The sequence below is a fragment of the Parapusillimonas granuli genome, from assembly GCF_013416525.1.
Classification (GTDB): Bacteria; Pseudomonadota; Gammaproteobacteria; order Burkholderiales; family Burkholderiaceae_B; genus Parapusillimonas; species Parapusillimonas granuli.
The window spans coordinates 167,150-224,090 of the sequence record NZ_JACCEM010000004.1 but is presented as its reverse complement, the minus strand read 5'-3'; the positions used below and the strand labels follow the sequence as shown (position 1 = coordinate 224,090).

Annotated in this window: 51 protein-coding genes and 2 tRNA genes (2 of these 53 cut by a window edge); 16 read left to right on the top strand and 37 right to left on the bottom strand. The window is 64.7% G+C overall.

Features of this window, described 5'->3' with window-relative positions:
* On the top strand, positions 1-290 hold the 3' portion of the coding sequence (locus H0A72_RS08690; RefSeq protein WP_180154680.1) for a competence/damage-inducible protein A. Its footprint begins 514 nt before the window's first position; 290 of the gene's 804 nt are visible here — the last part of the coding sequence; its start codon lies beyond the left edge, outside the window; it ends in the stop codon at positions 288-290.
* 63 nt (positions 291-353) lie between these two features.
* Complete coding sequence (locus tag H0A72_RS08685) at positions 354-1,181, top strand: IclR family transcriptional regulator (protein ID WP_180154679.1); 828 nt, start codon at positions 354-356, stop codon at positions 1,179-1,181.
* Positions 1,182-1,241: 60 nt separating this feature from the next.
* On the opposite strand, the gene H0A72_RS08680 is transcribed toward H0A72_RS08685, so the two are convergent.
* The gene (locus H0A72_RS08680; RefSeq protein WP_180154678.1) at positions 1,242-2,219 is read right to left on the bottom strand and encodes a tripartite tricarboxylate transporter substrate binding protein BugD; all 978 of its coding nucleotides are present in this window, start codon (positions 2,217-2,219) and stop codon (positions 1,242-1,244) included.
* A 344-nt stretch (positions 2,220-2,563) separates the two neighbouring features.
* Here H0A72_RS08680 and phaP point away from each other — a divergent pair, with 344 nt between their 5' ends.
* Positions 2,564-3,145: a TIGR01841 family phasin gene (gene phaP, locus H0A72_RS08675; protein WP_180154677.1), complete on the top strand. Its 582-nt coding sequence runs from the start codon at positions 2,564-2,566 to the stop codon at positions 3,143-3,145.
* 132 nt (positions 3,146-3,277) lie between these two features.
* Here phaP and H0A72_RS08670 read toward each other — a convergent pair whose 3' ends face one another.
* The 8 genes from H0A72_RS08670 to H0A72_RS08635 form a co-directional block, all read right to left on the bottom strand.
* The gene (locus H0A72_RS08670) at positions 3,278-4,315 is read right to left on the bottom strand and encodes a quinone-dependent dihydroorotate dehydrogenase (protein WP_180154676.1); all 1,038 of its coding nucleotides are present in this window, start codon (positions 4,313-4,315) and stop codon (positions 3,278-3,280) included.
* Positions 4,316-4,345: 30 nt separating this feature from the next.
* Positions 4,346-5,098, bottom strand: a complete 753-nt coding sequence (locus H0A72_RS08665; RefSeq protein WP_180154675.1) for an arginyltransferase — start codon at positions 5,096-5,098, stop codon at positions 4,346-4,348.
* Between the two features lie 39 nt (positions 5,099-5,137).
* The gene (aat, locus tag H0A72_RS08660; RefSeq protein ID WP_218953252.1) at positions 5,138-5,833 is read right to left on the bottom strand and encodes a leucyl/phenylalanyl-tRNA--protein transferase; all 696 of its coding nucleotides are present in this window, start codon (positions 5,831-5,833) and stop codon (positions 5,138-5,140) included.
* Positions 5,834-5,899: 66 nt separating this feature from the next.
* Positions 5,900-6,490 carry an NUDIX hydrolase gene (locus tag H0A72_RS08655; RefSeq protein WP_180154673.1) on the bottom strand — a complete coding sequence of 197 codons (591 nt, stop codon included), beginning with the start codon at positions 6,488-6,490 and terminating at the stop codon, positions 5,900-5,902.
* Positions 6,491-6,545: 55 nt separating this feature from the next.
* Positions 6,546-7,172 (bottom strand): DUF2946 family protein, encoded by a 627-nt coding sequence (locus H0A72_RS08650; RefSeq protein ID WP_180154672.1) that lies wholly within the window; start codon positions 7,170-7,172, stop codon positions 6,546-6,548.
* Between the two features lie 26 nt (positions 7,173-7,198).
* Positions 7,199-7,876 carry an ABC transporter permease subunit gene (locus H0A72_RS08645; protein ID WP_180154671.1) on the bottom strand — a complete coding sequence of 226 codons (678 nt, stop codon included), beginning with the start codon at positions 7,874-7,876 and terminating at the stop codon, positions 7,199-7,201.
* Between the two features lie 221 nt (positions 7,877-8,097).
* On the bottom strand, positions 8,098-8,760 hold the full coding sequence (locus tag H0A72_RS08640; protein WP_180154670.1) for an O-methyltransferase: 663 nt from the start codon (positions 8,758-8,760) through the stop codon (positions 8,098-8,100).
* A 216-nt stretch (positions 8,761-8,976) separates the two neighbouring features.
* Positions 8,977-9,050, bottom strand: a tRNA-Cys gene (locus tag H0A72_RS08635).
* A 259-nt stretch (positions 9,051-9,309) separates the two neighbouring features.
* Between H0A72_RS08635 and H0A72_RS08630 the strand changes: the two genes are divergently transcribed.
* From H0A72_RS08630 to H0A72_RS08615, 4 genes are all read left to right on the top strand, one after another.
* A complete protein-coding gene (locus H0A72_RS08630) occupies positions 9,310-9,930 on the top strand; it encodes an acyloxyacyl hydrolase (protein WP_180154669.1) in 621 nt (206 codons plus the stop codon).
* A gap of 266 nt (positions 9,931-10,196) precedes the next feature.
* Positions 10,197-12,407 carry a sensor domain-containing diguanylate cyclase gene (locus tag H0A72_RS08625; protein ID WP_180154668.1) on the top strand — a complete coding sequence of 737 codons (2,211 nt, stop codon included), beginning with the start codon at positions 10,197-10,199 and terminating at the stop codon, positions 12,405-12,407.
* Positions 12,408-12,508: 101 nt separating this feature from the next.
* Complete coding sequence (locus H0A72_RS08620; protein WP_180154667.1) at positions 12,509-13,975, top strand: 3-deoxy-D-arabino-heptulosonate 7-phosphate synthase; 1,467 nt, start codon at positions 12,509-12,511, stop codon at positions 13,973-13,975.
* A gap of 43 nt (positions 13,976-14,018) precedes the next feature.
* The gene (locus H0A72_RS08615) at positions 14,019-14,876 is read left to right on the top strand and encodes a class I SAM-dependent methyltransferase (protein ID WP_246436902.1); all 858 of its coding nucleotides are present in this window, start codon (positions 14,019-14,021) and stop codon (positions 14,874-14,876) included.
* Between the two features lie 87 nt (positions 14,877-14,963).
* Here H0A72_RS08615 and H0A72_RS08610 read toward each other — a convergent pair whose 3' ends face one another.
* The 6 genes from H0A72_RS08610 to H0A72_RS08585 all read right to left on the bottom strand — a co-directional run bounded on the left by H0A72_RS08610 (position 14,964) and on the right by H0A72_RS08585 (position 21,135).
* On the bottom strand, positions 14,964-15,944 hold the full coding sequence (locus H0A72_RS08610; protein ID WP_180154666.1) for a Bug family tripartite tricarboxylate transporter substrate binding protein: 981 nt from the start codon (positions 15,942-15,944) through the stop codon (positions 14,964-14,966).
* A 37-nt stretch (positions 15,945-15,981) separates the two neighbouring features.
* Entirely contained in the window at positions 15,982-16,842 is an 861-nt protein-coding gene (locus tag H0A72_RS08605) for a rhodanese-like domain-containing protein (RefSeq protein ID WP_180154665.1), read from the bottom strand.
* Between the two features lie 6 nt (positions 16,843-16,848).
* Positions 16,849-17,193, bottom strand: a complete 345-nt coding sequence (locus H0A72_RS08600; protein ID WP_180154664.1) for a carboxymuconolactone decarboxylase family protein — start codon at positions 17,191-17,193, stop codon at positions 16,849-16,851.
* Positions 17,194-17,257: 64 nt separating this feature from the next.
* Complete coding sequence (locus H0A72_RS08595) at positions 17,258-17,992, bottom strand: enoyl-CoA hydratase-related protein (RefSeq protein WP_180154663.1); 735 nt, start codon at positions 17,990-17,992, stop codon at positions 17,258-17,260.
* A 39-nt stretch (positions 17,993-18,031) separates the two neighbouring features.
* Positions 18,032-20,131, bottom strand: coding sequence for an acetate--CoA ligase family protein (locus H0A72_RS08590; protein ID WP_180154662.1), 2,100 nt, complete (start codon positions 20,129-20,131; stop codon positions 18,032-18,034).
* Positions 20,132-20,148: 17 nt separating this feature from the next.
* Entirely contained in the window at positions 20,149-21,135 is a 987-nt protein-coding gene (locus H0A72_RS08585; RefSeq protein ID WP_180154661.1) for a tripartite tricarboxylate transporter substrate binding protein, read from the bottom strand.
* 98 nt (positions 21,136-21,233) lie between these two features.
* Here H0A72_RS08585 and H0A72_RS08580 point away from each other — a divergent pair, with 98 nt between their 5' ends.
* From H0A72_RS08580 to bamC, 8 genes are all read left to right on the top strand, one after another.
* Entirely contained in the window at positions 21,234-22,151 is a 918-nt protein-coding gene (locus tag H0A72_RS08580) for a LysR family transcriptional regulator (RefSeq protein ID WP_180154660.1), read from the top strand.
* 178 nt (positions 22,152-22,329) lie between these two features.
* Positions 22,330-23,100, top strand: coding sequence for a class I SAM-dependent methyltransferase (locus H0A72_RS08575; RefSeq protein WP_180154659.1), 771 nt, complete (start codon positions 22,330-22,332; stop codon positions 23,098-23,100).
* 213 nt (positions 23,101-23,313) lie between these two features.
* Positions 23,314-23,389 (top strand) — tRNA-His (locus H0A72_RS08570).
* 266 nt (positions 23,390-23,655) lie between these two features.
* Positions 23,656-24,003, top strand: coding sequence for a hypothetical protein (locus tag H0A72_RS08565; RefSeq protein WP_180154658.1), 348 nt, complete (start codon positions 23,656-23,658; stop codon positions 24,001-24,003).
* A 177-nt stretch (positions 24,004-24,180) separates the two neighbouring features.
* Positions 24,181-24,807 (top strand): L-threonylcarbamoyladenylate synthase, encoded by a 627-nt coding sequence (locus H0A72_RS08560; protein ID WP_180154657.1) that lies wholly within the window; start codon positions 24,181-24,183, stop codon positions 24,805-24,807.
* A gap of 23 nt (positions 24,808-24,830) precedes the next feature.
* Positions 24,831-25,481 carry a site-2 protease family protein gene (locus H0A72_RS08555; protein WP_180154656.1) on the top strand — a complete coding sequence of 217 codons (651 nt, stop codon included), beginning with the start codon at positions 24,831-24,833 and terminating at the stop codon, positions 25,479-25,481.
* 94 nt (positions 25,482-25,575) lie between these two features.
* Positions 25,576-26,481, top strand: coding sequence for a 4-hydroxy-tetrahydrodipicolinate synthase (dapA, locus tag H0A72_RS08550; RefSeq protein ID WP_180154655.1), 906 nt, complete (start codon positions 25,576-25,578; stop codon positions 26,479-26,481).
* A gap of 15 nt (positions 26,482-26,496) precedes the next feature.
* Complete coding sequence (gene bamC / locus H0A72_RS08545) at positions 26,497-27,621, top strand: NlpB/DapX family lipoprotein (protein WP_180154654.1); 1,125 nt, start codon at positions 26,497-26,499, stop codon at positions 27,619-27,621.
* Between the two features lie 33 nt (positions 27,622-27,654).
* On the opposite strand, the gene cysG is transcribed toward bamC, so the two are convergent.
* From cysG to H0A72_RS08435, 22 genes are all read right to left on the bottom strand, one after another.
* A complete protein-coding gene (cysG, locus tag H0A72_RS08540) occupies positions 27,655-29,067 on the bottom strand; it encodes a siroheme synthase CysG (RefSeq protein ID WP_180154653.1) in 1,413 nt (470 codons plus the stop codon).
* Positions 29,068-29,128: 61 nt separating this feature from the next.
* Positions 29,129-30,829 (bottom strand): assimilatory sulfite reductase (NADPH) hemoprotein subunit, encoded by a 1,701-nt coding sequence (cysI, locus tag H0A72_RS08535; protein ID WP_180154652.1) that lies wholly within the window; start codon positions 30,827-30,829, stop codon positions 29,129-29,131.
* An 11-nt stretch (positions 30,830-30,840) separates the two neighbouring features.
* Complete coding sequence (locus H0A72_RS08530) at positions 30,841-32,634, bottom strand: assimilatory sulfite reductase (NADPH) flavoprotein subunit (protein WP_180154651.1); 1,794 nt, start codon at positions 32,632-32,634, stop codon at positions 30,841-30,843.
* 118 nt (positions 32,635-32,752) lie between these two features.
* A complete protein-coding gene (locus tag H0A72_RS08525) occupies positions 32,753-33,937 on the bottom strand; it encodes a cupin domain-containing protein (protein WP_180154650.1) in 1,185 nt (394 codons plus the stop codon).
* Positions 33,934-36,564: a DNA mismatch repair protein MutS gene (gene mutS, locus H0A72_RS08520; protein ID WP_246436901.1), complete on the bottom strand. Its 2,631-nt coding sequence runs from the start codon at positions 36,562-36,564 to the stop codon at positions 33,934-33,936. Before mutS ends, H0A72_RS08525 begins: the two co-directional genes overlap by 4 nt.
* Positions 36,565-36,812: 248 nt before the next feature.
* Complete coding sequence (locus tag H0A72_RS08515; RefSeq protein ID WP_180154649.1) at positions 36,813-37,052, bottom strand: helix-turn-helix domain-containing protein; 240 nt, start codon at positions 37,050-37,052, stop codon at positions 36,813-36,815.
* Positions 37,053-37,425: 373 nt separating this feature from the next.
* Positions 37,426-40,584, bottom strand: a complete 3,159-nt coding sequence (locus H0A72_RS08510) for a tetrathionate reductase subunit A (protein WP_180154648.1) — start codon at positions 40,582-40,584, stop codon at positions 37,426-37,428.
* The gene (nrfD, locus tag H0A72_RS08505; RefSeq protein ID WP_180154647.1) at positions 40,581-41,603 is read right to left on the bottom strand and encodes an NrfD/PsrC family molybdoenzyme membrane anchor subunit; all 1,023 of its coding nucleotides are present in this window, start codon (positions 41,601-41,603) and stop codon (positions 40,581-40,583) included. Before nrfD ends, H0A72_RS08510 begins: the two co-directional genes overlap by 4 nt.
* 14 nt (positions 41,604-41,617) lie before the next feature.
* On the bottom strand, positions 41,618-42,406 hold the full coding sequence (gene dsrO, locus H0A72_RS08500) for a sulfate reduction electron transfer complex DsrMKJOP subunit DsrO (protein WP_180154646.1): 789 nt from the start codon (positions 42,404-42,406) through the stop codon (positions 41,618-41,620).
* 184 nt (positions 42,407-42,590) lie between these two features.
* On the bottom strand, positions 42,591-43,229 hold the full coding sequence (locus H0A72_RS08495; protein WP_180154645.1) for a response regulator transcription factor: 639 nt from the start codon (positions 43,227-43,229) through the stop codon (positions 42,591-42,593).
* On the bottom strand, positions 43,189-45,102 hold the full coding sequence (locus H0A72_RS08490) for a sensor histidine kinase (RefSeq protein WP_218953233.1): 1,914 nt from the start codon (positions 45,100-45,102) through the stop codon (positions 43,189-43,191). The genes H0A72_RS08495 and H0A72_RS08490 overlap by 41 nt, the downstream gene beginning before the upstream one ends.
* Before the next feature lie 271 nt (positions 45,103-45,373).
* On the bottom strand, positions 45,374-47,311 hold the full coding sequence (locus H0A72_RS08485; RefSeq protein ID WP_180154644.1) for a 2Fe-2S iron-sulfur cluster-binding protein: 1,938 nt from the start codon (positions 47,309-47,311) through the stop codon (positions 45,374-45,376).
* Positions 47,308-48,762 (bottom strand): cbb3-type cytochrome c oxidase subunit I, encoded by a 1,455-nt coding sequence (locus tag H0A72_RS08480; RefSeq protein ID WP_180154643.1) that lies wholly within the window; start codon positions 48,760-48,762, stop codon positions 47,308-47,310. Before H0A72_RS08480 ends, H0A72_RS08485 begins: the two co-directional genes overlap by 4 nt.
* A complete protein-coding gene (locus H0A72_RS08475; RefSeq protein WP_180154642.1) occupies positions 48,759-49,310 on the bottom strand; it encodes a hypothetical protein in 552 nt (183 codons plus the stop codon). Before H0A72_RS08475 ends, H0A72_RS08480 begins: the two co-directional genes overlap by 4 nt.
* The gene (locus tag H0A72_RS08470) at positions 49,294-50,784 is read right to left on the bottom strand and encodes a hydrogenase iron-sulfur subunit (RefSeq protein ID WP_180154641.1); all 1,491 of its coding nucleotides are present in this window, start codon (positions 50,782-50,784) and stop codon (positions 49,294-49,296) included. Before H0A72_RS08470 ends, H0A72_RS08475 begins: the two co-directional genes overlap by 17 nt.
* 32 nt (positions 50,785-50,816) lie before the next feature.
* On the bottom strand, positions 50,817-51,722 hold the full coding sequence (locus H0A72_RS08465) for an SCO family protein (protein WP_180154640.1): 906 nt from the start codon (positions 51,720-51,722) through the stop codon (positions 50,817-50,819).
* Between the two features lie 22 nt (positions 51,723-51,744).
* Positions 51,745-52,674, bottom strand: coding sequence for a heme o synthase (gene cyoE / locus H0A72_RS08460; RefSeq protein WP_180154639.1), 930 nt, complete (start codon positions 52,672-52,674; stop codon positions 51,745-51,747).
* 54 nt (positions 52,675-52,728) lie between these two features.
* On the bottom strand, positions 52,729-54,420 hold the full coding sequence (locus H0A72_RS08455; RefSeq protein ID WP_180154638.1) for a cbb3-type cytochrome c oxidase subunit I: 1,692 nt from the start codon (positions 54,418-54,420) through the stop codon (positions 52,729-52,731).
* Positions 54,421-54,448: 28 nt separating this feature from the next.
* Positions 54,449-54,988, bottom strand: a complete 540-nt coding sequence (locus H0A72_RS08450) for a cupredoxin domain-containing protein (protein ID WP_180154637.1) — start codon at positions 54,986-54,988, stop codon at positions 54,449-54,451.
* Positions 54,989-55,013: 25 nt separating this feature from the next.
* Positions 55,014-55,184, bottom strand: coding sequence for a hypothetical protein (locus H0A72_RS08445; protein ID WP_180154636.1), 171 nt, complete (start codon positions 55,182-55,184; stop codon positions 55,014-55,016).
* Between the two features lie 620 nt (positions 55,185-55,804).
* Entirely contained in the window at positions 55,805-56,071 is a 267-nt protein-coding gene (locus tag H0A72_RS08440) for a type II toxin-antitoxin system HicB family antitoxin (protein ID WP_180154635.1), read from the bottom strand.
* Between the two features lie 70 nt (positions 56,072-56,141).
* Positions 56,142-56,729, bottom strand: coding sequence for a peroxidase-related enzyme (locus H0A72_RS08435; protein WP_180154634.1), 588 nt, complete (start codon positions 56,727-56,729; stop codon positions 56,142-56,144).
* Between the two features lie 98 nt (positions 56,730-56,827).
* On the opposite strand from H0A72_RS08435, the gene H0A72_RS08430 reads away from it, so the two are divergent.
* A protein-coding gene (locus H0A72_RS08430) for an ABC transporter ATP-binding protein (protein WP_180154633.1) crosses the window boundary here: on the top strand, positions 56,828-56,941 show its 5' end (the start). It continues 501 nt past the right edge of the window; only the first 114 of its 615 coding nucleotides appear in the window; the start codon lies at positions 56,828-56,830; the stop codon falls past the right edge of the window.

Below are 56,941 nucleotides of genomic sequence, written 5' to 3'. Positions count from 1 at the left end.
AATGGACGCTGGATGCGCGCTACAGCCAACTGCACCACAAACAGCGGCGCGTCGAGCATTCCTTCCTGGTGTTCAAGCTGCCCGAATCGCGCATCACCCCCGCGCTGGAAGAGCTCGAACGGCGCTGGCCCGGCATCAAGGCCTTCAGCCTGCCCAGCATGGGCGAAACCGGCCATCCGCACATCGATCTGGGCGTGAAGGGCGAACCGGAAGCGGCGGCGCTGGCGCTCGAGTTCCTGCGCGGCGAAGCCATCAGGATGGGAGGGGAGCTGAACCCGCCGCAAAAATAATGCTTGCCAGGCCGGCACATTTTTTCATATTATGGAATTGTTGCGTTGCGTCAAAATAAGACTATGTCACGTTCCACTACGCTGCCACCTGCTTCGCTGGGTGGGTCTTCTGCCATCAACGACTCGCCCGTTTCCATACAGGTCCTCGAGCGGGCCATGTCCTTGCTCGACGTCCTGGCCAAACAGCCGGATCCCGTGCCGCTGAAAGAACTGGCGGCGGCGACCGGCCTGCATACCTCCACCACTCACCGTATCCTGAACGACCTGGTCGTCGGGCGCTATGTCGAGCGTGTCGACAGCGGCCTGTATCAGTTGGGCATGCGGTTGCTAGAGCTCGGGTCTTTGGTCAAGAGAAGGCTGAATGTGCGGGAGGTGGCGCTGGATCCGATGCGCGAGCTGCACAAGATCACGGGCCAGACCATCAATCTTTCGCTGCAGCAGGGCGATGAAATCGTCTACATCGAGCGGGCCTGGAGCGAGAGGTCCGGCATGCAGGTGGTGCGCGCCATCGGCGGCCGGGCGCCGCTGCATCTTACGTCCACGGGCAAGCTGTTCCTGTCGGTGAGCGATCCGCGCCAGGTCCGGGCCTATGCCATGCGGACGGGGCTGGCCGGCACGACGCGCAACAGCATCACGCAGCTGGATCAGCTCGAACGCGATCTGGCGCTGGTGCGCCGCCATGGGTATTCGCGCGACAACGAAGAGCTCGAGCTGGGGGTGCGCTGCATTGCCGCGGGCGTGTACGATGACACCGGCAAGCTGCAGGCGGGCTTGTCGATTTCCGCGCCTTCCGAGCGCATGCGCGATGAATGGATTCCGGTGCTGCTGAATACGGCCCGGCAGATTTCCGAGGCGCTGGGGTATGAGAGGGCGGCAGGGGCGGATGCTTGATGCCTAGGGGCGTGTGGACGGCCCCATGCCGCATGGGGCCGCCGATACCTGCTTGCCGGGTTACTGGGGCTGGATACCCGATTTCTTGAACAGCTCGCCCCACTGCGGCACTTGCTGTTCGACCTTCTTCTGCAGCGCTTCAGGCGTGGCGTCGGCCGTCAGGACCGTGGCGCCCAGGCCCGCCATGCGCTTCTGGAACTCGGGGTCGTTCAGGCCGGCCCGCAGGGCGGCGTTCAGCTTTTCGGTGACGGGCTTGGGCGTGCCCTTGGGCGCCCACATGCCGTGCCAGATACCGACCTCGAAGTCCTTGAAGCCCGCTTCCTGCATCGTGGGAAGGTCGGGCAGCGTGGGAACGCGCGCCTTGCTGGTCACCGCGTAGGCCTTGACCGTGCCCGCCTTGATGTGCTGGGTCGTATTGGTGGTTTGGTCGCACATGACATCGACCTGCTTGCCCAGCAGATCGTTCATGGCGGGGCCGGTGCCCTTGTAGGGAACGGTGAGCAGATCCACCCCGATCGCATTCGAGAACATGGTGCCGCAGAGATGGCTGGCGGCGCCGATGCCGGCATTGGCCAGGGACACCTTGTCCTTGTTCTTCTTCAGGTATTCGACCAGTTCCTGGATGTTGTTGGGCGGGAAGTCGCTGCGCGCGATGATGGTCATGGGCACGTCGACCACCAGGCCGATGGGCTCGAAGCTGGTGAAGGCGTTGTAGCCGGGATCCTTGTACAGCGAGGCCGCCGTCGAAAAACCGATATGCATCAGCAGGATGCTGTAGCCGTCGGGCTTGGCCCGGGCAACCTGAGACGTACCGATGGTGCCGCCCGCACCGCCCTTGTTTTCGACGACCACCGTCTGGCCCAGCGTGGGGCGCATGGCTTCGGCGAGGGACCGCGCGACGTTGTCGGTTGGGCCGCCGGCCGAGAAAGGCACCACCATGTTGATGGCGTGGTCGGGGTATGCGGCGGCCAGCGCGGCGCCGGTGTAGGAAAGTGCGCCAAGGGTGATGGCAGCGGCGAGTTTCGAGGTGTATTTCATTCGGTCTCCCTTTGCTTATGGCAAAGTAAATAATGGTCTAAGCTGGATACAAATCCTTTTGCATCCTAGGGCAAAGCCGGCGCGCTGTCGCCTAGGTTTAGCCCTTATATAAAGCCTCATGCCGGAAAGGGGCTTTTTCCCGATGTTCCGGCAAGCTGTTTGTTGCATTGCAACAAAAAATGCTTGACTTGTTCGCACGGCCTAGTAAAATACGTTTTGTGCAATGCAGCAAGGAAGGTTTTCACATGTTAGGTGATTTGCTTAGCCTTCTTTATTAACCAAGGCCCGGCTTTGTCGGGCACTCAGGGGCCGCCACCATGGCCTCGTCTTATAAAGGAAACACTATGAGCGCAATCCCTCAACACATTCTCAACGCCCAAAAGGCGGCTCTGGATAACTTTCTGGCTGTCCAAGGTGCAGTGTTCGGCGGCTTCGAACGACTGGCCGACCTGAACCTCAAAGTCATCAAGGCAACGCTGGACGAAGTGGCCGAAAAATCGCAGCAAGCGGTCGAAATGAAAGACGCCCAGGAAGCCATGGCCTTCACGTCCGGCCTGGTGCAGCCCAATGCCGAAAAGGCGCTGGCCTACGGCAAGCACGTCTATGACATCGTTTCGGCGGTGCAGGCCGATCTGTCCAAGCTGGCCGAACAGCAAATCGTCCTGGGCCAACAGCAGGTCAACGACGCGATCGACCAGCTGGCCAAGAACGCGCCCACCGGTTCGGAAGGCGCCGTGGCCCTGATGAAGTCGTCCCTGGCCACCGCCAACAATGCCTACGAAGGCGCCGTCAAGGCTGCGCGCCAGGTTGCCGATGCGGCCGAGTCCAACATCAATGCAGCGACCACCGCGGGTTTCAAGGCCGCGTCGGACGCCGCCGAAGCCGCCAGCAAGGCCGCTCCGCGCGCTCGCCGCGCCAATGCCTGAAGTGAACCGGGCTCGGTGGGGCTAGCTCCCCGCCGGCGGTAAAAACCAAGGCCCCGGCAAGCCATGCGCTTCCGGGGCCTTGTGCCGTCCGGCGCTCGGCGTCCGGCGCCGCCGGTGCCGGTGCCGCTGAGCTCAGCTCAGGGCGCGCACGCATTCCTCGATCAGGGCCGGGCCGCGGTAGATCAGCCCGGTATAGATTTGTACGGCATTCGCCCCGGCGGCGATTTTCTCGCGGGCCTGCTTGCCCGAGGCCACCCCGCCGACGCCGATGATGGGGTAGTCCCCGCCCAACCGATGCCTGAGCCGCGAAATGACGGCCAACGACAATTCATGCACGGGCGGGCCCGAAAGGCCGCCGGCTTCATCGGCGTGGGGCAGGCCTTGAACGGCGTCCCGTGACAGCGTGGTGTTGGTGGCGATGACCCCGTCTATGCCGTGGCGCGGCAGCTGTTCGGCGATGATGTCGATTTGCTGGGTGTCGAGGTCCGGCGCGATCTTCACCACGATGGGCACCAGCCTGCCGTCCCGGTCGGCCAGGGCCTTGCGCTTTTCAGCCAGCGGCGCAAGCAGGGCGGCGAGCTCGTTTTCGCCCTGCAGCGTGCGCAGGTTCTGCGTGTTGGGCGAGGAAATGTTCACGGTGATGTAATCGGCATGCGGATACACGCCTTCCAGCCCGATCAGGTAATCGTCCACCGCCTGTTCTATGGGCGTCGCCGCGTTCTTGCCTATGTTCAGCCCCAGGATGCCGCCCTGGCTGCGCCACTGGCTTTTGCGGACGTTGGCGATGAAGGCGTCCAGGCCCTGGTTGTTGAAGCCCAGGCGGTTGATCAGCGCTTGCGCGCGCGGCAGCCGGAACATGCGCGGCTTGGGATTGCCCGGCTGGGGCTTGGGCGTGACGGTGCCCACTTCCACGAAGCCGAATCCAAGATTGCCCAGGGCGTCGATGTGCGCGCCGTTCTTGTCCAGCCCCGCGGCCAGGCCGACCGGATTGCGGCAGGGCAGTCCGAGCAGCGTGCAGGGTTTGCGGGGCTCGGAGGCGATGAGCCCCCGCGTGAGGCGGCAGTCGTAGGCCTTTTGCAGGGACGCCAGCGTCAATTCGTGGGCCGCTTCGGCATCCATGGAAAAAAGCGCCGCGCGGGCCAGGGGATAGGTATTGAATAGCAGAGACATGTCTTGGCGGAGAATCGGGTTCCGTCAATGTTAAAAGGCGGGCGGCGCGGGAACGTCGCCGGGGGCGGGTTCGGCCCAGACGCCGTTGCGCAGGATCTGGAATGGCGTGTATTGGGATTTGTACGCCATTTTACGGCTTTCCTGGATCCAGTAGCCCAGGTAGAGCCACGGCAGCCCCAGCGCGCGGCACCGTTCCACTTGCCAGAGAATGCCGTACACCCCGAGGCTGCCTTGCGCCTCCGGGTCGAAGAAGGTGTACACCGACGACAGCCCAGTGTCCAGGGTGTCTATGATCGACACCATCTGCAGCGTGCCGTCGGGCAGCCTGAACTCCACCAGGCAGGACCTGACCCGGCTGGTCAAGAGGAACTGCGTGTACTGGCTTTGGCTGTCTTCGTCCATGCCGGCGCCCGGGTGGCGGCCCGCCTGGTAGCGCCGGTACAGTTCGAAGTGCTCGGGCACCCAGTGCAGGGGCATTTGCCGGGCGATGAGCCCGCCATGCCGCTTCCAGGCACGGCGCTGCGTGCGGGTGGGCTGGAAGCGGCCCACGTCGACGCGTATGGGCAGGCAGGCCGCGCATTCGTCGCAATAGGGGCGGTAGGTGAACAAGCCGCTGCGCCGGAAGCCTTTTTCGACCAACTGCGAATAGACAGTGCTGTCGATCAGGTGGGTGGGCGCCGCGACTTGCGAGCGCGCTTCGCGCTGGGGAAGATAGCTGCAGGGGTAAACCGACGTGGCGTAGAACTGCAAGGTCTTGAAGCCAGGTTCAGACAAATGGCTCATGGCGGGCTCGATCAGGCTTGGGCGTTGTCACGCCGTCCATTATGGTGCGTTTTCTTCCAGGGGCGCAAGCGTGCCGTCCGCCAGCAGCTGGCCGGGCCGCCAGTCGGGCGGTGGCAGGTCGAGCCGTTCTTCGAGCAGGGCCATGAAGGCGCCGCGGCTGATCGGCCGGGCGCCCATGCTGGCCAGGTGCCTGGTCTGTTGCTGGCAATCGATATGGCTGACGCCTTGCGCCTGGAGATACCGCACCAGATAGACGAGGGCGAGCTTGCTGGCGTCGGGCACCTTGCTGAACATGGATTCGCCGAAGAAGAAGCGGCCCAGGCACACGCCGTACAGCCCGCCCGCCAGCCGCCCGTCCACCCATGTTTCTATGCTGTGGGCGCAGCCCGCCAGGTGCCAGTCCAGGTAGACGCGCTGGATGGACGGGGAAATCCATGTGCCGTGCTGGTCCGCGCGCGGTTCGGCGCAGGCCTGGATGACCGAGGAAAAAGCCGTGTCGGTGGTGATGCGCAGGCGCGCCGCGCCCGTGGTTTCCAGGCGGGCCGCCTGGCGCAGCTTTTTTGCGAGGGAATGCGAAACCTTGAGGTCCGCGCAGGCGAGCACCATGCGGGGGTCGGGGCTCCACCAGAGCACCGGGTCGCCGGGATTGAACCAGGGGAAGATGCCCTGCCGGTACGCTTGTGTGAGGCGCTCTACGCTGAGCGTGGCGCCGGCGGCCAGCAGGCCCTCCGGCATGGCGTTGTCGGGATGCGGAAACGGCGTGGTGTCGTCCAGCCAGGTCAGGCTACCCACGATGCGTCCTTATTGTTTGGGATAGGGAACGGGGATGTCGTAATGATGGACCGGAAACACGCCGCGCTTGCGGTCTTCGACATAATGCTCCAGGGTGGTGATGACGGTGCGAAACGCCAGTTCCCCCCAAGGGATTTCGTCTATGGCGAAAAACCCGGCCTCCAGGCTTTCGGGCCCCGGGAAGAGCTCCTCGCTGATCACCTTCGCCAGGTAGAACAGGTGGACTTGCTCGGCGTGCGGGACGTCGATGACGGTATAGAGCGGACCCAGTTCGATCTGGGCGCCGGCTTCTTCCTGGGTTTCGCGCATCGCGCCCTGGGCGGACGTTTCGCCCAGTTCCATGAAGCCCGCCGGCAAGGTCCATTTGTTGTAGCGCGGCTCGATGGCGCGCCGGCACAGCAGGATCTTGTCGCCCCAGACCGGCAATACGCCCACTACATTGCGCGGATTCTGGTAGTGCACGGCCCCGCAGTTGTCGCAGACGTCGCGGACGCGGTTGTCGTCGGGCGGAATGCGCTGCGTGATGGGCGTGCCGCACTGGCTGCAGAATTTCTGCGTGCGCGGGGCGGGGAAGTAGAAGGCGGGAGCTTGCGATATCATGAACAGATTCTACCGAAAAGGGCGGGGAACGGGCGCGGCCCGTGCAGCGATTCTATCAGTCCGCCCGAGGGAAGCGCACGAACCCGAGCCGGGACGGTATGTCGGCCTCGCTGCACAGGTGCAAGGGGCAGGCGTCCGAAGCGGGGCCTTCCAGCATGACGGGGGCCGCCTCGGGGCTCAGGCCGTCCAGGATGTCCAGCAGGCTCCTGCCGTCGGAGCTGCGCAGCGCATCGAATACGGCGTCCAGGTCGCGGCCTGCCACCAGCCCCGGGCCGAGGTCGGTCTGCGCGTACAGGCGCCCGGTGTCCGTCGCCCACCATGACGCGACCCTCCCCACTTGCAGGCCGGTGTGGGTATGCAGGCTCGGTCCGCCATGGCAAGGGTTGCCGGTGCTCAGGACGTAGGGCGCGGCGTCCAGGCGCACGTACACTTTCTGCGGCCCATTCTGGAAGTACCATCGGCCCGCGTCGTCGCAAGCGTAATTGCGGTTCATGAACCGCAGGATCTGGGGGCTGGTGATGGAGGTGCCCTGCCTGGCGCAAGGGTCCGCCGTGGCCTCGTCGGCCAGTGCGTCGCCCGCCGGATGCAACCGCCATTGGCCGCGTTCGTTCAGCGACAGCCAGCCGAAAACGGCGGGAACACCGGGCCAACGCGCCATGGCGGCGATGACTTTCTCGTCCATGGTTTGTGCGTCGAGTCTAGATACGGCTAGTATAGGTCTGGACCTCGGCGTCTGTCGAAGCGGCGGGAAAGAAAAAATGCGGCCGTCAGCGCCGACTCGGCCAGCGCCAGCAATATGGCGGCGATCGCCAGCATGGCTTCAGGAAGGAACTCGTGATAGCCGTAGCGCATGCCCAGGCCGCCCAGCCCGCTGCCTCCGATGGCGCCGGCCAGCGCCGAATAGCCCACCAGGGCCGCAAGGGCCGGGCCCATCGCCGAAATGAGCTCGGGGCGGCTTTCGGGCAGCAGGACGCCAAGGGCGATCTGCCAGTCGTCGGCGCCCATGCCGCGGGCGGCCTCGACCAGGTCCTGGTCGACTTCGTCCAGGGCGGCGTCGGTCTTCCGAGCCATGAACAGGGCGGAGAGCAACACCAGCGGGAGCGCCGTCGCGGCCAGGCCGCCGGGATCGATGGGCAGATGATGGACGAGCGTCATGGCCACGACCAGCACCACGATGGACGGCGTCGACCGGATGCCGTGAACGGCGAGCCGCGCCAACCAGCCGCCGATCGCGCCGCGCCCCGCACGCGCGGGGCGCCATCGCGCCATGTGCAGCGCCATCCCAAGCGGTATGCCCGTCATGATGCCGCCCGCGCCCGCCACGAGCACCGTGGCAAGGGTGGCGCCGAAGGACGGCATGAGCGCATCGATGAAATTCCCAGGCATGGAGGCTCCTCTTGTGAACGAAAATTGTAGAGACGCCATGCGCGGCAGCGAACTACTTAATCGCTTGACCGACATAGCCCTACGTCATAAGAGGCCATGGAGGGGCCATGGCTCGCCCGTGGCGGAGCTTGGGTATTGGAATCAGCCGGACGGAAGGGCGGCGCCACGGTCCGGGCGCCGGCGCTGCCTGGCCCCCCGCGACCGGTGCCGCGGCGCGAGTTCTACGCGGCGTTCACGATGGCGATGGAAAAGCCGTCCCAGCCTTTGGAGCCCACCGTCTGAACCGCGGTGGCGGTCAGGCGCGGTTCGTTGGATATCAGGTCGTAGAACCGCCGCACGCCCTGGATGCTGGGATCCGCGCTCGCCGAATCGACGACTGCCCCGCCGCGCACGACGTTGTCGCCGATGATCACCGTTCCCGGCCGCGAAAGCTTCAGCGCCCATTCCAGGTAGAACGGATTGTTCGGCTTGTCGGCGTCGATGAAGATCAGGTCGAAAGGCTGGTCGGCGGGCAGCTGGGGCAGGGTCTCGAGCGCGGGGCCGACACGCAGGTCGACCGCATCGAGCAACCCGGCCGTTTTCAGGTTCGACCGCGCCACCTCGGCATGCCGGGGTTCGGATTCCAGCGTGACGACGACACCGCCGGCGGGCAGGGCGCGCGCAAGCCATATCGTGCTGTAGCCGCCCAGTGTCCCGATTTCGAGCACGCGGCGCGCGTTCACCATGCGGGCGAAGATGTGCAGCAGTTTGCCCTGGTTGGGCGCCACGTCGATGGCGGGCAGCCCGGCCGCGGCGTTGGCGCGCAGAACGCCGTCCAGCACCGGATCGGGCGGCAGGAGCCGGTCGGTAATGTATTGGTCAACGGCAATCCATTCGTTTTTCATGGGGCGCTCCGGCATGCTGGCTGTGCGGGTGGCGGCCCATATTATCATGGCCATTGCTGTGGCGGAGCCGGCGCGTTTCTTGCGGAGAGTGCGTCCGCCGCCCGGGCGCATCAATGCCTAGGCATCACAAGACCAAAAAGCCCGCATGGTGACGGGCTGAATTTTTGTTTGCGAAGCATCGATTATTTAAGAATATCTCGAAACCCGCAAGAATGCTGGAGGCGCGACTCGGAATCGAACCGGGGTACACGGATTTGCAATCCGCTGCATAACCACTCTGCCATCGCGCCGCTAAAGAGACATGAGGTGAACCCTACATGAAAAAGGGAAAGCGCTTGCTTCCCCTTGTTTGAAACGTTAAGCGGAAAACGCAACAAATACGCCATGCGCGGCGCTGCGTTTCAAACGCTTTCTTTTCTATCAGGATTCACCAAAGACGCTCATTTTAGCTTTATTTGAAATCGTCGTCAATCGTCCGGGCGGGCACAGCGCTTGCCTGCCGACAAGGTAGAATCCTCTGAAACCAGACAATGAAGGTCGCGTATCATCATGATCAATAAGAATTTGAACATCGAAACCAATACCCTCAGGTCGTCCGGCGCCACGCTTTTGTGTTCCATTGCCGCAGCCATCGCCGCGCTCGCGTCCTTCGGCGTTGCGGCGCAGCCGGTGGCGGGCCCGCAGGACCGCAACTCCGCAAAGACTGAAATCCAATCGTCGGGATCGGGGCTGGGTATTCAACTGGGGTTCAATTCGGGCTATAGAAAAGCCATGCTGGCCTACGAAACGCCGGCGCTATGGAGCCACCGGTTCTCGGGCGACTGGGGCCGCGTCGACCTGGGCGTGGAGTTGGGCGTGGCGTACTGGGATGCCAGGCGCGACGATCCGAACTCCATGTGGCAGCTCAGCGCCATACCCATTTTGCGCTGGTGGCCGGCCGACGCGTTCTATGTAGAGGCCGGCGTCGGGCCGACCGTCACCAGCCGCACGGTATTCGCCGGGCGCGAGCTGGGCACGCGCTTCCAGTTCGGGTCCTACCTGGGCGCCGGCTTCACGGTGCAGGACAGGCATCGCATAGGGCTGCGTTACGCCCACTATTCCAACGCCAACATAAAGAAGCCGAACATGGGACTGGACATCTTGCAGCTGACTTATACCTATAGATTCTGAAATAGGGCAACGAAATAGAGAAAAACACTTGCATCAATAGTTGTTTTTTGCTAAATTTTAAAGTTATTTGTTAAATGATGCCATTGCAGTAAACAACAAGAAATTAGCGGTGGGCACGCATCCATTCAATCCCCTGGGTTCTGGTCCTTATGGCAGCCGCTGCCAAGGGGGGCCCCCTACAAAAAGGCCGGCTCATCCCCAACATGAATAAGAAGGGGATTTGGCCGGCGAGGTCCCGTGTACTGGCCTTTTCGGTCCTTGTGGCCATGGCGGTCGGGGCGCTGGCGACCAACCAGCTGCTCGTATCGCGGTCCGCCATCTGGAACCGCGCCCTTTCGGAAAACGCCAACCTGCTTTTCGTCGTCGCCAGCGTCCTGGAAGGCAAGCTGCGCGGCATGGACATCGCCTTGCGGCACACCGTCGACCGGCTGCACGACGGCACGCTGACGGAGCGCCCGCCGCGGGAACGCCCGCCGCGGGAACGTGAGGGGGCGGGTGGCCCGGCGCTCACGGGCTTGGTCGATGACGGCCAGGGGCTGCAATTGGTGCTGGACCACACCGGAACCATTATGTGGTCGTCCCGGCCAATTGCACAGGGCGACATGGCGTTCTCGGACAACGACTATTTTCTTGCTCATGAGAAGGACCCGGATAGCGGTTTGCTCGTCAGTGCATTGTTCAATGCGGGCAGCGGCGACCAAGCCAGCATTGCACTGAGCCGCCGCTGGACCAAGCCCGACGGCGGCTTCGGCGGAGTCGTGGTGCAGACGCTCAGGCTCAGCCACCTGCACGAGCTGTTTTCGGCCATCGAGCTTGGGCCCAATAGCGGTATCAACCTCTTCCTGCTGGACGGCACGATCGTCACCCGGTTTCCCTACACCGGCGAGTTCACCGGCACTTCGCTGGCCGGCACGCCGAATTTCGACCGCTCCGTGCGCGAGCGGCAGGGCTCCTTCACCGGCGTGGCCGCCATCGACAAGGTCGAGCGCCTATACACTTTCCGGACTTTGGACAGCTTCCCTTTGCTCGTCAATACGGCGCAGTCGACCGCGGATATTCTGGCGGGCTGGCGCAGCGACGCCATCTGGCTGGGCACGACCACGGCCGTCCTGATACTGGCCTGTTTCGGCCTGGCCATGCTGAACGAACGCGAACTCAGGGCGCACAGAAGGACCATCAGGCGCCTGCATCGGGCCGAGCACGAAATGCGCACGGTGCTGGACAGCCTGCCCGCCATGGTGGCGTACTGGGACAACCGGCTGATCAACCGTTTTTGCAATCGGGCGCATCAGCAATGGTTCGGGCTGAGCCCCGAGGAGGCGTTCGGCAAGCACATCTCCAGCGTGATCGGGCAGTCGTTGTTCCTGCAGGTCAAGCCTCACATCGATAGAACGCTGAGCGGCTGCACCCAGGTGTTCCAGAAGCCCATCATCGACATGGGGGGCGCCGTCAGGCATACCGTCTCGACCTATGTGCCCGACATCAATGACGGCAAGGTGGACGGCTTTTTCGTTCTGGTGCATGACGTCACGGCGCGCAAGCTGGCCGAAGACGCGCTCTACGAGGAAAAAGAGCGTTTCCGCGTCACCCTGGAATCGATCGCCGACGGCGTCATCACGACCGACGAGCAAGGCCGCATCACCTATGAGAACCGGGCGGCCGACATGATGACCGGGTGGCCGCTGGACAAGGCGCTGGGGTTGCCCATCGAAGACGTCGTGGTGACCGAGGATCCGTCCCGCGGTCCGGCGCAGGGCGGCGGCCTCGTGCGCGCGACGCTGGCCCAGCGCGCGGTCGTCGAATCGGACGCCGCCTTCATGCTGGTCAGCCGCAGCGGCCAGCGCACCCCCATCGAAGGTTCCGCCGCGCCCATTTTCGACGAGCATGGGCGGCTGGCCGGGGCCGTCATGGTCTTCCACGACGTCAGCCATGCGCGCTCCCTTGCGAACGAGATGGCGCGCCTGGCGCAATACGACGCGCTCACGGGGGTGCCCAGCCGCAATTTCATACGGCAGCTTGCCGAGCAGGCCATGAACCGGGCGCTTCGCGGCGAACACAAGCTGGCGGTCATGTATCTGGATCTGGACGGCTTCAAGGCGGTGAACGACAGCCTGGGGCACGCCGTCGGCGATCAGCTGTTGGTTGCCGTCACGCGGCGCCTGGCCGACGTCCTGCGCAAGAGCGACACCCTGGGCCGCAAGGGCGGGGACGAGTTCGTGGTGCTCATGGACGGCATCCGGGGCGAGGCGGAGGCCAACATCCTGGCTTCGCGCCTGGTCGAGGCCTGTCGTCAGCCCGTGGAGCTGGAAGGCCAGGAGCTCAGTGTTACAGTGAGCATAGGCATCAGCATTTTTCCGGACCACGCCGTGAAGTACGACGAGCTCGTCAATCAGGCCGACGTCGCCATGTACTTCGCCAAGCAGACGGGGCGAAACCGCGTCTGCGTGTTCCAGCCCGATATGCTGAAATCGTCGTAAGCCACACTGCGGCCGGCTGCGGCCGCAGCCGGCGATCGCGGCGCCGGCCCTGCCGCCGGCCGAAGATTCGAGGTCTCCCTGTTCATGCACACGCCATCGCCATGCCGCCGCCGGCGCCCTTCCTGATCGACGAGTCGCTGCGCATCGTCGAACGCCGTTATCGCCTGCCGCCGCTGGCCGATCCGTCCGCGTGCTCGCCCCAGGCCGACCCGCCGACGGCGATCGCGGTCGCCATCGAGCAAGCCCGCCGGCAAATGGAGCGCGGCGAGGCGCCGGACGCGGCGCTGGAGCGTCTTTTCATCGAAGCCCTCGCCCGGACGATACGCCAGGCGTTGCGGGAGGAATGCGGGGATCCCGCTTTCCAGGCCATGGTTCTTCGGCACCGGGCGGTGCAGGTGCGCGAATATGCGTCGCTGTCGGCGCATGCCGATCGGGATCGCCGCCAAGTGCTGGCGGCCGTCGATAGAATCGCGCACCCTGCCAAACAACGGCGCATGGCGTCGGACACCTTGCGCAAGGCCTTGGGGCGGCTGCACGCATTGGCGTCCTGCGCCGCGTGGCCGGAACTCCACGACGCGGCGCAAGATCTGTTCGGCCGGTCCGAAGCCGTAATCGGGCCAGAAGCCGAGAGCGGGCCGGCGCTTCGGCGCGGTGTGGCGGAGCTGGCCGGGCATCCCGCGTTGGCGCGCCTGCTGCGCCTGGACGCCCTGGCGGCGGATGATCTCGTGCGGCGATATCGGGGGCTGTGGCGGCGAAATGGGCCTGCTTCGGGAAGCGCCACGGCCATTGCGCAAGGCACGGCCTCGCAGCGGCGCGGCGCCGCCGTCGAGGCTGCTGCCGCCCAGGCGTTCGAGGCGCTGGCGCGGCGGCTGAACGGGGCGGGAGCCGGCCGGGCGCCGTATCGCGTCGTGACGTCGATGCGCGTGCCGGGCTCGATGCCGGGCCGCGCCGAGCGCGCCAAGAGCGAATGGGATGTGGTGCTGCTGCGGCGGGCGGACGCCGGCACCGATGCCGCTGCGGATCCCGATGCCGGTATGGACGCCCATGCGGATGCCGCCGAGGCGCAATGGGACGTCTGCCTGCTTGCCGAGGCCAAGGCCTCCGTGGACGCCGCCGCCACCGACCTGCCGCGGCTGCTGCGCGGCCTGCGCCTGCTCGCCTGCGCCGACGAAGACACCGTCTATCCGTTTCAGACGCGGCAGGGAACGGTGCGCCTGCTCGGCGCGTCGTTGGCCGCGCTGAAAACCGACGCGGACAGCCTGGCGCGTTCAGTGCTTTACTGTTGCGATGCGCCCGCCGAGGCGGAGCCGCGGCTGCTCGGCGCGGCCGGCCGCATGCAGCTGCTGTCCGCGCGGGCCAGCCTGGAATTCGCCGGCGCGCTGGCGGACGGCGGGCAAGCCGACCCACGGGACTTGTCGCCGCTATGGGGCCGGCTGCTGACGGCGGCGGAATGGAAGGGCGTGCTGCATCAATATCCCATGCTGCGCCAGGCGCGTGAACTGATGGTTCATATCGACGACTGGTCGGCCGCGATCGAAGGCGCGGCGGCCGGGCCTGTTGTATGCTGAGCAGGCCCCACCCATGACGCAGTTTTTTGATGAGGACACCGCCATGACATCATCGAACCGACGCCTTGCTTTCGGGCTCATCCTGGCCGCTTTCATGTTCGTGCTTGCGCCGGCGCCGGGCGGCGCCCAGGCGGCGGGCAAGCCGGCCGGCCCCGGCCCGAACACGGCTGCTTATGAACCCACCGTCGGCCAGGCCGGCAAGGACGTGGTCTGGGTCCCGACTCCCGAGTCCCTGGTGGACCAGATGCTGCGCATGGCGGAGATCACCCCCGATGACTACCTGGTCGACCTCGGTTCCGGCGACGGCCGCACGGTGATCACCGCCGCCCAGCGCGGCACCCGCGCGCACGGCGTCGAATTCAATCCCGACATGGTGAAATTGTCGCGCCGGGCCGCGCAGGACGCCGGAGTCGCCGACCGCGCCACGTTCACCCAGGGCGATATCTTCGAGTTCGATTTCTCCGACGCGACCGTCGTCACGCTGTTCCTGCTGCCCGACCTGAACCTGCGCTTGCGCCCCTTGCTGCTCGATATGAAGCCCGGCACGCGCGTGATTTCCAATTCTTTCGACATGGACGACTGGGAACCCGACGATTTCGTCGAGGCCGCCCTCGAATGCAAGTCCTATTGCCGGGCGTACAAATGGATCGTCCCGGCCAAGGCGCAAGGCGTCTGGCAGCTGGGCGGCGGGGCCATGCTCGCGCTCGAGCAGGCCTACCAGAAACTGGGCGGGCACCTGACGATCGACGGAACGCGCCATGCGATCAGCGATGCAGCCCTGCAAGGTACGCGCATCGCCTTCACGGCCAACGGGCGGCAATACACCGGAGAGGTCACCGCCGACCGGATGGCCGGCACCGACAGCGACGGCAACGCCTGGAACGCCGTGCGCAAGCCGTAACGCTGCCGCGAGCCGCTTGCCATGCTGGCCTTGCGGCGCCCAACGGCGGGCCGGCGCCGCCCGCTTCTGGGCGTCGCCGAGCCCGCCTCATTGCGTGGGGATGTCGAACTTCTTTATCAGTTCCGCGAACGTCGCAATCTGGCCCGCATAGAATTCCCTGAACCGCTCGGGACCCTGGTGGGAAACCTGAAGGCTCAGCGCTTCCACCGATTTGATCACTTCAGGGTCCCGCAACACGGCGGCGACCTCTTGGTCCAGCCTGACGACGACGTCTTTCGGCGTGCCTTGCGGCGCAAGCAGGCCCCACCAGGCCAGAACGCCTTCTTCGTTCAGGCCCGCCTCTTTCAAGGTCGGCGTGCCGGGCAGCATCGAAAGCCTGTCGGGCCCGGTCACCGCCAGGGCTTTCAGCTTCCCGCTCTGGATGTGGCCGATGAGATCGGCCGGCGGGGAAACGAGGAAGGAGACGCGGCCCGTCAGCACGTCGGCCAGCGCGGGGCTGCTGCCCTTGTATGGCACGTGCAGGGCGTTGAACTTTCCGCTGTCGGCGATGATGGCCGCGTTCAGCTGCTGGAAGGAGCCGTATCCCGACGAGGCATAGGACAGCGCCGACGGGTTGCTGCGGCCGTATTCGATGAGCTGGGGCAGCGAGCCTACCGGCAGCTGCGCGCCGGCCACCAGGATGCCGGGCGCGGTGGCGAAACGGCTGATCTGTACGAAGTCTTGCGCGGCATCGTAGTCCAGCTGCTTCATCAGGGACTTGTTGACGGTGATGAAGTTGGATGCCAGGAGCAGGGTGTAGCCGTCGGCCGCGGCTTTCGCGACGTGGCCGGCGCCGAGGTTCGAGTTGGCGCCGGGCTTGTTCTCGACGATGACGCTGGCCCCGAGGCGCGGGGACAGCTTGTTCGCGACGATTCTGCCGATGACGTCGGAACCGCCGCCCGGCGCGTAAGGCACGACGATCTTCACCGGGCGTTCGGGGTAGGCGGCGCCGGCTGTTTGCGCGTAGGCCGCCAGGCCCATGCAGGCCGCAGCCAGCAAGCCGATGACCGTGAGTTTTTTCATTTTCATGGTTGTCTCCTGTAAGAATGCCGGTCCGGGGGGCGGGTCAATCGGGCCCGCGCGCGATGGGCGAGCCCTCGCATGCGCTCCATTCGCTCCATGAACCGGCGTAGAGCGCCGAACCGGGCAGCCCGGCGATCTCCATCGCCAATGCGTTATGGCAGGCGGTCACGCCCGAGCCGCATTGATGGACGACCCGCTCGGCGGGGTGGCCTGCCATCACTTCCTGGAAGTCGCTGCGCAGGCGCGCAGCGGGCTTGAACCGTTGGCCGTCGCCCAGGTTCGACTGGAACGGCCGGTTTCTGGCTCCGGGAATATGCCCGGCCTGCGGGTCCATGGTCTCGTTCTCGCCCCGGAAGCGCTCCGCACTGCGCGCATCGATGACGATCCGCTCTCCGGAGGCGATATTGGCGAGCACGAACTGCCGATCGACGACTTCCGCGGCCGACGGCCGGCGGCTGAAATTGCCTGCCGCCGGCGTCCGGCCCAGGCCGGCCTGCACGGGAAGGCCGGCGGCCAGCCATGCGGCGAAGCCGCCGTCCAGCACGCAGCGCCGGCCGTGGCCGACCCAGCCCAGCAGCCACCAAAGCCGGGCGGCATACATTGAGGCCGCGTTGTCGTACGCCACGATCAGCGTGTCGTCATCGGCGCCCAGGGATCTCATTCGCCGCACGAAAGCGTCGGCGTCGGGCAGCGGATGACGGCCGTTGCGCCCGGTTTTCGGGCCGCTGAGATCGGCGTCCAGGTGCACATATCCGGCATCGGGTATGTGGCCCTGCCGGTGGGCTTCCGGGCCGGCCGCCGGCTGGGCCAGGTCGAAGCTGCAATCGAGCACCAGCATCTTGACCGGCCCGCCGGACAGCATGGCGTACAGGTCCGGGGCTTGTATCAACGGGTTGCCATGCATGCGCCGTCAGGCCTTTTCGAACTGGCCGAATGCGTCCATGACGCGGACCGAATAGATGTAGGCGGCGCCCGCGTTCAGGGCTATGGCCGTGCCCAGGGCGTCGCTCAGCTCCGCCTCCGTGACGCCGGCCTTGCGGGCCGCGGCGGCATGCGCCGCGATGCAGCCGTCGCAGCGGGTGGTCACCGCCACCGCGAGCGCGATCAGCTCGCGCATTTTGGCGTCGAGTGCGCCGTTCGAGCCCTGGGCGGCATTCAGGTTCTGGAACGCCGCCATCATCCCGGGGTTGGGGCCGCTGAAGCCCGCGCCAGCCTTGCGTGATGCTTGAAGAAGTTCGGGCCAGTTGTTGAGCATGATCACTCCTGTTTGATTCTTGGTTGGTCAGTGGAATGGTTTGCGCCGGAAGGCGTTTGTGCCGCTATCGGCCCTGGAACCTGGGCGGGCGCTTTTCCCTGAAGGCATTGACGCCCTCTTGCGCATCCTGGCTCTGCGCGATCGCTTCCAGCCTGCGTTTTTGCGGATAGAACTCGTCCATGGGGCTGCGTGGCAAGGTCTCCAGCGCAAGACGCTTCATGGTGCGCACCACGAGCGGGGCGTTCACCGCGATCTTGCGCGCCAGCGCCATCGCTTCGTTCACTTGTTCGCCGACCGGCGTGAGTTTGTTGACGAAGCCGATTTCGTAGGCGCGCTGCGCGCTCATGGGCTCGCCGGTCGTCGTCCATTCGAGCCCGACGCCGAAAGGCATCTTCTTGGGAAAGCCGCCCATGATGCCCTGGAACATGCCCACCTTCGCCTCGGGATAGATGAAGCTGGCGGACTCGCTGGCGATGACGATGTCGGAATACAGCGCCATGCTCGCGCCGGCGCCGATCACGTAGCCGCTCACCGCCGCGATGATGGGCTTGTCGCAGGGCACGGCGAAATTGGGCAGGGCCTGCCAGACTTCGCCGGGCAGATCCTTCAGGTCGGCGCCGACGCAGAAGGCGTCGTTGCCGGCTCCGGTGAGGATGGCCACGAGGTCGTCGGATTCCGCGAACCTCACCCAGGCATCCGTCAGCCCTTGCGCCACCGCCGGGTTGATGGCGTTGCGCTTGTCGGCGCGGTCGATGGTAATGAGGGCGATGCCCTCGTTGGATTCATATAGAACGGACACGGAACTTTCCTTGTTTGTTGATCGACAGCGGAAATGGGTTCAGGCGAGCACGGCGCGGGCGTCGGCCGCCACCGGTTCGCCGTCGGCGATGAAAAGCGGATTGATGTCCAGCTCGGTCAGGCCGGGCATCTGCACCGCCAGTTGGCCTACCCGCACGAGAATGTCGATGAGCCGGGCGCGGTCGACCGGCTTGCCGCCGCGCCAGCCGTCCAGCAGCGGCCCGCACTTCAATCCGTCGAGCATCGTGGCCGCTTGTTCGGGGGACAGCGGCGCGGGGCGCAGCTGGACGTCTTTCATCAGCTCCACCAGCACGCCCCCTGCGCCCACCATGACCATGGGGCCGAATTCGGGGTCTCGCTGCAGGCCGACGATCAGCTCGGCATCCGGCCGCAGCATGGTGGTGACCAGGTACCCCGTCAGTTCATGGCCGGCCTGCTCGACGGCGGCGGCGATTTCTTCGCAGGCGCGGCGTACCGCCGCCTCGCCCGCGATGTTCAGCTTGACCGCGCCGACGTCGCTCTTGTGGATCAGCGTCGGACTGACCGCCTTGATGGCCACGGCCGATTGCAGGGCGGCGGCCGCCTCGACGGCCTGCGCGACGCTTGCCGCCTCCCGCCAAGGCGTCACGGGTATGCCCGCCGCCGCAAGCAGGCGGCGCGCATTCGGCTCGGCAAGGTAGCCGGTGCCGAGATCCTTGGGCAGGTCGAACGAGGAAGCCGGCGCGCCCGTGGGGGCGAGCGTCTCCTGGCGGCGCCAGAGCGCCGCCAGAACGCCCACGGCATCGTTGGGACTCTCGACGTAGCCATAGCCTTTTTCCCGCAGCACCTGCCGGGCGATGTCGCCCACCGTGCTTGCGCCATGGACGAACAACAGCGGCTTGCCGCAATGCTCGCCGACCCTGATCGTGGATTCGGCGATCATGTCCATGTTCGGCTGGGTGGTAAGAAACACGATGCCGGCACCGATCGCTTCGTCTTCCAGCACGCGCCCCATGGCGGTGCCCACCGCGTTGCCGAACCTGGGATCAGGCTCGGCGCCATGATTGATGACGCCGAAGTCGATGGGCAGCTCGCGGTGGGAGGGCGGAAGCAGCTCTTCGAGTCCGCGCTTGGTCTGTTCGGACAGCGCGGGCAGCGGCAGGCCGATCTCGTCCAGCGAATCGACGAACAGCGCGCCGCCGCCGCCCGACCCCGAGAAAACCGCGACGCCGGGCGCGCGCATGGCATGGCCGCGCGCCAGCAGCTGGGCGCCCGCCAGCAGGTCGAACACATTGTCGAAAAGATAGGCGCCATGCGCCCGGCAGACGGCTTCGAACGAGGCCCACGCGCCCGCCAGGCTGGCCGTGTGGGACATGACGGCGCGTTCGCCCGCGGCGGTCCGGCCGGACTTGACGATGAGCACCGGCTTGCCGGCCGCGCGGGCGCGGGCGAGCAGTTCGACGAAGCGTTCGGAACCCCTCACCGCTTCGATGTACAGCGCGATCACTTCGGTGAGCGGGTCGTCGATCAGGTACTGGAAAACATCGTTCTGATCGATGTCGGCCTGGTTGCCCAGCGTCACCATGGTGCTGAATCCCGCGCCCGTATCGACTCCGCGCGCCAGCATGGCGCCCATCAGGGCGCCGCTCTGGGAGGCCATGCCGATGGGGCCCGTGGGCAGCTTGTCCACGTATGCCATGGTGACGGCGGTCGTCGCGGCGAGGTTGTGATGGGTGTTCAGCAGGCCCATGCAGTTCGGCCCGATCAGCCGCATGCCGCCGGCGCGCGCCTCGCGCACCAGCTGCTGCTCCAGCGCCAGGCCCTCCGGCCCCGTTTCGGCGAAACCGGAGGTGATGGCCACTGCGCAGGCGACGCCGTTGGCCACGCAATCCCTGACGCTTGCCAGGGCGCGGCTCTTGGGCACCAGCAGAATCGCCATGTCGACCCGCTCCGGGCAGTCGGCCAGCGTCGGATAGCTCTGTATGCCGAGCAGCTTCTCACCCTTGGGATTGATGGGGAAGATCTGCCCGTCGATACGATGCTTGCTCATGTAGTGCAGCAGGCGCCCGCCCCATTTCGTTTCATCGCCCGATGCGCCGAAGATGGCGACGTTGCGGGGGTGCAGCAGTTCTTTGATGGATGGTGAAGGATGTTGTGTCATGGCAGGCCTGCAGCTTTTTACTTTTCGAGCTTCAGCTCGTACTTGTTGATGAGATTTCCGTAGTATTTGGAATCGGCCGCGATTTTTTCCGCGAAACGCTTGCCGGTGACGGCATTGGGCTGGATGCCGGTCAGCGCAAGCTTCTTGGCGACCTCGGGGTCCTTGGAGATCTTCTCGATCGCGGCGCCCAGGCGCTCGACGATGTCGCCCGGAAGGCCGGCGGGGCCGACCAGGCCGTACCAAAGCTTGCCGTAGGCGTCGGTCATGTCGATGCCAGCCTCTTTCGTGGTGCTGGCGTCGGGGTAGGCGGGCAGCCTTGCATCCGCCACCAGCCCCAGCAGCTTCAGCTTGCCGCCGCTGACCTGGTTGAGCAGCACCGGATCGAAGGCGATGGAAACGCGGCCCTCGATCAGGTCGGTCAGGTATTCGCTGCTGGATTTATAGGGCACATGCAGCATCTCGATGCCCGCGGCTTCGCTGAACACCGCGCCCATCAGATGCGTGGAGGTCGCCAGGCCCGAGCTCGCATAGCTGTATTTGCCGGGATGCTTCTTTGCCAGGGCGATGAACTCGGCGACGGTGTTCGCCGGAATCGCCTTGGACAGCACCAGGACGTCCAGCCCCTGGGCCAGGGTCGAGATCGGCGTGTAGTCCTTGAGCGGATCGTAGTTCGTCTTCCTTACATTGGGCGTGATGGTGAAGACGGCCGTGGGAGCGACCATCAGCGTGTAGCCGTCGGGCGCCGCCTTGGCGGCCGTCGCGGCCGCCAATGTCGCGCCCGCGCCGGGCTTGTTTTCCACGATGAAGGGCTGCTTGAATTCGGCGGCCAGCCTTTCGGCATAGAGGCGGGCGATCGTGTCGGCGCCGCCGCCCGCGCCATAGCCCACGAGCACGGTGACGGGTTTTTCCGGATAGGCCGCGACGGCGGCGGCGCTCGCGAGCAGCAGGCCCAGCCCGCCCAGCAGCAGCCGGGCCTTCGAAGTTTGCGTGTGGGTTGATTTCATGCGGTGTCTCCTTTGCTTGGTTTTCGCAAATGGTAGGCTCCGCAAATGATTTAATATATTGATGTTGATTAATATTTGAGAATTAGTTAATTTTCTTCATGAATATCACGCTCCGCCAACTGGAGGCCTTTTCCCATATCGAACGCTTCGGCAGCTTCGTGCGCGCAGCGCGCGAGATGTGCCTGACGCAATCGGCGCTCAGCCATCTGGCGCGCGAACTCGAACAGAATCTGGGCTTTCCGCTCTTCCGGCGCACCACGCGGTCCGTGCGCTTGACGCGGGAAGGAGAGGCCTTCCTGCCTTATGCAAGGCGCATCCTGACCAACCTGGATAGCGCGGTCGAATGCGCGCGCGCCCTGAGCGCCGGCGAAGAGGGCGTGCTGCGCGTGGCGACCACGCCCCTGCTGGCGTCGACGCACTTGATGTCGGCCGTGGCCCGCTACCAGGAGGTCAACCCCGGCGTCCACATCCACGTTCAAGAGGCGATCGCCAGCGAGACCATACAGCTGCTCGCGGACGAAAAAGTCGATCTGGCGATCGGTCCGCAAAGATCCATGCCCAAAGAAGTCGTTTCGGAAACCTTGTTCACGTCGCGGCTGGCATTGCTGCGCGCCAAGACCCATTACACGGCGGGCCGCCCGTCCGTGAAGTGGCGCGAGCTGGAAGGAGAGCAACTCGTGCTGGCCAAAGGCGGCGGCAAAGAAACCATCGGCGCGGACATCAAGCACATGATTTCCCTGGACGCCGCAAGAGAGGTCGAACACTTCACGACTCTCATGGCGTTGGCGTCCAGCGGAAAGTGCGTCGCCATCGCCAACGACTACATCGAACCGTTCCTGGCGGTCTACAACCTGGAAATGGCCCACCTGGTGCAACCCGTCGTACGCCGCAAGATCGCTTTATATACATCCCGCTCCCAGTCTCTGGCGCGCGGGGCCGGCAAGTTCATGGACTTCCTTAGATCCGCCCTGCGCCCCGGCGCCCCGGCCGCCAACGCGCCACCGGCAGGGAATTAGTACGGATACCAGGATATCTCCTTATCTTGTACCGGCATGTGTTGTCCGATATCGTGGGGGGTATATTTTTGCCGCCGGGCCGCCCCAAGGCAAAAACGCCCCCTTGGGGGGCAGCAAGCCGAAGGCGCGGCGTGGGGGCATATTTATATTTTTGTTTTTTTTTGAATAGGAAGGGACCATGCGGGCCAACCATAGCGAAACCGTTCAGGCGCAATTCGACGCCCAGGCGCAAGCCTATCTGCAGAGCGCCGTGCATGCCGCCGGGCCGGATCTGCTGCGCGCCGCCGAGCTGCTCAGCCAGTCTTTCCCCGCCGCCTCGGGCGCCGTCATGGACCTGGGCTGTGGCGCGGGGCATCTCAGCTTCGCCTTGGCGCCGCTGTGCGCCAGCGTGGTCGCGGTGGACCCTTCGCCCAACATGCTGGCCACGGTCAGCCGGGCGGCGGCCGAAAAAGGCTTGGCCAACATCCAGACCGTGCAGGCCGGCGCGGAATCCCTGCCCTTCGAAGATGGCCGGTTCTGTGTGGTGGCATCGCGCTATAGCGCCCACCATTGGCTGGATCTGCCGGCGGCGCTCAAAGAAATGCGCCGGGTGGTCAAGCCCGGCGGCTATTTGCTGATGATAGACGTCGAAGGCGACGAGAACCCCATGGTCGACACGCATCTGCAGACCATAGAGATACTTCGCGACCGGTCCCACGTCCGTGATCGGACGCCGTCGGAATGGGCGCGGCTCATCACGGACGCCGGCTTTGCGGAAATCGAGCACCAGAACTGGGCGACGCGCCTCGCATTCGAGCCCTGGGTGACCCGCATGCGGACCTCGCCCGAGCGCATCGCGATGATACGCACCGTCCAGCGCGAGGCGCCCTCAGAGCTGCGGGAGGCCTTGGCCATCGAGGACGACGGCTCTTTCTCGATGAAGACGGGCCTGTGGTGGGCCAAAGCTTGATGCGCGCGGCCGGGCGAAGCCGGCCGGCAGCCCGTCAGCATGCCGCGCAGACTCCTGTGCGGACGCGCCAGGGTTCTTCTTGCGAAGGGCCATTGCTACCAGCACCGGCTGATTCCATGCTAGAATTCCGTTTCTTCGGTTCAGTGCCATCAACCAGCCTTTGAAAGCTGCTATAATTTCAAGTTGGTGTTTGCATCTGCAAACCGCCTTATGGTGACCGTAGCTCAGTTGGTAGAGTCCCGGATTGTGATTCCGGTTGTCGTGGGTTCGAGCCCCATCGGTCACCCCAAATTCCCCATGTTGCCCTCAAGGCCCGCAAGCAAAAACGCTGCGGGCTTTTGCGTTTCATGCATCCGTCGTCCTGGTGGTCAGGTTGATCTGCCCAGGCATCGGGAGCGGTAGGCGCTGTCCTTTTCCTTATGCACGCAGATGGGATAGAGCATTCGGTTCTCCTTTCTGTGCCGTTCACCGGATGCAGCCACCGCGGCACCAGGGCGTTCAGGATGTGGGTTCTCTTGTAAGATAGCGCCAAATATTTACGAGAGGGGGGGCGCTGTGTACGAGTCACGTAGCGAGGGATTGATCAGCCGCCGGCGGTTTGCATTGCGCCTGCTGGCACATCTTTTGCTCGCCATGGCGTTCATCGCGTTCTCGTTGCTGATTGGCGTACTGGGCTATCTATGGATGGAGGGCGACGCGCATTGGCATGACGTGACGCTCAACATGGCAATGATCGCAAGTGGAATAGGGCCCATCATGCTGCCCGAGACCATCCACGGCAAGGTTTTTCTCGCGCTGTACGGCGCGTATATCAGTGTCGTGTTCGTGGCCGTCCTGGGCTTGGTGATTGCGCCCATACTGCATCGAATATTGCACGTATTTCACCTGGACGAAGAGCCGTGAACCCAGTTTTCCCAATGCCGCCCAGTGGGGCAGCCGGAACACCCGTGCAATCCGCGCCGCCGCCATCAGCGTAGGGGGGCCGCCTGGACGCCGCGCGGCGGCTTCCAGGCGCAATTTTATTGCCTGCGCGGGCATTGGAACTTAAACTGACCCGTCAAGAATGTTAGGATACGCTAAATGGCTCAGTTCTTCGTCGTACACCCCGAAAATCCGCAACCCCGCCTCATGAAGCAGGCGGGGCAGCTGCTCGCCGACGGCGGCCTGGTCGCGGTTCCCACCGATTCCAGCTATGCGGTGGTGGCGCGCCTGGACGACAAGCCCGCCGCCGATGCCTTGCGCCGGCTGCGCGGGCTGGACGAGCGCCATCATCTCACGCTGCTGTGCCGCGATCTGAGCGAAATCGGCCATTTCGCCCGGGTCGACAACCGGCAATACCGTTTCTTGAAGCTGGCGACCCCCGGCCCCTGGACTTTCATCCTGGAAGCGACGCGCGAAGTGCCGCGCCGGGTTTCGCATCCGTCGCGCAAGACCATAGGCATACGCGTGCCCGACCACCCCGTCACGCGCGCGCTCATCGAAGCCGCCGGCACGCCGCTGATGTCCACCACCTTCATCCCCGAGGGCGAGGAATACCCCCTGAACGAAGCGCAAGCCATTTTCGACGGGTACGCCAATCAGCTCGCCGGCGTAATCGACGGGGGCGCCTGCCCCCTGGAGCCCACCACGGTCATCGACCTCACGGGCCCGACACCCGAGGTGATCCGCCGCGGCCAGGGCAATCTGGCCGCCCTGGGCCTGGACTGACCGGGCGCCGACTGCGGAAATTCATGGAATCATTGATACAGACGATAACGGTCTACGCGCTGCCCGTCCTTTTCGGCATCACCCTGCACGAAGCCGCGCATGGCTACGTGGCGCGCATGTTCGGCGACCCGACGGCCTGGCAGGCCGGGCGCATCAGCCTCAATCCCATGCGCCACATCGACCTGGTCGGCACCATCATCGTGCCGCTGGTCCTGCTGTTCAGCACCAAGCTGCTGGGCGGGGGCGGCCTGCTGTTCGGCTGGGCCAAGCCGGTGCCGGTCGATTGGGGCAAGCTGCGCAAGCCCAAGCGCGACATGCTCTGGGTGGCGCTGGCCGGGCCGGCCTCCAACTTGGCCATGGGCATCATCTGGGCGCTGGCCTTGCGGCTGCTGGTCGGAACCGGCGCGGGGCAGGGCGACTTCTGGGTGCAAATGGCCATTGCCGGCATACAGGTCAACCTCATCCTGATGGCGCTCAACCTGGTGCCGCTGCCGCCGCTGGACGGCGGCCGGATCGTTTTCAGCCTGCTGCCCGGCAGGCTGGCCTGGCAGTATTCCCGCATCGAACCCTACGGCCTGCTGATCGTGGTCATCCTGATGCTGACGGGGATTTTGTGGATACTGCTGGAGCCTCTGTTGGCTTTCGGCCAATTGATCATCGGCTGGTTCTTGTGACGCTTATGAGTTTGAACGCATATCCGTTAAACTTCTGAGATTCCAGCTAGACAAAGTTATTTGCTACGGCGCGTTCGAGGAGATCATTCCTATCATGGCAACAAACACGGATTCTGACATTCCTGTTTTTCAGGGAAGCTTGGTGGCGCTGATCACGCCCATGCATCCTGATGGCAGTCTGGATTATGACTCCTATCGAAAACTGATCGACTGGCATGTCGGCGAAGGCACTGACGGCCTGGTGGTCGTGGGCACCTCGGGCGAATCGCCCACGGTCGACGTCGACGAACACGCCGAGCTCATCAAGGTGGCGGTCGAACACGCGGCCGGCCGGCTTCCCGTCATCGCCGGCATCGGCGGCAATTCCACCAGCGAAGCCATCGATCTTTCGCGGCACGCGAAGGCGGTGGGCGCGCAAGCCGGCCTGTCGGTCGTGCCCTATTACAACAAGCCGTCGCAAGAAGGCCTGTACCAGCACTTCCGCACGATCGCCGAGGCGGTGGACCTGCCCGCCATCCTGTACAACGTGCCGGGCCGCACCGTGGCCGACATGTCCAACGAAACCGTGCTCCGCCTGGCCCAGGTGCCCGGCATCATCGGCATCAAAGACGCCACCGGCGACATCGGGCGCGGGGCGCTGCTGGTGCGCGACGCCCCCGCCGGCTTCCAGATCTTCAGCGGCGACGACCCGACCGCCGCGGCGCTCATGCTGCTCGGCGGGCAGGGCAATATTTCCGTCACGGCCAACGTGGCGCCGCGGCTCATGCACGAATTGTGCGTGGCCGCCATCGAAGGCAACGGGCAGCTTGCGCGCCAACTCAATGCGCGCCTGGCCACCTTGAACAAAGTGCTGTTCGTGGAGTCCAACCCCATACCCGTGAAGTGGGCCGTGGCCGAAATGGGCTTGACCGAGCTCGGCTACCGCCTACCCTTAACGCCCTTGCACGAGCAGTATCATGCATTGGTACGCAACTCGTTGAAAGACGCAGGCTTGATCTAAATGATGACTATGCGCATGAACAAACGCTGTGCCGGCCTGGCGGCCGGTCTCGGCATGCTTTTGCTTTCCGGCTGCTCCACGCTGAACCAGGCTCTTGGCACCGAGGAAGCAGTCAACTACAAGAGCACGGTCGCGGGCGACCCGCTCAGCATTCCGCCCGATCTCACGCAGGCCAATCGCGATGCGCGCTTCCGCGCGCCCGAAGGCACGGCCACCTATAGCCAGTATGCGCAGGCGCAGCAGGCGCAACAGAGCGCCGGCGACCGCAACCGGGTGCTGCCGCAAACCCAGGGCATCACGGTCATGCGCGACGGCGACATCCGCTGGCTGGTCATCGACAAGCCCGCCGAAGAAGTCTACCCGCGCATCGTCGATTTCTGGAACGAGCAGGGCTTCACCCTCAAGTCCCAGGATCCGCGCGCCGGCCTCATGGAAACCGACTGGGCCGAGAATCGCGCCAAGATCCCGGAAGGCTGGATCCGCAGTGCGCTGGGCGCCATCCTGGACACGGTCTTCGACAGCGGCGAACGCGAACGCTTCCGCACCCGCCTGGAACGCGTCAACGGAAAGACCGAGGTCTACGTCAGCCATCAGCAAATGGTCGAAACCGCCACCGAAGACGGCGCCAATTTGAAGTGGGTGTACGGCAAGGAAGACCCGGGCCTGAACGCCGCCATGCTGGCCCGCATGGTGGTCTTCCTGGGCACCGACGTGCAGCGCGCCCAGGAAATGGTCGCGCGGGCCGAGCGTTCGGCCGACCAGGTGCAGGTTTCGCAAGCCGGCGACGGCCAGGCCGCCATCGTCTTGAACGAATCGTTCGACCGGGCCTGGCGCCGCGTCGGGGTGGCGATCGATTCCGCCGGTTTCGCGGTCGAGGATCGCGACCGCTCCACGGGCGACTACTTCATCCGCTATCTCGACAGCGACAGCGGCGAGAAAATCGAGCAGCCCAACTTCCTGACCAGGATGTTCGGCGGCAAGAACACCGCGGCCGCCGCGCCGCTGCGCATCCACGTCGCCGCGCAAGGTTCGTCATCGGTCGTCAACGTGCTGGACGAAAAAGGCCAGGTGCAGAATACCGGCACCGCCAAGCGCATCATCACGGTGCTGATGACCCACATGTCGGGCGGCGGCAACTAGAGCAGGGCCGGGCCGTCGCCGCCGTGGTCGGCGTCAGCAGACCACGGCTTCGTCGGCCGGGATGCTGGCGCCGAACCATTCCAGCTGCGGCGCCAGCGCGCACACTTCCCCAACCAGCAAGATCGCGGGCGACTTGACCGCGTGCCGGCGCGCGGCGTCGGCCAGTTCGCCCAGCCGGCCGTGAAGCACACGCTGGCCGGCGCGGCTGCCGTTCTCGATGATGGCGAACGGCGTGTCCTCCGACCTGCCGTGGGCAATCAGCTGGGCGCTCAGAAACTCCAGCCGCCCGGCTCCCATGTAGAACGCCAGTGTCTGCTTTTCCCGCGCGAGCGCGTGCCAATCGTCCACCTGGGCGTCGTCCCGGCAGTGCGCGGTGACCAGGCGCACGGACTGGGCATGGTGCCGGTGCGTCAGCGGTATCCCGGCATAGGCGGCGCAGGCCAGCGCGGCGGTGATGCCGGGCACGACCTCGTAAGGTATGCCCTGTTCCCTCAGGAATTCGAGTTCTTCGCCGCCGCGGCCGAACACGAAGGCGTCGCCGCCTTTCAGGCGGACCACGCGCTTGCCCGCAAGGGCATGGCGCCGCATGAGCTCGTGAATCCGCCGCTGCGTGGCATCATGGTCCTCGCCGGGCAGTTTCCCCACGGAAATGCGGTCCGCATCGCGGCGGGCCAGCTCCAGCACGTCCGCGCTGACCAGCCTGTCGTGCAGGATGATGTCGGCTTCGTTTAGCGCGCGCAGGGCGTTCAGTGTCAGGAGCCCCGGGTCGCCCGGTCCGGCGCCGACCAGCACGACGCCGCCTCGGGAAGGCGTTTCCGGCGCATGGAGCGCGGTTTCCAGCAGCTCCCGCGCCGCGTCGGGCTTGCGGCTGCGCAGGGCGGCGGCCACGGGGCCGTCCAGCAGCCAGTCGTAGAATTCGCGCCGCCGGCGCAGATCGGGCCGGGCCTGCCGGATCGCGGGCCGATAGCGCCCCGCCAGCTCCGCCAAGGTGCCCAGCGTATGGTCGAACAGGCTCTCGATGCGCTCGCGCATCCGCCGCGCCAGGACCGGGGCGCTGCCCGCCGATGAAATGGCGATGGTCAGGGGTGACCGGTCCACGATGGAAGGGACCTGGAACGAAGAGAGCTCGGGGTCGTCCACGACATTGACCAGCAGCTTGCGCTCGCTCGCCAACCGGGCGACCCGGCTGTTCAGGGCGCGGTCGCCGGTCGCAGCGATGACGAGCCAGGCGCCTTCCAGCCATCCGGGCTCGAAGGAGGCCTGGCGCAGGGTTATCCTGCCTTCCCGGCTCAGCTGGAGCAGGCCTGGCGTTGCCTCGGGGGCGCCGGCCACCACCTGGGCGCCGGCGGACAACAGGCTGCGGATCTTGCGTTCGGCGACGGTTCCGGCGCCGACCACGACAACGCGCCGGCCCTGAAGGTCGGCAAAAATCGGAAAAAGTCTCATGAGCGGTCGGAATCGAGAAAAAAAATCGTCGGCGCCGCCTGTCTTTTGGCGCCGACAGGCCCTAGACCACGGGATCGAGAACGATGGGAATCAGCTTTTGCGTGGGGGCTGGAATCGCGCCGCTGCGCACCAGGAAATCGCCGAACTTTTCGTCGCCCTCGCGCGTGGCCGCATAGGCGGCGAAGAGCTCGTCCAGGGCGGCGAGTATCTCCGGCTCGGCGACGTTTTCGCGATAAAGCGTGTTCAGGCGTTCGCCGGTGAAGTTCGCGCCCAGGCGCAGGTCGTAGCGGCCCAGGGCGCGGCCCACCAAGGCGATCTCGCCCAGGTAAGGGCGCGAACAGCCGTTGGGGCATCCGGAAAGCCGCAGCAGGATGGGAGCGTCCAGCAGGCCGTGCTTGTCGAGCAAGGCCTCGAGCTTGGGCAGCAGCACGGGCGCATAGCGCTCGCTTTCCGCCATGGCCAGCCCGCAAGTGGGCAGGGCGACGCAAGCGATGCTGTAGCGGCGGATGCCGCTATGCCGCAGGTAGCCGTCCAGGCCGTATTCCGCCACGAGCGCGTCGATGCGGGCGCGGTCCTTCCGCCGCACGTTGGCAATGACGAGATTCTGGTTGCAAGTCATGCGGAATTCGCCGGCATGGGCCTTGGCGATCTCGCGCACGCCGGTCTGCAGGCGCCCGCCTTCCGTGTCCCACAGGCGGCCGGACTCAATGTACAGGCCCAGATGCCATAGGCCGTCCTCGCCTTCGGTCCACCCATAGCGGTCCGCGTTCTGCTCGAAGCGGTAGGGCCGGGCGGCTTGCAGCGTGACGCCGGTCCTGGCTTCCAGCTGCTGCCTGAACCATTCCAGTCCATGGTGATCGAGGGTGTACTTGAGGCGGGCATGCTTGCGCTCCTCGCGGTTGCCGTGGTCCCGTTGCAGCGTCACGACGCCTTCGGCCATGGCGATCAGCTGCTCCGGCGGCACGAAGCCGATGACGCTGCCCAGCCGGGGATAGGTGCTGTCGTCGCCGTGCGTCGCGCCCATGCCGCCGCCTATGGCCACGTTGAAGCCCTGCAGCGTCCCGTCTTCGATGATGGCGATCAGGCCGAGGTCCTGCGCAAAGACATCGCTGTCGTTCCAGGGAGGAATCGCAATGCCCATCTTGAATTTGCGCGGCAGATAGGTGTCGCCGTAGATCGGTTCCTGTTCGGGCTCGTCGGTGATGCGCTCGCCGTCCAGCCAGATCTCGTGGTAGGCCCGGGTGCGGGGAATGAAATGGTCGGACAGCTTGTCGGCCCATTCCTGGACCAGGCGGTGCTGGCTCGATAAATGGGGATTGACCGAGCTGACGACTTGCCGATTGACGTCGCCACAGGCGGCGATGGTCGTCGCCATGGCGTGGTGGATCGCCTGCAGGGTGGGCTTGAGATCGCGCTTGATCACGCCGTGCCACTGGAAGGTCTGGCGCGTGGTGATGCGCAGGCCGCGCGTGGCGTAGTTCCGGGCGATGTCGTCGAAGGCCAGCCATTGTCCGGGCGTGACCACGCCGCCCGGCAACCGCGCCCTGACCATGAAGGAATAGGCGGGCTCCAGTTTCTGCCGGCGGCGTTCATCGCGGATGTCGCGGTCATCCTGCTGGTAGCTGCCGTGGAATTTCAGCAGCTTGTTGTCGTCGTCGCTGATGGCGCCGGTGATCGGGTCGGCAAGGCCCTCCACGATGGTGCCGCGCAGATGCCGGCTGTTCGCCTTGATGGTTTCCAGTTCGGAAAGTCGTGTGCTCATGGAATTCCTGTTCAATATACGTCTCGGGCGTAGCGCCCCTGGGCGGCCAGGGCGTCCAGCCATGCTTTGGCCTGCGCCGCTTCCATGCCGCCTTCCTGCTGCGCGATGTCCAGCAGCGCCTGCTGAACGTCGCGCGCCATGCGATTCGCATCGCCGCATACATAGACATGCGCGCCGCCCTGTATCCAGGCGTAGACCTCGGCGGCGCGCTCTTTGAGCTTGTGCTGCACGTAGACCTTCTCCGCCTGATCGCGCGAGAAAGCGACGTCCAGCCGGTGCAGCCGGCCGCTCTTCAAGGCCTGCTGCCATTCGGTCTGGTACAGGAAGTCCGTTGCGAAATGCGGGTTGCCGAAGAAGAGCCAATTGCGCCCCGTGGCGCCGGCGGCGCTGCGTTCCTGGACGAAGGCGCGGAAGGGCGCAATGCCGGTGCCCGGCCCGATCATGATGATGTCGCGCGCGGGATCCGACGGCAGCCGGAAGCGCGTGTTCTCTTCAACGAAGACATCCACCCGCTCGCCTTCCCGCAGATTGCTCAGGAAATTCGAGGCGGCGCCCCAGCGCGGCCCGGTCGCGGTCTCGTAGGCGACGTTGGCGAGAGTCAGGTGCACTTCCTCGCCGACGGCGGCCTGGCTGGATGCGATCGAGTACATGCGCGGGCTGATGGGGCGCAGCGCGGCTACCAGCTCGCTCGCCGTCCATGGGGCGGGATGGCTTTCCAGGATGTCGGCCAGCTGTTGGTTTGCCAGCAATCGCTTCAGGGATTCCTGGGCGTCGGGCAGCAGCAGCGCCTGCAATTCGCCGCTGCCCGAGCGTTCGGCGTGGGCGGTCAGAAAAGGCCGGGTCAGGACAGTGAGTTCGCGGTGGCGCGACAGCCACTCGCGCAGCGGGCGGGTGGCCTGCTGGTGTTCCACCGCTTCATCCGCATCCAGTCCCAGCAGCGATACGATGCGGTCGACCAGCAGCGGCGATTGCACCGGCCATACGCCCAGGGCGTCTCCGGGCTGGTAGCGCACATGGCTGCCTTCCAGCGAGAGCTCCAGATGGCGCACGTCCTTGGCGCCGCCCCGGCCCGTGATGGCCTGGTTCAGAAGCAGCTCCGCCGCAAACGGGCGCTCGCGCGTCACCTTGCCGGTCTTCGGGTGCAGGGGCGTGATGCTCGCGCCCTTGGCGGCCGGCTTCTTCAGCACTTCGCGCGCCTGCAGGACCGCTTGTTCGCGCCATGGGCCGGCGATGGTTTCGATGTCCAGGTCGGCCGTGCCCGTGTCCTGCAAGCGGCGGGCGCCCAGTTCCGCCAGCCGGGCGTCTATGCTCTGGGCGATGCCGCAGAACAAAGGGTAGCTCGAGTCGCCCAGGCCCAGCACGGCGTATTGCAGCTGGGGCAGCTTGGGCGCCCGGCGGCTGTTCAGGAACTCGACGAACGCCAGGGAGTCGTCCGGCGCCTCGCCGTCGCCCTGAGTGCTGATCACGAGGTAGAGCAGGTGTTCGTCCTTGAGTTCCCGGGTCGCATAGCCGTCTGCGCGGACGAGCCGGTAGTCGAGCCCGGACGCCGCCACCTGCTCGGCCAGCGATTCGGCGACGCGCTTGGCATTGCCGGTCTGGCTGCCGTAGAGAATGGTCAGCCGCTTTTGCGCGGATGTGTCCACGGCGGCCGGGACAAGAGCCGGCTCGGCGCGCGGCAGCTGCCTGCCTTGCGCAACGCCGGCGAAGTAGCCGGAAAGCCAGGTCAGGGCGGCGGACTCCAGGCCGTCCGCCAGTTCGGTGACGAGATGGTGCTTGGATTCGGGAAGGTAGGTGGGGGCCGGCATAGCGCGCTCACGGAAGAAAAACGTCTTTTCATTCTATGGACGCCGCCGGCTCGCGGGAACGATTGCTTGCTTATGACTATATAGCTTATTTGGTAATGCGCTGGACTCATAAGCCCGCCTATGGCGCATAGTGCAGCCAGCCGTCCTCCAGGCCTTCGGTCAGAAGGGCGAGCTCTTGCTGCTTGAGCCCTCTGGAAACGCCCGGCGAGCAGGGCAGCCGGCGCTGGTCCGCCAATTGGCGCAGCAGCCGGCCGGCGTTCACGGGCGCGACTTCCCCGTTGATGTAAAGGGCCTTGCCCCAGTACATCATTTTCGTGCATCGATCCAGCACCAGGCTGCCTGTCCGGGGGAACTCCCGCGCGAGGTCCATGCCGTCGCCCGAGGGCTCGAAGTAGGCGTTTTCAGGAAGGTCGGTCAGCCACTGGCCCAGAAAGCGCGCGGCGAGGGCTTCGTCGAACCGCAGCTTGCGTACCGCATCGAGCGCGGCGTCGATCAGGCCTTGCGGCAGGGCGGCGGGCGTTTCGGTCGCGGGGACGCCGACGTCCTTGTAGGTGGCCGACAGGACCGGGCCCGGTATGGCGGGCGCCGCGTAGAAGCCGCCGACATCGCCCAGGTTCGCCATGACCTGATCGTTGGCCGCTTCCAGCATGCCGCAGGCCAGGGCGGCTTCGGTCGGCGCGCGAAAGCCGATGGATATCGTCATGCAATCGCCGATCGCGATGCCGTCATGGGCCGCATGCGGGGGAAGATACAGCATATCGCCCGGCTCCAGCACGTATTCCTCTTCGGGCTGGAAGTCCTGCAGAATCTTGAGCGGCAGCCCGGGAATCAGCGTCAGGTCTTTCTGCCGGCTGATGCGCCAGCGGCGCTTGCCATGCGCCTGCAGCAGGAAGACGTCGTAGCTGTCGAAGTGCGGGCCGACGCCGCCCCCGTCGCCGGCAATGCTGATCATGGCGTCATCCAGGCGCGCATCCGATATGAAGCGGAACCGCCGCAGGAGTTCGGCCGTGGCGTCGTCGTGCAGGTCCACGCTCTGGGCCAGCGCGGTCCAGCCGGCCTGCTTCTGGGGCGGCAGCCGCGAGAACGGCCCCGTCTTCATGTTCCAGCCCTTTTCGTCGCGCCAGATCAGGCGGGACTCGACTTCCTCGCGCTTGACCAGCCGGCGGATGTCCGCAATGGACAGCGAAGGCTTGAAATCCGGTATGGCCTGGCGGATGAGCAGGGGCTTGCGCTGCCAGTGGCGGCGCATGAATTCGCTGGGGCTCAATCCGCCCAGCAGGGGCAGGGCTTGCTCGACGTTCATAGGTATTCGTTTCTCAGGCGGTAAAGTGTGTCCAGCGCCTCGCGCGGCGTGAGCTGGTCGGGGTCTATGGATTCCAGCGCTTCCAGCAGGGCCGCGGCGGCTGGAGTCGAGGCGCCGGACGGCGGCGCGTCTTCGGCGTCGTCGTCCGGGTCGGCGTTGGAGAACAAGTCGAGCTGAGGCGTGGGCGCGCCCTGGGCTTCAAGGCGGGCCAGTTCGCGGCTCGCGTGGCGGATCACCGCCGCGGGAATGCCCGCGCGCTGCGCCACCTGGATGCCGTAGCTGCGGCTGGCCGGGCCCGGCTGCACCTGATGGAGGAAGACGATGCCTGAAGACGATTCGGCGGCCGCCAGGTGCACGTTGGCGGCGGCGGGCGCTTCGGCCGGAAGCCGCGTGATCTCGAAGTAATGGGTGGCGAACAGGGTGAGCGCCTGGTTGTGGGTGAGCAGCCGATGCGCAATCGCCCAGGCCAGCGCCAGGCCGTCATAGGTGGAGGTGCCGCGCCCTATTTCGTCCATGAGCACCAGGCTTTGCGGCGTGGCGGCGGCCAGGATGGCCGAGGCCTCGGTCATTTCCATCATGAAGGTGGAACGCCCGCCCGCCAGGTCGTCGGCCGCCCCGATGCGGGTGAAGATGCGATCGAGCCGGCCGATGCGCGCGGAGCGCGCCGGGACGAAGCTGCCGATGCGGGCCAGCAGCGCAATCAGCGCCACCTGCCGCATATAGGTCGACTTGCCGCCCATGTTCGGCCCGGTGATGAGCAGCATCCGCCGCTGCGGGCCGAGTTCGCAATCGTTGGGCGTGAATTGCTCGATGCTGCGCTCCACCACCGGGTGCCGTCCGGCTTCGATCAGCAGCTCGCTGCCGCCGGCCAGCGTGGGCGCGTTCCAGTCGTTGTTCCGGGCATGGTCGGCAAGCGCCGCCAGGACGTCGATTTCGGCCAGGGCACCCGCGCAGCGCGACAAGGCCTGCGCATGTTCCGCCATGTCTTCGAGCAGCGTGTCGAACAGCCATTTTTCGCGGCTCAGGCTGCGGTCTTTCGCCGACAGCACTTTGTCTTCCCAGGCCTTCAGCTCCGGCGTGATGTAGCGTTCCGCGTTCTTCAAGGTCTGGCGGCGGCGATAGTCGGCGGGCACCTTGTCCGTCTGGCCGCGGGTGACCTCGATGAAGAAGCCATGCACGCGATTGAACTCGACGCGCAAATTGGCGATGCCGGTGCGCTCGCGCTCGCGCGCCTCGAGCTGGATCAGGAATTCGCCGCTGTCGCTCGCCAGGCGCCGGAGCTCGTCGAGTTCTTCGTCGTAGCCGGCGGCGATGACGCCGCCTTCGCGCACCAGCTGCGCCGGCTCGGGGTCAATGGCGCGGTGCAAAAGCGCGGCGATGCCCGGGTCGATCCGGATGTCCCGCGCGAAGTCGGACAGGCGGGATTGCGGCGCGAAGGACTGCTCGATGTGCCGGGCGATGTCGGGCAGCAGCGCAAGCGCCTCGCGCAGGCTGGCCAGTTCACGGGGGCGCACGGAGCGCAGCGAAATGCGGGTGGCGATGCGCTCCAGGTCGGGATAGCGTTCGAGCAGTGCGCGCAGCTCGTCCAGCGGGTCGCGGGCGCTCAGGCCGTGATCGCCCGGCGGCGCCGAAAGCAGGGCGCTGATGGCCTGCTGGCGCGCAAGCGCGCGCGCATCGTCGCGCAGCGGGTGGTGCAGCCAGCGCCGCAGGAGCCGGCTGCCCATGGGCGTGGCGCAGTGGTCCAGCGTGGAAAACAGCGTGGGGCTGTCTTCGCCGCTGATGGTTTCGGTCAGCTCCAGATTCTTGCGGGTCACCGGATCCAGCACGATGTATTCGCCGGAATGGTCGACGCGTATGGCCTGGATGTGGGACAGTGATTGCGTCTGGGTGCGGCTGACGTAGCGCAGCAGCGCGCCCGCCGCGCACACGGCGGCGGGCAGGTCGTCCAGGCCGAAGCTTGCCAGCGTATCCACCATGAAATGCCGGTGCAGAACGTCGCGCGCGCCGTCGTTCTCGAAATGCCAGTCGGGCACCCGGCTCATCGCAATGCCGGGCAAGGCGTCGAGCCGCGCGCTTTCCGCGCACAGCAGCTCCGCCGGATTGATCCGATGCAATTCCGTCTGCAGCATGCCGGGCGCGCATTCGCACACCCTGAAATCGCCGTTGGCCAGATTCATCCAGGCGATTGCGCTGCGTTCGCTGCGCTGAATGCGCTGCGACCAGACCGCGGCGATCATGCGGTCGGCCTTGGCCGGCAGCAGGGCCTCGTCGGTAAGCGTGCCCGGGGTGACGATGCGGACGATCTTGCGCTCCACCGGCCCCTTGGCGGCGCCCGGATCCCCCACCTGTTCGCAGATGGCCACGGACTCGCCCAGCGCCACCAGCCGCGCCAGATAGCCCTCCATCGCGTGAAAAGGAACGCCCGCCATGGGGATGGGCGCACCGTTCGACGCGCCGCGCTTGGTCAGGGTCAGGTTCAGCAGGCGGGCGCCGCGCTCGGCGTCTTCGTAGAACATTTCATAGAAGTCGCCCATGCGGTAGAACAGCAGATGCGAGCCGGCCTCCGCTTTCAGGCGGAGATATTGCTGCATCATCGGCGTGTGCGAAGATAGATCGTCTTTATTCATAAAAATCAACTGGTTATGGTTTCTTCGCTGTTTTCCTGGGGCAAATTTAGGACCATTTGACGCATGTTCTGCATGCTCCCCCAGATGCGCTCCAGTTCGCTGGGGAGCTCTGAGCCCGCCCAACGACCATACTTTTGCACGAGCATGGAGTAATCATTGTGGCCCATTTGATTGGCGATGAAGACCAGGTTGCCGCGTGCCGTCAGATTCCGGCATGTTGCGGTGCCTGGCCGCTCCTTCAGCTGCCATCACGCTGCTCCTGTTGGTTGATTCGCCGTGGGTTTATTGTCCAAAGGCCATTGCCGGGTCTTGAGCATGAAAAGCTCAAAAAGCCCCGGCGGCATGGCGCGCTCACCCGACTCCCACTGTTGCCATGCACGCATGGATACGCTGACGGTTCTTGCCGCTTCCGTTTGAGTCAGGCTGGCCGCCTGGCGTGCGTGGCGAATCGCTTCGGGAGGTGGGCTGCACGGCTTGGCGTGGGTCATGGCTCTATGGGGATCGCCTAAGCGCCATACGCTTGGCGACGGATCAATGGTGAGTTGCCATGATACACTCATTGAGTGTTTTTTTGCAAAGGGCCTGTACGTTATCCAGGGGTGTGCCACATGCAGCCGGTGACTTCGGCAAATCGTTTTATCAGCAGCCAGCGGCTTGGGCTGCCCAGGGCGTTCTCCCTATTTCGTCGGTGCTGATGCGGCGACCGGCATAACATGAGATTAGCGTCAGCATGCGGTCTCGGGGCTCTTGCGCCAAAGACGCATGCACATATGCAATGACGCACCCTTTTGGATGCGTCATTGCGCACGATACGTCAGTGCGATTGAGTCAGTATTAAGAAAGTGCTGAAGAAGCCGGGCGTCAGGTTATTTTCACCACCCTGGCCGGTAAGGCCTGGCGCACGGCGGCGCCCGATACCCAGTCCACCCAGATATTATCCTTCTCGGGGCGGGTCGGGTCGGCAAAGCCCAGGGCATTCAGATTGACCCCGCTGCCATGCTTGGGGTTGTGTGCGGTAGGCTGGCCATCCACCCATTGCGGCGCTGCCCCCAGCTGCTTGTGTCCGTAGCCGTGCTCGATGGCAATGGCGCCCTGCTGAATACCGGCGCGCACCAGCGCCACGCCTTCGACCGACCCGCCCGGCGTGCTGACCCGGATACGGTCACCGTTGGCGATACCCAGCGCCTGTGCGTCTTCCTTGCTCAGGGAAATGGGGTTGTGGGGATGAACCTGACGCAGCCTGGAAGCGGCAATCGACATGCTGCTCATCAGGTTGGACTTGTATGAGCTCATGGTCAGCGGCCAATCTTTTTCAGGGAAATGATCCCGCATGGCGCTGCCGTCGGCAAAGCGCGTGGGATACCAGGTGGGGCAACCGACCAGCCGTTCGCCCGTCATGGAGTGACGCATGGCGGCGACGCTTTCATTCCAGAAATTGATGGGAGCCTTGGGCTTCACCTTCAGCCTGTCGCCGTCCCATGCATTTTCAATGCGGTCGAAACGCCCGCCCCGGCTCATGACCATGGCGACCCGGCGCACTTCTTCGGGCTTGAGGCGTTCGGCAATCGTAGGCATCCACCGCGTCAGGCCGGTAATGGCGATGTCGTCGTCTGATGCTTCGCCCACCGGCTTGCCGGCCTGGTAGGCAATATTGCAGACGGCGCGCACATAAAAGTCTTCCGGGCTTTCCAGGTCCAGTGGCTCGCCGTCACGGGTGGACATGGCGTTCTTGCCGAAGCCGGGCAGGCCGATTTGTTTGGCAATGGCGAACAGCAAGGTTTCGAAGCGGATATGCTCGCCGTCGGCAGTCTTTGCCGTAGCGGGTTCGACGGTGGGCCAGCGCACGGTGGAGCTTTTGGCGATCACGTCGGCCCACGGTGCGCCGATGCCCCAGCTCTCATAGGTCACCGTATCCGGCACGATGTAGTCGGCCAGCGCCGAGGTCTCATTGATGAACGGGTCCACCGAGATGAACAGCGGCAGTTTGGCCGGATCCTTCAGCGCATCAGCCAGCGTGTTCTCGAAACCGCACATGGCATAGATGGGGTTGCTCATGTGGTTGATCCAGGCCTTGATCGGGTAGGGGTAGCCCAGCAGGCCGGCGGCCAGCATTTCGCTGCTAAGGCCGCCCACGGCCGGGTACCAGGGCGCCCTGGCCGGATAAGGATCCTGCCCGGCCTCCTGCTTGCGTTTGAATTCGCTCGTGCGTTCGTAAGGGAACCGGTTGCGCGACAGCGCTACGCCATGCGCCTTCACCGCGCCCTTGAACTGTGCGAAGTTGTAGCGTGGCCCGGGGCCAAAAGGCCCGAAAGGGCCGGCGTCCATGACCCAACCGCCCTTCACATTTAGATTTCCGATCAGATTGTTGAGCGTGGCAATTGCGAAAGTGGTGTAGAAGCCCGCGCCGCTCATGGTGCCGCCGTGCGAGTTGGCGACCGCCTTTTTGCCGTGGCTGGTGAATTCTCTGGCCAGGCCTTCGATATCCTGTACCGGCACGCCGCACTGAGCGGAATACGCTTCCATCGTCATGCGCCGCGCTTCTGCTCGCAGCTTGAACAGCGACGAACAGACCTTGAGTTCACCGCCGTCGCTGCGTTCTTTTCCGACCGTGTCCACAATGCGGGACACGAAAAGCTCCGCCGGCCGAGCGGTGGTGTGCGGCGCCAGGCTGCCGTCGGCTAGTTGCACCACATAAACGTCTTGAGCGGGCGTCTTGCCATCAGCCGCTTGGGGCAGCGGCCAGCCGAGGTCGGCACCGCGCAGGAAACGGCCATAGCTGGGGTGATCGGGATCGTTGATGAGCAGATGGGTGGCGTTGCTCCACCAGGCTTCGCCGGCTGCTTCCATGGCAGCCGGGCCCGGCTGCGACAGGAACTTGGCGTCGTAGCGCTCGTTTTCGAGGATCCAGCGGATCATGCCCATCACCAGGGCCAGGTCGGTGCCGGGCCTGACCGGTAGCCAACGGTTGTTGGCGCCTGCCGCATGGCTGGAGGACATGGGCAAAATAGGTGAGACAACCACGTATCGGTAGGTATTCTCATTGCGCGAACGCGCCTCGGCCAGCTCGCGGCCCATGCGCTGGAAGGGGTTGCCGGACTGCGCCGGGGCTGTGCCGATGAACAGACCGAAGCGCGAGTTCTGCCAGTCGGGCTTGCCGTGAGGCATGGACACCAGGTCGCCCAGCGCGGCGCCGGTGCCGACCCGGTAGGATTGCCCGCAATACGACCCGTGATTGCTGACGTTGACCGTGCCGAACGCTTGATGCGCAAAACGGTTGATCAGCGGCGTGCGGCCTTCGTTGGCCGAATCCGTGACGAGCAACTGATTCGACTTCGGACCATATTCCGGATTATCGGGATCGATCAGGCTCTCCACGTCGCGCACGGCGCGCAGGCCGTCGACATGCCCTTCCCCGAAAAGATCGCCGCCTTCGCAGATTTCCTCAATCAGCTGTTCAAAGGAAATCGTCTGCCATTGGCCGGAGCCGCGCGTGCCGACCCGCTTGAGCGGTTGCAGTACCCGATGCGGCGCGGTCTGATGCTCCATCATCGCGGATCCGCGTGCGCAGGACGTGGCGCGTCCTTCCAGACCGTTGTCGCCGCCCAGCATGGCATAGACTTCACGCACCGGCTTGTCCATGGGCGCATGATTGGTGGTGGCCAGCGGGTGATAGGGGTTGCCGGCGATACGGATGATGCGGTTTGTGGCGGTATCCACCCGCACCCGCACGCCGCATTGCGTCCAGCAGCCCAGGCAGCTTGAAGGACTGACTACCTGCCCGGGCTGGGTCTCCAGCAGGCCGGTGGCCGGGTCGATGCGGAATTCCGGCTGCAGCGAATTGCCGCGCACCGCATCGGCGGTCGGTGCCCCGGCGGTTCCCGAGATCAGGCCCCTGGCGCCGCGCACCAGGGTTTCACCATAGCCGGCGGCGAAGGCGGCGGAGCCACCTGCGATCAGGCCGCTGCGCAACAGGTTGCGGCGCAAGGTGTTGGGGGCGGATGGTTTCTTTTGATCACTCATGACAACACTCGCTCTTTATGTTCCAGCGCCCACAGCACTGCCGTCAGCACGGCGACGCACAATCCGAAGACTCCGATAATGCCCATGAGCCCGTCACCCCCCAGGGGGATGGAATAGACGTACAACCCGGCGCCATATTTGGGTACGCCCTGCACTCCCATGAAGAGCGCCCAGCGAAAGCCCCAGGCTGCAGCGCACGCCGCTACGCCCAGCAGGACCAGCATGGCTTTTGATTCCAGCCACCAGCCCGGGCGCAGCCACATGGCTAGCACGATCGCCCCCAGCGCCACCGACAACCACAGGCTGATGCGCCAGATAGGGAAATTCGTGTAAAGCTCAAGCGCTTCGCGGAACGAGGGCGTCTGCATGACATAGCCGCTGGCCATCCAGACGGAAGCCACAGCCAGCAGGGCCAGGCTCATGAAAAGCCCCAGCTTGCCGAGCCAGGCACGCACGGCCACGTCACGCCCGGCGGGCACCCACAGCGTCAACAACAGTGCCGCGCCCACCGCCGCCAGCCACGCCGTCAACGCTAGATTCACCGGCACCCATGGGTTGTTCCAGAGCAGACGCGCCCTTACCACGGCAATTTCCGCACCCGTATACACCACGATGCTGGCGGCTGATATCACCAGCGGCACAGCCAAAAAACGCATCCAGCGCCTGGACCCCAGCCACCAGGCCAGGCACAGCCCCAGCGACAGCGTGACGAACAAGGGCAGCAACACCGCCCCCATCGACATCCAGGACCATGGCGTGAAATGCGCATAGAAATGCCAGAAACGCGCTGGCTGATGCAGGTCGGCCAGCAAGGACACCGGCGCGGTGACCACCGTGACCAGCAAGAGCACGATGATCAGTGGCAATGCCTTGCCTGCCGCGCTCTCCGGCCGCGACCAGACTCCCCAGGCCGCCATCAGCGCGGCGCCGGTGGACATGCCCACCAGGAAGAAATATTGCACCGCCCAGGGGAGCCAGGCGGCCTCGTAGTGCGGGGTCAGCAATTCTATGATCTGCATGATGACTGCCTCCTTCAAAGCGTGTCGACCAGGCGTACGCTGGCTTGTCCGTCCACACCATCTACGAACTCATCGGGCAGGCCGATGTAGAACACACGTGGCGAAGTGTTCATGCCCGGCTTGAGCACTTTTATGTCGTCTTTGTTCGTTTCCATCTGGCGATTGATTTCGCTGTTCTCGTCCAGCAGATCGCCGATTACCCGTGCACCGCCCACACAGCTTTCCACACAGGCGGGCAACAGGCCGGCCTCCAGCCTGTGCTCGCAGAACGTGCATTTGTCGGCAGTCTGGGTTTCATGATTGATGAAGCGCGCATCGTAGGGGCAAGCCTGCACGCAATAGCCACAGGCCACGCAACGCTCATTGTCCACCAGCACGATGCCGTCTTCCCGCTGGAAGGTGGCCTGGACGGGGCATACTGGCACACAAGGCGGGTTGTCACAGTGGTTGCAAAGGCGCGGCAGGCTGACCATGGCCGGCGCGCTGCCATCGTCCTTATCGATTTCGTACTGCAGGACGGTGGTGCGGAATTGGCCGATGGGGGGCTGGTTTTCCACCGAGCAGCTCACCGTACAGGCTTGACAGCCTATGCATTTTCGCAGGTCGACCAACATGCCGTAGCGCTTGCCGGGAATGCCGGGCCGACGCGGCGGCTGATCGCCCATGGCCGCCTGTACGGGCATGATGGGTATGACGGTGGCGGCGGCGCCAACGCCAAGCAGCTCTTTGAGAAAGCCGCGCTTGCTCTGGCATGGGAGGGATGCTGGGGCATCGCCTTGTACGGAGGGGGCGGCAGGTTTCATCGGGATTCAACTCTTGCAAACAGTCATGTCTGCAGGATAAGAAGATCCCGCGGGCTTGCCTATTGGCATATCGGCGAGCGCGATAGATGAAAGTACCTATGTATCCCGACCAATCATGCCTATGTTGGGCAGGATTTGCCGAAGGGCGCCCTCTCTGATGCGCTGCATCCCGTCCCGGCTTGGTTCAAGCCAGAGAGTCGGGGTCCGCCGCCAGCATGAGCCGGGTCAGTTCCGTCGCGTTGCCGACCCGGGCCTTCTCCATGATGTGCTGGCGGTGAACATGCACGGTTTTTTCGCTGATGCCCAGTTTGTGCGCCACCACCTTGTTGGGGCTGCCCAGCGCCACCAGGCGCGCCACTTCGCGCTCCCGCGGCGACAGGCGTTCCAGCCGCGCTTGTGCTTCCGACTGGCGGGAGTTTTCGCGTTGGCGGTCGCGGGTACGGCGCACGGCCTGGTCGACGGCGTCGAGCAGGGCCTGGTCCTTGAAGGGCTTTTCAAGAAAATCGCAGGCGCCGGACTTCATGGCCTGCACGGCCATTTCCACATCGCCATGGCCGGTCATGAAAACGATGGCGCTTTCCCACCCCCTGCCCAGCAGAAGCTGCTGCAAGGCCAAGCCGCTCATGGATGGCATGCGGATATCCAGCAGCAGACAGCCCATGTCGGCGGGCGGGCCTTCATCTTCATGTTCGGCGAGAAAGGCCTCTGCGCTTTCATACTCCACTACCGTACAGCCGACCGATTCCAGCAGGAAAACGACCGAACGCCGGAAGGCGGCGTCGTCATCCAGCAGATAGATGGCCAAGTTTTGCGTCATGTTCATGTAAAGGCAGGCTCAGAGAAAAAATCATCCCGGGACCCCGGGGAAGATCGGCGTCCGTCGGTTCACGGTCGGCGCGGCTGCCCAGCAACTGGCCACCATGGGCTTCCACAATACCTTTGCAGATGGAAAGCCCCAGCCCGAGGCCGTCTTCCCTGGTCGTATAAAACGGCTCGAACAAATGTGCAAGCGCTGCGTCTTCCATGCCGGTGCCGAAGTCTCTCACATGCAGCCAGACCCAGCCTTGCTCTTGCCTGAGCACAAGGGTGATACGTTGTTGATCTGGCGGCAAGGCCCGCATGGCGTCCTGAGCATTCTTGAAGAAATTCAACAACACCTGCTGGATCTGCAAGGCGTCGGCCTTGACCTTGCTGCCTGGCGCCAGCTTATCCACGACCTGGATTCCAGGGACCTGCACTTGCATGCCCTGGAATAATGCCACGGTTTCATCCACCAGATGACGCAAGACCAGCCAGTCCCGCATGCCGGGCCGCTTGCGGGCAAAGCCTTTGATGCGCTTCAGAATCCCGGCGGCGGAATCGGACAGGGTCACGATGCTTGTCGAAGCCTCCCGTACAGCGTCATCCGTGAGCCGCCCGTTTTCCAGGCGCCTCAACAGGCTTTGCGCATAGTTGCTCACGCCCGCCAGCGGCTGGCTGAGCTCATGGGCCAGCGTGCTGGAAATCTCCCCCAGCACCGAGAGGCGTGCCAGGTGGTCCGCCTGTTCCTGGCCGGCGCGCATGCGCTGCTCGAGCGCTTCACGATCGCGCAACGCCTGTTCCAGAGCTGCTGTGCGGGTGCGCACCAGATATTCCGTGCGGGCGGTATACAGCCCCCAGAAAAATAGCCCCAACAGCAGCAACATGCCGAACTGCCAGTATTGCCGGACCAGGCCGCTCAGCGTTGTACCACGCAGATACGCGTAGGGGCCGATCTGCAATTCCCGGAAGACATCGTGCACCACCTGATAATCGGCAGGCACGCCCCAGCTCATGCCATGGGTATCGGCGTCCATGCGCAGCAGCGCGATTGCCACTTGGCGAGCCATGGTCGGCGGCGTGTCACGCAGGCTGGCGAAGGGCCAATTGGGATAAAGGCGGGTGGATATCATGCAACCCAGCGCTGGCTCATAGCGTCCTGACAATACTTTGTAGCGTGTCTGCCAGTCAGGCTGATTTTCCATCAGGCAGGCGCGGACCACACCCGCATCGGCCTGCCCCTCGTTCAGCGCGTCCAGCACTTTCTGCATGGGAAAGCCGGTGAACTTCAAGGCATCGAGATCCCGGGACGGCTCCATGCCCAAATCAGCCAGTTCGCGCCAGACGGTCTGATAACCGCCGAAGGCATCTTCAGCCGTCGCGGCCAATACCCTGCCGCGCAGGTCATCCAGCGTTTCCAGTCCGCGTCGGTCCCGCAGCGCCACGACAGCGGCACCCACCGCGATATTCGATGCCGGAAGATGCCCGTGTTCCAGGGTGGCAATGCGGCCTATGCCGTGATCGGCTTCCAGCTCCACGTACTGGCCAGGATTGGTCAGCACGAAGTCGAGTCTGCCGTCCGCCACGGCGCCGCGCAAAGTGTCCAGATCGCCATAGAGAATTTCGTGTCGATACTGCGGCAGGGCGTCTTCAAGATAGCGTTGCAGGTCCCGCCATTCTTCCGAGGCGGGTTCCTCGCCCATGTAGGCGAGGATTCCCAAGCGCAGCACGGTATGTTCATCACCCTGCTGTGTACTGGACGCGGCGGCTGGCGGGGACCGCGGCTTCCTTTCCTGTGCCCATGCTTGAGACCCCACTGCAAGCGACGCAACGAACATAGATACCACGACCCACGCAACAATCACGCTCATTGCAGACGGCTGTTCGGCGGCCTCCATCTTGACTACGCTTCCACTCTGGCGGCATCTCTGGTCCGGCGCATGGACGCTGCCGCCAGCGCCGTCACGGCAAATATCAATGGGATGAAAGACACCCAGAGCATCATGTTCCAATTTCCCATGAAATTTTCATTTTCCCTGCTTTGAATCCATCACGCAAACCATATAAAGCGCCCGGCACCAGAGTGGCTGGGCTCTTCTGTGGAACTCGACTGATACTGGAGGCTCAGCAGAGCTGATATCTCGCTAAAAAAACCGGGATAGCGATGGACTAGCCATTCCGCGCACCCTGGGAATTCGGCACGAACGCGTCCGAAAAGCAGAAATCCTCCGCCAGCCCGTGCGATAGAAAATCCGGCACCGCCGCGTCGACCATGCGCACCGAGCCGCAGACATAGACCTCATACCCATTGAGGTCCGGATGGTCGGCCAGCAGGGCCTGGTGCACCAGGCCGCGCCGGCCCTTCCAGGAGTCCTCGTCCGCCGATCCCGAGAGCACCGGCACATATTTGAAATTATCATGCTCGGCCTGCCAGCGTTCCAGCTGGTCCTGAAGATACAGGTCGTCTGCGGCGCGAGCGCCCCAGTACAGCTGGATGGGGCGCCGCACGCCGCGGCGGAAGGCGTCTTCGAGTATGCTCCTGATCGGCGCGAAGCCCGTGGCGCCGGCGATCATCAGGATGGGGCGTTCGCTGTCGCGCAGCGTGAAGCGGCCGATCGGGCCCTCGAAGTCGATGTGGTCGCCGACCTGCATGCGCTCGAACACATGGGTGGTGAAACGGCCGCCTTCGACCCGGCGCACGTGCAGTTCGATGATGCCGTCATCGGGCGAAGGCGCGGGCCGCGCTGGGTCGGGCGGCGCCTTGGCAAAGGAAAAAGAACGCTTGGCGCCGTCATCGAGGATGATGTTGATGTATTGCCCCGCCTGGTAGTTCAGGACCTTGCCGGGCGGCAGCGCGATGAACAGGCGCATGAGATCCGGCGTGAGCCGCTCCATGCGCTGCACCCGGCCTTGCCAGTGCTGCAATGCCTGCGCTTGCCCGGGCGACAGCGACGCGACGCCTTCGACTTCGAACTCGACGTCTTCCAGCGCAACGGCGCAGCACATCAAGGCCATGCCGCGCGCGCGCATCGCCGGAGTCAGTGCCGCTTCCTGGTACGGCCCCAGGTCGACGCGTCCGTTGAGCACCGTGCAGACACAGACACCGCAGCCTCCCGAGCGGCAATCGTAGGGCAAGGCGAGGTCGGCGCGCAAGCCGGCTTCGAGCAGGGTTTCATCGGGGCGCGCCACGGCGCGCGCGGGCCCCGGGTGTATGGTCAGGCTGTAGGCCGCGCCGGAGCGGCGGTGCAGCTTCAGCCACGGCAGCGCAACGCCCACCAGCGTCAGGCCGACGGCCAGCGCCCAGACCAGGCCCAGGCGGCCTTCCTGTATGAGCGGAAAGACGGGCAGCAGGAACCAGTCCAGGGAAAGCTCCAGCGGTACGGTGTGCAGGTCGGCCGGCCCTTGGCTGGCGACCGGCACGGCGATGGAAACCGCCGCCAGCGTCAGCATCAGCGCCAGCGCCATGGGCCGCGGCGGCTGCGTGCTGGCCTTGGCGACGCGCTGCACGTGTATCCACATCAGCAACAGCAGCAGCAAGGGGATGCCGATGTGCATGAACACCAGCAGCGAGAAAAGGCGATTGGTGACGTGCTCGGGAAGTATGAAGTTGCGGATCAGCCGGCCGTCGAAGCCGGGCAGCCAGTCCAGCCATTCGAAGCTGGCCTGTGTGATGAACTGCGCCAGGCGGTCCCAGGGCAGCATGAAACCGTTGACGCCGGAAACATAGGTCAGCCACAACAGCCCCACGCCGGTGACCCAGGAAAACGCCCGGAATCCGCGCAGGCGATCGAGCGCGAAATAGCGCAGCATGTGCAGCAGCATGGTCAGCACCATGGCGTCGGAACCATAGCGGTGCAGTCCGCGCATCAGGTTGCCCAGACCCCAGGCGCCGTGGGATACCGCTTCCACCGACCGGTAGGCGCCTTCCACGCTGGTGTCGAAAAAAGCGTAAAGCACCAGGCCGGTAACGGCGATCACCCAGAACAGGAAGAAGGAAATCTTGCCCAGGTGATAGAAAGGGTTCATGCGGTTGCCGAAGGCGCGATTGAACACCGCTTCGACAGCCATGAATACGGCCCGCAGTGTGCGCTGTACGAGGGTGATCATGCTGTGCCGTCCCGTCGTCGTTCAGTGAGCGCGGCCGGCGCCCCGCGCATGGCGCGAATCACCACCAGGGCGAACAGCATGCCGCCGGCAATGGCCAGCAGCCCGCCCAGGCCCATCAGGCCCATGCCCGCGATTTCGCCGGTGCTGCGCAATACCTGCTCCGCGCCGGCCACCTTGCGCTGCACCCCGTAGCCGCCCGACCACATCAGGCCGATGATGTGCAGCAGCTGCCCGCCGCCGAACAGCCAGGGCTGCAGCACAGCCATGCGGTCCGAGGGCGCGGCATAGCCGAGCTTGGGCAGCAGCCAGTAGACCATGCCCATCAAGGCCAGCGTGACGCCCACGATGCTGCCGTGGTAGTGGGCGGGGATGCGCACGTTGCTGCCATTGATGGTCAGTCCGATCAGTCCGCCGGCCACGAACAGCAGCAGCGACGCCAGGACGGCCGCCCGCAGCGGCCGCAGATTCGGCGCCAGCCGCCGCAGCGGCGCGAGGCCCAGCAGCACCGCCAGCATCAGCGGGGCGATGGCCATCCCGCCGCCCAGGCGCATGGCCCAGGTGTGCATGTTGCGATGCTCCACGCTGCTGATGTCATGCATGAGATAGGCCAGCGGCGTCACGAAGACGCCCGCCAGCGCCAGGGTGAACAACAGCAGCACGATGCGCGGGCTGAGCGGCACCTGGCCGCCGCAGGCATGCACCAGGACCAGCCACGACACCAGCATGAGCAGCGTCCAGGTGAACTGCAGTGCATGGCCGCCGCCCCAGTAGAGAATTTCATAATAGGCATCGGCCGGCAAGCCGGCGGGCATCGCCAGCACGGACCAGCCGAAGGCCAGCAGCGCCACCGCCGCCGCGACGGCGCTCGCGTGCAGGCCAAACCGCAGGGCGCCCGTGCCGTCGACCGCGGGGCCGATGGGAACCGTGCAGATCATGGTGAGCAGCACGAGCAGCAGACCGCCCGCGGCGAAAACCAGCAATGCGGCACGGAAGGCGGCGCTGTCTATCATGGGGATGTAGTTGGCCATGATGGCCGCGCCTGAATCGATGAATGGCGCGAGGGCCATGCCCAGCGCGCCCGCCGCGCACAGCGCCCATGCCAGCTGCGCGGCCAGGCGTGTCCCCGGCGCGATCGCGGGCCGGAGATTGAGGCTCCACAACATGCCGGCGATGGCGACGAACCAGACGAGAACCGAGAGATCGACGTGCACCACCAGCGCCACGCGGAAGAAATCGCCCCCGGGCAGCAGCGTGTTGATCCCCGGTGTGCGCGCCAGCACCAGCAGCACGGAAAACAGGCCCGAGCCGAGCAGCGCCGCCAGCGCGAGCCGGAGCCAGGCGCGCGCCAGCCGGCGGCTGCCGGCCGTCGTGCCGGGCAGCACATAGTGCGCGGGAGTGGAAGCCGTAACATGGCCCTTGGCGTCGTGGGCCGATACCGTATGTGTATTCATAGCAGTACGATGCCGCCTTTCTCGGCATCGAAGTCAATGACCAGAACCTGGCCGGGCACCAGCGTCACGTTGGCGTCGTGTTCATAGACCCGCGCTCCCGGCCGCACATCGTCGTTGAAGCGCACGCTGATTCGCTGCTTGCCGGCGGACACCACCAATCGCTCGTAGATGGCCGCGGCGCCGTCCTTGGACAGGCCGCCGGGCTCGGCCACGCGCTGCAGCATCCTGGCGCCGTTGACGTGGACTTCCATGCTGAGCGGTGAACGCTCGCGCGGGCACCGTATGGGGTCGCGCATGTTGGGCGGCAGCTTGGCCAGTTCCTCGTCGCTCAGCCGCCGGCATTCGCCGACCGGCTGGCCCAGGCGCGCAACGCTGACCTTGATCAGCGCCTCGTCCTCGCCTATGGGATGATAGGGCGGCCATTGCGTGAACACGCCGATGACCAGTGCAAACAGGCCGTACAGCAGGAATTGCCCCAGCCACCGGACGGGACCCGCGGGACGGCTCTGCGGCGTGGCGGCAACGATGGGGTCAGTGGATGATTTCATTCGCGTTCATGCTCATATGAGGTGACATGGCCCGTATGCGTTGCCGCAGGCCATGCAAGGCTTTGTCCAGCAGATGTTCTTCGCCGGCTGCGGCAAAAGCCAATTGCAGGCGCGTGGCCGGCGCGTGCGCGCGCAACTGCGGCTGGCGCCGCCGCGTCAGGCGTTGCGCCATCCAGCGTTCTCCCAGGCGGAACTCGCAGCCCCCTTCACGGCAGGCGGCCACCAGCACGCCCGCCGCGCCATGGCGCAGGGCGTACTCGATAAAGGACGGAGGCAGCTGCCCTGCGCACAGCAGGTCGAGCACGTGCAGGTCGGCGCCGCGCAAATGGACGCCGGACGATCCGTGCCGACACGAAAACACCACGATCGGCCGCTCCGCCGTCGACGCCGCCAGATGGGCGCGCAGGCGCCGGCGCAAGGCATCGACGGGCAGCTGAGGCAGGTCGATGCCGGTGACCAGCCGCCGGCCGCCGCGAAATGGGGTGGACGACGGGCAGGCTCCGGCGCAGATGCCGCAGGCCGTGCACAGGTCGGCATCCACCCGCGCCAGCAGATGCCCGGGACGGCCGTCGGGATGGGGCGCCATGGTCACTGCCGCATAAGGGCAATCGACCGAACACCAGGTGCAGCCGCTGCAGTTTTCCGGGTTGATCACGGCCACCGCGGCACGCGGCGCCCGCGACAGAAACGGCAAGGCCAGCAACAGCAGGACGGCGCCTCCGGCCAGGGCCAGGGTAAAGCCCCGGGACGTGGCGTCGGTGAGCGGGTGCAGCCACAGCAGCAGCCAGTCCAGACGCAGTTCCGCCGGTACCCGGTCCAGGGCGGCCGGCGCGTGGCTGAGCACCGGGCGCGCCAGCGCCAGCAGGGCCAGCACCAGCACGATTCCCGATGCCAGGCGCCTTGGCGGCAGCATGGCGACATGCGCCAGGCGCTGAATATGGAACCACAGGCCGAACAGCAACAACAGCGGCACCCCTACGTGCACGAAAATGAACAATGAAAACATCCGGTCGCTGAATGCCGCATGCGAAAGGAAGTTCCGCGCCAAGGGCGACGCCAGCAAGGGCAGGGCGTCCAGCCATTCCGCCGTGGACAGCGCCGAATACTGGCCCAGCTGGTCCCAGGCCAGCCAGAAACCGCCGATCGCGCTGATGAAGCAAAACACCAGCGACGGCACGCCCGTCAGCCAGTGGAAGCGGCGCGCGCCATTTGCATGGCCGTGCAGCCATTCCCGCAGGACATGCAGAAACACCGCCAGCATGAGGAGATCCGCGGCATAGTGGTGCAGGCCGCGCAACAGCCGCCCCAGCCCCAGCGGCAAGTGCGCCAGGCTTTCGACCGAGAGCCAGGCGCCGCTGACCGAGGTGTCGAACAAGGCATACAGCACGATGCCGCTGGCCGCCAGCAGCCAGAGCGCCAGGAAACCGATCGTGCCCAGGTGGCGCAGCGGATTCAGGGCCGAACCGAACGCCATATCGAAATACCGTTCGACGGTTCGCCAGCCCTTCAGCCCTCTCTGCCGGAGACCGCGTGTGTTGTTGCGGGACATGACAAACCCGTTTGGCGATGCTGGCGTCTTTGTCGGCGCCATTCGCCAAACAGCCAGATGAACATGGTCAGGAAAAACAGCAGACCACTTACCAACTGCAGTATCAGTTTCCAGTCATAGCGGTATTCCCCGGTCCTGGCGTCGTAGACGGTGCACAGGATGCGCACGCGCTCGATCAGGTGATCGAGGGCGCCGGACACGGTTTGCGGCTGCTCGTAAAGCAATAGACGGCGCAGGGGCGTGCCCAGGCGGTCGGCGCGCAGCATGTCGCCCATCACCTGGCTGTGGATGCGCCCCTCGGCGTCGACCACGGTGACGCCCAGCACGTGATCAAAACCCGCGGGCGTCGCGACCCAGCTGAAACCGAAGGCGCGCGTCAAGGCCTCGACCTCATTGGGCCTGGGGCTCAGGAACTCCCAGTTCTGGTGATTGATGCGGTGCTGCGAGGCGAAGGCGCGCATGGCGCTGGGGTCGTCGAACGGCTGGTTGAAGCCGATGCTGACGACGTTGAACTGGTCTTCGCCCAGCATATTGTCCAGACCCTTGACCGCTTCGTGCAGGCTGCGCGTCTGGGCGGGGCAGATTTCAAAACAACCAGTGTAGATGAAGCTGACCAGCAAGGGCTTGCCGCGATAGCGGCTCAGCCGCAGTGTCTTGCCGTTGCGGTCGCGCAATTCGAAGTCGGGCACCACGCGGCCCACCGCGTCTTCGGCCAGGCGAATGGCCTGGGCTTCATCGAGAGCCGGGAGCGCGCCGGGCGCGCGCGGCGCCGCGCCGACGCCGGCCGCCAGGGCGCCGCCGGCGAACCAGGCCAGCACGCCGGCGCACAGCAGGGACCTCCAGCGCGTCGGGCGCCGGGGCATCGAATGCCGGAACGGAGCCGGTTCAGCGCAATGCCGCATCGAGCCAGACCCCCAGAATGAGCACGCTCAGCTGCATCATGGATGCAAAGAATGCCGCCATCGCGCGCGCGCGCACCGGCTCGCGGGCCAGGGCGGACGTCTTGCGCAGGAAATTCGCGCCGCCCAGCACGGCCGCCAGCCCGTACGCCCAGCCGGCGCCGAAACCCAGCGGCAGCAGCGTGGCGGCCACCAGCGCCATCGTGCTCCAGTGCACGATGCGGGCGGCGCGCTCCGGCCCGACGACCACCGGCAGCATGGGCACGCCGGCGGCGGCGTACTGATCGCGGTTGGCGATGGCCAGGCTCCAGAAGTGCGGGGGCGTCCACAGCAGCAGCACCAGCGCCAGCAGCCATGCCAGCGGTCCGAGCTGCGGGCTCACGGCCGCCGCGCCCGCCAGCACGGCAAAACCGCCAGCGGCGCCGCCTATGACGATGTTCCACGGCGTGCGCCGCTTCAGTCCAACGGTATAGACCAATGCATAGGTCAAGGCGCCCAGCAGTACGAACAGGGCGGCGACCCAGTTGGTGGCCAGGCCGGTGGCCGCCACGGCCGCGGCCAGCATGGCCAGCATGAGCGCCAGCCAGCGCGGGCCCCGCTGCAGCGCGCCGCTGGCGAAGGCGCGGCCTTTCGTGCGCGCCATGAGGCGGTCGCTGTCGGCCTCCACATACTGGTTGAAGGCGCCCGCGCTGGCCGAGGCCACAAGCACGCCCAGCGCCAGCACCAGCGTCTGCCAGGGCGTCACCAGCCCGTTGGGGACGATGGCCATTCCAGCGAGCGCCGTAAACATGATCAGCACGCCGATGCGCAGTTTGAACAAACTGAGCACCAGCCGCCAGCGCGGGTGCACGGGGCAGACGGCCGGCGCCGGCGTGATCAGCGTGGGCGGCGCAAGAGAGTTTTCAGTGTGATTCATGCTCTACTCCAGCAACCACGCCTGCCTGGGGCGGCAGGCGTGTCAGAGTGTTGATCAGCTCAAACCCCACAGGGTGGACAAGTACTTCCAGTTGATGAAGTAATAGACCACGAAGGCCACCAGGAAGACCATGGCCAGTGCGAAAGTGCCCGGCGCGGTGAAGCCGATCGAGCCATACGTCTGGGCCGCCACGCTGGGAGACGCGCGCCCCACGGGCGTGAAGTTCGGGCTGGCCGCGCCTGCCTCCAGCTTGCGGCCCCACAGCAGCGAGCCCAGCATGATGTAGATGAAGATTATCCCGCCGGCGATGGCCGCGATGCCGCCGACGCCCACCAAGGCCATCATCAGATAGGCGGCGCCCGGCCATTCATAGGCCATTGCGGCGCCCTGGAAGGCCATGTCCCAGTGGCGGCGCGAGACCCCCAGCGTGCCCGCCCCCATCATCACCAGGCAAAGGAAGTACATCGACAGGCCGAACACGTAGGGCTGCCACTTGGCCAGCGTGGGGGCGATCAGTTCACGCCTGAACAGCACGGGGATCAGATAATAGGTGACGCCCATGAAGGTCAGGGTGGTGCCTATGACCACGGTGGCGTGGAAGTGCCCCGGCACGTAGATGGTGTTGTGAATGATCAGGTTGAGCTGTTCGGTGCCCATCATGACACCGGTAATGCCGCCCAGGAAGCCGAAGCCGATGAGGGAAATGAAGACCGACGAAAAGGCGGGATTGCTCCAGGGCGCCTTGCGCAGCCATTCGAACAGGCCTTTCGTGAAGCCTTTCTGGCGCTGCGCGACTTCCATGGCGCCGGGTACCGTCAGGCCGTGCAGCATCGAGGCCAGCACCGCAAGGTACATGAAATAGCTGGTGTTGGTGATTTTCCAGGCCGTGGACAAGCCGGGGTCGCCCAGCAGGTGGTGCGCGGCGGCCAGCTGCAGGAACAGGATGTAAAGGAAGAAAGCGATGCGGCTGACGCGTTCGCTCATGGGCTTGGCGCCCAGCACCACGGCGGCGATGAAATACCAGATCGTGACATGCATGGCAACGTTGACCTGTTGCGACGAATGTCCCAGCGCCCACCATACCGTGCGGTAGATCAGGGGGTCGACCGTCATCAGGCCCATGGACATCAGCCAGGCCGGAATGATGATGAATGCGCCCGACAGCAGCGTGAACACCATGATGATGGCGGCCGTCAAACCGCCGAACGTGACCAGGGGCATCGACCCTTCATAGGTCTTTTCTCGCTGCGCCACGACCAGCGTGCCGAAGAACACGGCGCAGCCGATCAGGGCGCCGACGGCGAACAGGATGATGCCCAGGTAGAAATTCGGCTCGGCCATCATGGGCACGTAGCTGGTCATCATCACGCTGGAGGCGCCGCGGAACACGGCGACGTTGTTCAGCACCGAACCGATCGCCATCAGCGCAAAACCCAGCCAGGCGAGCTTTGGCGTCGCGATACGGCATCGCAGCAGCACCGAGGCGCAGAAATACAAGAATGCGACCTCGAAGAACATGAGCCAGAAAATCAGCATGTCGAGGCCGTGGGCGGTAAGCACCATGTAGAAGGTATGGGCTTCCAGCCAGCGGATCGCCGGCCAGCGCGTAAGCACCACGCCTATGGCCAGGATGCCGCCGAACGCCAGCCACAATATGCCGGCGACGATATTGAATTTGATGAGTCGTTCAGCGTCGCGCTCGAACTGCAGGCCGGAGCGCGGGCAGGTACGGTAAGTCGTTGCCATGGTTTGTCTCCTGATTTTTCTTGTTTTTTTATTTAACGTATAGGCGGCTCACCATGCGGTGATGGCCCAAGCCACAATATTCATTGCACACGAGCGAATAGGTTCCAGACTCGTTCGGGGTCACCGTTACCACGTGCTCGAAACCCGGTACCATCTGAATATTGATATTGGCCGGCTGCAGTGAGAAACCATGGTTGTAATCCAGGGCCGTAAGGTGCAAGCGGTAGGTTTTGTCTTTTTCCAGCTCCAGAATGGGCCAGAAACTCCATAGGCGCGCCAGCAGATAGACATCGCTTCCGGCCGGCGGCGCGACAACGGGGATTTTCTCTTCGGTTTCAGTGCGCACGGTGTATTTATCCACCATGGCCTGTGTTTTTTCCATGAATTGCGCCGACGTGCTGCGGTAGGTTTCAGTGGAAAGGTTCTGCTTGCCCCATATATGCCAGCCCGTCATCATGGCGAACAAGATAATGCACCATGTAAGGGCGATGGCGATCCAAGTCCCTTCAACCCTGTCGATCGGGTGCTTATACCAAAGCCGGTCTGCCGGCGGAAGAATAGCGCTCATTTTTCTATACTCCGGATATTCCAGGTCATTGGGCGGTGGGCAGCAGCAGTATTTCTATGACTCCCCACAGGTTGTAGACGATCATCGGGATCATCACCCCCAGGGTAAGCAGAATGAACGGACTGTCCAGCAGTCGCTGCATCCATGGTACGGGCGCATCGACATCGTTTAGATTATTGTGATCAGGCGTTGGCATGGTTATTTCTCCATCTTTCAGCGTGCGGGACGATCAGCGCCGTTAAACATTAGTGACCAAAAAAAAATACGTCAATAGTTTGCGGCGGCGATCCGTCCGATGCCAAACATAGATCAAGATTGGGTCGGGTTTAGAGGCCCGCGCTGAGGCCGGATGTGGCGTTTTTGCAGGGCTTCGGCGTTGCGTGGCGGGGCGCGTCGCTGGCTCGTGCGGGGTGGAGTTTCGCGGGGGCGCTGGGGTTGGGTGGGCGTTCCTGGCTTATGCAGAAAAGCGAAAAGCCGCGTATAGCGGCTTTTCCATTTTGTGCGATCTCTCAGTTGTTAGCATTCAGTACGCATATTCTAATCAGATATCCTATTGAAGAAATAAAATAGTGTGGCTGGATTTAAAGGGAATATAGGAGGCGCTAATGCCGTTTCGCTATCGGTTGGCACTGGACTGGGTTCTGCCTCGCTTGGTTGGGCAATCGTCGGAATAAACCCTGAAAATAATCCGACAGCCATTCAAGAGATTACTGAAGTGCACTAACGGAGTAAGGGCTGCGGCCTAGATCCATGATGCGCGTTACCTCTTGTGGCCGCATGCCCATCATTCTGGCGAGCTCCGCTTGTGTCACGCGGCTATCCAGGAAGGTATTGAGTAACAGCACCTTGGCGTATACGCGCTGGGTGGTGCGGCACCAACCGTTCGCCCGGGAGAGCGGCGGAGGGAGCTGGAACGTTGCGTCGGTTTTCGAAATAGAAATCCATGGCGGTGACGAGCGCATCCTTGGCCATTTCCATGGCTTCCTCCTCGGTATCGCCCTGGGTGATGGCTTCGGGGATGACGCGAAAGGTGACGACGAAGCCACCTTCTGGAGCAACTTCAAATTGAGCAGGGTAAAACATAGTGGCTCCTTGAGTGCGGTGTATCCCGGTCATTGCCGGGCCAGATTTTCACTATGGCTTTCCAGGATCTTCATCGGCCCAGCGAATAGAACTCCGCATTAGGACGCATATTGGACACATTCGCGAGGCGATTCGACATGCCGAAAAACGCCGCAATGCCGGCCATGTCCCAGATGTCTTCTTCGGTAAAGCCATGCGCCTGCAGTATTTCGAAGTCGGGTTCGCCGACCAGGTGGGCGGCTTGCGCGACCTTCATGGCGAAATCCAGCATCGCCTTCTGGCGGTCGGTGACGTCGGCTTTACGGTAGTTGCTCGCAATCTGATCGGCGATGAGCGGGTTCTTCGCGCGGATGCGCAGGATGGCGCCATGCGCAATAACGCAATACTGGCACTGATTGGCGCTGCTCGTTGCCACGACGATCATTTCCCGCTCGGCCTTGGTCAGATTGCCGGGCTTTTCCATCAGCGCGTCGTGATAAGCGAAGAAGGCTCGGAACTCATCGGGCCGGTGAGCGAGCGTCAGGAAAACATTGGGAATGAATCCGGATTTTTCCTGAACCGCGAGGATCCGTTCGCGGATGTCGTCGGGCATGTCATTCAGATCGGGAACCGGGAAACGGCTGACTGCCGCCTGGCTTATCGGGTCGGCTCGGGTCATGTTTTCTCCTTGGGAGTTTGAAGCTGGGCTCGCATGGGCCGATATTAGACGGATTGCCCCGGAAAATCATTGCAGCCAGGCAAGGTACACTTCAGAACATGCTACGCATCGACAACCTCAGCAAGCGCTATGGCGACCACTTCGTATTCCAGGGGCTGACTCATGCCTTCCAGCCTGGGTGCGTGGCGCTATGCGAAGAAGACGGCACGGGC

Bases quoted from the DNA above. Each gene is read 5' to 3' on its own strand.
- H0A72_RS08685 (WP_180154679.1), top strand. From the start codon at position 354: ATGTCACGTTCCACTACGCTGCCACCTGCTTCGCTGGGTGGGTCTTCT.
- H0A72_RS08680 (WP_180154678.1), bottom strand. From the start codon at position 2,219: ATGAAATACACCTCGAAACTCGCCGCTGCCATCACCCTTGGCGCACTT.
- phaP (WP_180154677.1), top strand. From the start codon at position 2,564: ATGAGCGCAATCCCTCAACACATTCTCAACGCCCAAAAGGCGGCTCTG.
- H0A72_RS08670 (WP_180154676.1), bottom strand. From the start codon at position 4,315: ATGTCTCTGCTATTCAATACCTATCCCCTGGCCCGCGCGGCGCTTTTT.
- H0A72_RS08665 (WP_180154675.1), bottom strand. From the start codon at position 5,098: ATGAGCCATTTGTCTGAACCTGGCTTCAAGACCTTGCAGTTCTACGCC.
- aat (WP_218953252.1), bottom strand. From the start codon at position 5,833: ATGCCGGAGGGCCTGCTGGCCGCCGGCGCCACGCTCAGCGTAGAGCGC.
- H0A72_RS08655 (WP_180154673.1), bottom strand. From the start codon at position 6,490: ATGATATCGCAAGCTCCCGCCTTCTACTTCCCCGCCCCGCGCACGCAG.
- H0A72_RS08650 (WP_180154672.1), bottom strand. From the start codon at position 7,172: ATGGACGAGAAAGTCATCGCCGCCATGGCGCGTTGGCCCGGTGTTCCC.
- H0A72_RS08645 (WP_180154671.1), bottom strand. From the start codon at position 7,876: ATGCCTGGGAATTTCATCGATGCGCTCATGCCGTCCTTCGGCGCCACC.
- H0A72_RS08640 (WP_180154670.1), bottom strand. From the start codon at position 8,760: ATGAAAAACGAATGGATTGCCGTTGACCAATACATTACCGACCGGCTC.
- H0A72_RS08630 (WP_180154669.1), top strand. From the start codon at position 9,310: ATGATCAATAAGAATTTGAACATCGAAACCAATACCCTCAGGTCGTCC.
- H0A72_RS08625 (WP_180154668.1), top strand. From the start codon at position 10,197: ATGGCGGTCGGGGCGCTGGCGACCAACCAGCTGCTCGTATCGCGGTCC.
- H0A72_RS08620 (WP_180154667.1), top strand. From the start codon at position 12,509: ATGCCGCCGCCGGCGCCCTTCCTGATCGACGAGTCGCTGCGCATCGTC.
- H0A72_RS08615 (WP_246436902.1), top strand. From the start codon at position 14,019: ATGACATCATCGAACCGACGCCTTGCTTTCGGGCTCATCCTGGCCGCT.
- H0A72_RS08610 (WP_180154666.1), bottom strand. From the start codon at position 15,944: ATGAAAATGAAAAAACTCACGGTCATCGGCTTGCTGGCTGCGGCCTGC.
- H0A72_RS08605 (WP_180154665.1), bottom strand. From the start codon at position 16,842: ATGCATGGCAACCCGTTGATACAAGCCCCGGACCTGTACGCCATGCTG.
- H0A72_RS08600 (WP_180154664.1), bottom strand. From the start codon at position 17,193: ATGCTCAACAACTGGCCCGAACTTCTTCAAGCATCACGCAAGGCTGGC.
- H0A72_RS08590 (WP_180154662.1), bottom strand. From the start codon at position 20,131: ATGACACAACATCCTTCACCATCCATCAAAGAACTGCTGCACCCCCGC.
- H0A72_RS08585 (WP_180154661.1), bottom strand. From the start codon at position 21,135: ATGAAATCAACCCACACGCAAACTTCGAAGGCCCGGCTGCTGCTGGGC.
- H0A72_RS08580 (WP_180154660.1), top strand. From the start codon at position 21,234: ATGAATATCACGCTCCGCCAACTGGAGGCCTTTTCCCATATCGAACGC.
- H0A72_RS08575 (WP_180154659.1), top strand. From the start codon at position 22,330: ATGCGGGCCAACCATAGCGAAACCGTTCAGGCGCAATTCGACGCCCAG.
- H0A72_RS08560 (WP_180154657.1), top strand. From the start codon at position 24,181: ATGGCTCAGTTCTTCGTCGTACACCCCGAAAATCCGCAACCCCGCCTC.
- H0A72_RS08555 (WP_180154656.1), top strand. From the start codon at position 24,831: ATGGAATCATTGATACAGACGATAACGGTCTACGCGCTGCCCGTCCTT.
- dapA (WP_180154655.1), top strand. From the start codon at position 25,576: ATGGCAACAAACACGGATTCTGACATTCCTGTTTTTCAGGGAAGCTTG.
- bamC (WP_180154654.1), top strand. From the start codon at position 26,497: ATGAACAAACGCTGTGCCGGCCTGGCGGCCGGTCTCGGCATGCTTTTG.
- cysG (WP_180154653.1), bottom strand. From the start codon at position 29,067: ATGAGACTTTTTCCGATTTTTGCCGACCTTCAGGGCCGGCGCGTTGTC.
- cysI (WP_180154652.1), bottom strand. From the start codon at position 30,829: ATGAGCACACGACTTTCCGAACTGGAAACCATCAAGGCGAACAGCCGG.
- H0A72_RS08530 (WP_180154651.1), bottom strand. From the start codon at position 32,634: ATGCCGGCCCCCACCTACCTTCCCGAATCCAAGCACCATCTCGTCACC.
- H0A72_RS08525 (WP_180154650.1), bottom strand. From the start codon at position 33,937: ATGAACGTCGAGCAAGCCCTGCCCCTGCTGGGCGGATTGAGCCCCAGC.
- mutS (WP_246436901.1), bottom strand. From the start codon at position 36,564: ATGAATAAAGACGATCTATCTTCGCACACGCCGATGATGCAGCAATAT.
- H0A72_RS08515 (WP_180154649.1), bottom strand. From the start codon at position 37,052: ATGACCCACGCCAAGCCGTGCAGCCCACCTCCCGAAGCGATTCGCCAC.
- H0A72_RS08510 (WP_180154648.1), bottom strand. From the start codon at position 40,584: ATGAGTGATCAAAAGAAACCATCCGCCCCCAACACCTTGCGCCGCAAC.
- nrfD (WP_180154647.1), bottom strand. From the start codon at position 41,603: ATGCAGATCATAGAATTGCTGACCCCGCACTACGAGGCCGCCTGGCTC.
- dsrO (WP_180154646.1), bottom strand. From the start codon at position 42,406: ATGAAACCTGCCGCCCCCTCCGTACAAGGCGATGCCCCAGCATCCCTC.
- H0A72_RS08495 (WP_180154645.1), bottom strand. From the start codon at position 43,229: ATGAACATGACGCAAAACTTGGCCATCTATCTGCTGGATGACGACGCC.
- H0A72_RS08490 (WP_218953233.1), bottom strand. From the start codon at position 45,102: ATGGAGGCCGCCGAACAGCCGTCTGCAATGAGCGTGATTGTTGCGTGG.
- H0A72_RS08485 (WP_180154644.1), bottom strand. From the start codon at position 47,311: ATGATCACCCTCGTACAGCGCACACTGCGGGCCGTATTCATGGCTGTC.
- H0A72_RS08480 (WP_180154643.1), bottom strand. From the start codon at position 48,762: ATGAATACACATACGGTATCGGCCCACGACGCCAAGGGCCATGTTACG.
- H0A72_RS08475 (WP_180154642.1), bottom strand. From the start codon at position 49,310: ATGAAATCATCCACTGACCCCATCGTTGCCGCCACGCCGCAGAGCCGT.
- H0A72_RS08470 (WP_180154641.1), bottom strand. From the start codon at position 50,784: ATGGCGTTCGGTTCGGCCCTGAATCCGCTGCGCCACCTGGGCACGATC.
- H0A72_RS08465 (WP_180154640.1), bottom strand. From the start codon at position 51,722: ATGCCCCGGCGCCCGACGCGCTGGAGGTCCCTGCTGTGCGCCGGCGTG.
- cyoE (WP_180154639.1), bottom strand. From the start codon at position 52,674: ATGAATCACACTGAAAACTCTCTTGCGCCGCCCACGCTGATCACGCCG.
- H0A72_RS08455 (WP_180154638.1), bottom strand. From the start codon at position 54,420: ATGGCAACGACTTACCGTACCTGCCCGCGCTCCGGCCTGCAGTTCGAG.
- H0A72_RS08450 (WP_180154637.1), bottom strand. From the start codon at position 54,988: ATGAGCGCTATTCTTCCGCCGGCAGACCGGCTTTGGTATAAGCACCCG.
- H0A72_RS08445 (WP_180154636.1), bottom strand. From the start codon at position 55,184: ATGCCAACGCCTGATCACAATAATCTAAACGATGTCGATGCGCCCGTA.
- H0A72_RS08440 (WP_180154635.1), bottom strand. From the start codon at position 56,071: ATGTTTTACCCTGCTCAATTTGAAGTTGCTCCAGAAGGTGGCTTCGTC.
- H0A72_RS08435 (WP_180154634.1), bottom strand. From the start codon at position 56,729: ATGACCCGAGCCGACCCGATAAGCCAGGCGGCAGTCAGCCGTTTCCCG.